Genomic DNA, 55,469 nt, shown 5'->3' with positions numbered 1-55,469 from the left:
GCCGAAGGCGCCAGGCCTACCAGTGCCACATCCAGCGCGCGCGACTGTACCTGCGCGATCAGGTCCTCGCTCTTGTCCACGTGCAGCTGGAACTCCACCTGCGGGTGCACGCGCTGGAAGGCCGCCAGCATCGCCACAACGTCGATGCCGGTCAGCGAGGAAATCTGCCCGATGGCCAGCAACCCACCCACTTCGCCACTGACGGCGGCCACGTCGGCGCGCAGGTGGCGCAGGCTGGCCAGCACCTGGCGTGCGTGCACCAGCAACGCCTCGCCGGCGGCGGTGGCCCGCACCTGGCGCGGCAGGCGCTCGAACAGCGTGGCACCCAGTTCCTGTTCCAGGTGGGCGATCTGGTGGCTGAGCGCGGACTGCACCACGTGGCAGCGCTCGGCGGCACGGGTGAAATTGCTCTCTTCGGCCAGCGCCACGGCGAATTCGAGCTGCTTGAGGTTCATACAACTATCTTGTTTCCAGATGGTACGGATGATGATGATTCATTTCCATCATGCTCGCAGCAGGCGGACACTGTGCCCCCCCGCTTCCTGGAACATCGCGTGAGCCCGTCCCTTCCCCCTCTGCACCGTTGGCAGGTGCTGCTGATGTCGGTCGCTACCGGCGTGGCGGTGGCCAGCAACTACTATGCGCAGCCACTGCTGCACACCATCGCCGATGCCTTCGGCGTGCCGTTCGGCCAGGTCGGCATGGTGGTGACCGCCGCGCAGCTGAGCTACGCCGCCGGGCTGATCCTGCTGGTGCCACTGGGCGACCTGTTCGAGCGCCGCCGCCTGATCGTGGTAATGAGCCTGCTGTCGGCCGGCGGCCTGGTGATCAGCGCCTGCGCGCCGTCGCTCGCCTGGCTGCTGGTGGGTACCGCGATCACCGGCCTGTTCTCGGTAGTGGCACAGGTGCTGGTGCCGTTCGCGGCCACGTTGGCTGCCCCCGAGCATCGCGGCCGCGTGGTCGGCACGCTGATGAGCGGCCTGCTGCTGGGCATCCTGCTGGCCCGCACCGTCGCTGGCCTGCTGTCCAGCCTGGGTGACTGGCGCCTGGTGTACGCGATCGCGGCCGGCACCCTGGTGGTGACCGCACTGGCGCTGCAGCGCGGCCTGCCGCGATTCCACCACAGCGCCGGCCTCGGCTACTTCGCACTGCTGCGCTCGATCGGCGTGCTGTTCGTGCAGGAACCGGTGCTGCGCCAGCGCACCCTGCTGGGCGCCTGCAGCTTCGCCATGTTCGCGATCTTCTGGACACCGCTCGCCTTCCTGCTGGCACAGCCGCCCTACGCCTACAGCGACGCCACCATCGGCCTGTTCGGCCTGGTGGGTGCGGCCGGCACGCTGGCCGCCGGCCTGGCCGGGCGCATGTCCGACCGTGGCCAGACCGGTCGCGCCACCGCCATCGCACTGCTGCTGTTGCTGCTGTCGTGGCTGCCGCTGGGGCTGTCCGCGCACTCGCTGCTGGCATTGCTGGTGGGCGTGGTGGTGCTGGACCTGGCTGCGCAGCTGCTGCACGTCAGCAACCAGAACCTGATCTATGCGCTGCAGCCTGCGGCACGCAATCGCCTCAATGCCGGTTACATGACCGGCTACTTCATCGGCGGTTCGCTGGGTTCGCTGCTGTCGGCGCAGGTCTACCAGCGCTTCGGCTGGACCGGCGTCTGCGTGGCCGGTGCTGCCGTGGCCGTGCTGGCGCTGCTGCTGTGGCTGCCCGGCGCGCTGCGTGCACGCCAGGCCTCGATGGCCGACTAGAAGCTGCCCTGCAGCGCCAGCTCCCATCGCCCACCGGCGTTGCCGGGGAACAGGCGCTTGGCTGCGTTGTCCGTGTCGTGAACGGTGGCACGCAGCTCCCACGCCGGCGTCAACGTGGCAATGGCACTGAGCTGGCCATGCAGGTAATCCGGTCCCTGTGCGGTGGCCAGCCAGTACTGGCCCACCGCCGCTTCCAGACGGACGCGCTCGTGCAGCGGCACACGCACACCGAGCTGGGCATAGGTACCACGATGGCCACCGGCCAGCGCATCGTTGGAGTGCGCGACCTGCAGCCAGGCGCGCTGCTTCCAGGTCAGCGTGGTGTTGAGTTCGGTCCAGTCCAGCGCGCGGCCGGTGCCTGGATACACGTAGCGCGTCAGGTTGGCATCCAGCATCCAGTCCGTGGCCAGCGCGCCAGACCAGCCAGCAACCAGATCGAATTCGCTGCGCGCGCCGTTGTCCGGTTTGAACGAAACATTGGAACCCCACACGCTGGCGTACCAGCCCGATCCCACCGTGACCTTGGCGCCCGCCTGTACGGCCGGCTGGCCATCGCTCTGCGAGCTGCCACGCCACACGTAATCGCTGGTCAACGCCATGTTGCCGCTCACCTGCACCTGTGCCTGCGCGCTGCCGATGCCAAGCAGCCCTGCCAGCGCGGCCACCGCCGCCGCCATTGTCCCCTTGCTGTTCACTGCACTGTTTTCCTCGTCGAAGGCGGTCTGGCCGCCGGGACGGCAGTGTCGGAGGAGAGGCCGTAACGGATCGAGGGTGCTGCCGGGTCCGCAGCGCAAATTCGGCGTAAATCCAGCAGACCGGGGCCGGGCACCACCGGCGCGGTATCATGGCGCCCTGTTCAAAGGGACCAACTGCGTGGATGCCATCCTGACTCCGGTATCGATCGGCGAGCTGATCGACAAGATCACCATTCTCGAGATCAAGGCCGAGCGCATCGATGATGCCGCCAAGCTGGCCAACGTACGCACCGAGCTGGACGGCCTGCTTCCCTTGTTGCAGCAGCAGCTGCAGGCACAGCCGGCGCTGGCCGTGCTGAAGCAGCAGCTGAAGGCGATCAACGAGCGCATGTGGGACATCCAGGACCAGCTGCGCGACAAGGAAGCGGCCCAGGTGTTCGACGATGCCTTCATCCAGCTGGCACGCGGTGTCTATGGCACCAATGGCGAGCGCGTGCAGGTGAAGAACGAGATCAACCGGGTGGCAGGTTCGGCGCTGGTGGAGGAGAAGCAGTACCAGGGCGAGTAGTTGCCCCTCAATCCGCTTCGATCAGATGGCGGAAGCGGAACAGCTCGCTATCGTTGCGGATGCCCAGCTTGCGATAGGCCGCGCGCTTCTGCGTGCTGATGGTGCTGGGCGAACGACCGCAGCGGCGTGCCATCTCGCCGGTACTGCCCCCACGCAACACCCATTGCAGGACCATTCGTTCGCGCATGCTCAATCGCAGTGGACGCATGGACTGCTGGCGCTGCCGGCGTGACTGGTTCAATTGCGCTCGCAGTTCCGGCGGCACGAAGCGTCCACCACGGCCCACCACGCTCAACGCCCGCAGCAGCATCTGTGGGGCGCAGGTCTTGGACAGGAACCCGCGCGCCCCCGCCTGCAGTGCCCTGGCCACGACACCAGCGTTACAGTGCGCCGACAGCACCAGAATCGGCATTGCCGGCCAGTGCAGCGATACGTGGCGCAGCAGTTCAAGGCCTTCTCCGCTGTCGCCGATCGGCAATGCATCAACCAGCAGCAGATCGATCGAAGCCTCCTGTTGCCTCAGGCGTTGCAGCAGGTCACCGCTGCAGCCAAAGCTTCCTTCCACGCGCAGGCCCGCCTGCTTCGCCAGAAGTTCCTGTACGCCATGCCGCAGCAGTGGGTGCGGATCCAGCAGCAACAACCGGCGGGGAGGATCGCGGGGCGACTGGAACGTGGGCATCTTTGCATTCCTGCAGAACAGGCCACCCACCCTAGGGTGGAGTTGGCGCGTGCGGAATCCAATTCGTTGCAATGCCGTGGCCCCGGCGTGACTCGGTCAGATGGCGTTTGCCCGGCCGGATACGCAACAGGCCCGGCATGAGCCGGGCCTGTCGAGGCATCTTCAGCGCGCAGGCGCGCCGAGGAAGCAATTACCAGCTGAAACGCGGGCCGACGGTGTATTCCTTGTCGCCATCGCGGTTCATCTTCAGCTCGCCGTTCAGGCCCCAGTTCTGGTTCAGCTTGACCTGACCACCCAGGCGGCCGTACCACTGGCCTTCCGGATTGATGCCGTGCTTCTTCGAGAAATCTTCGTAGCCGACCATGCCGTAGACTTCGGCGTGGGCACCGAAGGCGGTGCGGATACCAGCTTCAGCGCTGTAGCCGTTGAAGTCCAGGCCGTGCTTCTGGTCGCGCTTCTGGTAAGCAACGCGGGCAACGAAGTCGGTGGTCGGAGCGATTTCAACGTTGTAGCCGGCGCCGATCTTCCACTGGTCCAGCTTGATGTTGGTGTGGTCGATTTCCTGGCGGCTGTACTCACCGAACGCGTGGAAGTTCGGCAGGAAGCCGTACGAACCCTTCACGCCCCAGCCGTCGGCCTTGAACGCGTCGATGTCGGTCTTGGCGTAGTCGGCTTCGGCGTAGTTGTAGGACAGGTTCTCAGCAGCCGAGGCGGTGAACGGCAGGGCAGCGGCCAGGGCCAGAGCAATCAGCGAATTCTTCATGGGGGTACACCTTTACTTTCTTATGGTGTGCAGCAGCGCCAGGGCGCCATCGCATCGGGAATGTAAATTCTCCGTTATTCGCCACAACGCTCCCTGAAAGCAGCCGTCTTCGCATTGCTGAATTTTTGGGCTTGATTCAGGCTTCGTCTGGCATACGCGCGCGGCGCGCGTGCATTTGTGATTCGTCGCCGACTGCAACAGGAGGTTGCCTTGCACGTTTCCGATCCGCTGCTGATGTCTGTTCGCGCCGCCCTCCTGGCCTGCGCTTCCCTGTTTCCGATCCATGCTGCGCACGCGCTGCAGGCGGCTGACTACCAGCGCGCCGAACGCGTGCATGACAGTCATCTGCGCGGTGCGCTGCGCAATGCTTCGGTCCTGCCCCACTGGCTGGCGGATGGGCGCTTCTGGTACGAACGCGAAGACACACAGGGCCGGCGCCAGGCGATACTGGTCGATCCAATCCAGGCTACGCGCCAGATCCTGTTCGAACCCGATGCGCTGGGCGCCGCAGTTGCACCGCTGGGTGCCAGCGGGCCACGCCTGCGCTTGAACAACGTGCAGGTACTGGATGATGGCCTGCGCCTGCAGTTCAACGGCGAAGCGGAGATCAACTGCCAATGGCCACGCCTGCAGTGCACGGCCGCACAACAGGCGTTGCCGCCGGCTGATGCACTGCCGTCGCCCGGCGGTGATGCCTGGCTGCAGGTACGCGACCACAACCTGTGGCTGCAGCGCTCTGGAGCGGCGCCGCAGGTACTGACCCACGGCGGTGAAACCGGGCATGGCTATGGCGTACTGCCGGACTTCACCCTGCGCGGCATTCCACGCCGTCAGGGCCGGATGCCGGCACGACCGTTCGCGGTGAGCTGGTCACCCGATGGCCGTTACGCAGCCGGCATCCGCTACGACGAACGCGCGCTGCAGGACTATCCCTATCTGGAAAGCAGCCCGACCCACAGCGCGCGGCCGCGCGTGCATGCCGTGAAGCTGGGGGTACTGGGCGATGCACAGCAGGTCCGCGACAGCCTGTATGTGATCGATATCCTCAGCGGCAGGCAGCATGACATCGCGCTGCCCGAGGGCTGGAACACGCTCAGCGAGGCCGGCATCCTGGGTTGGGACGGTGATCGGTTGTATGCCGTGATCGCGCACTTCGGCACGCCGCGCAGGCTGCGCCTGGTGGAGATCGATGCCAACAGCGGTGCATTGCGCACGGTTCTGGAAGAAGCCAGCGACACTCGCCTGCAGCTCAACGTGTATTCCTACAACCGGCCAGCGGTGGCCATCCTGCCCGGGCAGGACACCGCCGTGTGGTTCTCGCAGCGCGATGGCTGGGGCCATCTGTACCGGGTGCGCCTGTCCGACGGCAAAGTGCTGCGCCAGCTCACCCGCGGCAAATGGGTGGTGCGTGACCTGCTGGGTGTGGACGCTGCGGGTGGCTGGGCGTACTTCAGCGCCGGTGGCGTCGACGGTGGCGACCCCTACGTGCGAGGCCTGTACCGGGTATCGCTGCAGGGCGGTCCGATCCAGCGCCTGGCCGCCGATGGCAACGACCACATGGCCGATGCCGGTACCGGCGCGCTGTTCGGGGCACGCGCGCCGCAGGCGCTGTCGCCGGGCGGCGGCTATCTGGTGGATACCGTTTCCCGTCTCGACCAGCCACCACGCACCGTGCTGCGGGCCAGCGATGACGGCCGTGAAGTGATGGTGCTGGAAACAGCCGATGACAGCGCGATCGTTGCTGCCGGTTGGCGCCCACCACGGCGCGAGCGGCTGCTGGCCGCCGATGGGCGCACGCCGATCTTCGCCACCGTCTACCTGCCCCGTGACTATCGCGATGACGGCAGCTTCCCGGTGATCGACGCGATGTACGGTGGTTCCTTCATCAGCAATGCACCGGTGACCTACGCCGAGGCGGTGTCTGCCTTGAACCCGGTGGCACGCGCCAGCCTGGCCGAACTCGGCTTCATGGTGGTCAGCATCGATGCGCGTGGCACCGGTGGCCGCGACAAGGCATTCCATGACAGCAGCTTCCTGCGCGCCGCCGATGTGCAGCTGGATGACCATGTGGCTGCGCTGCGCCAGCTGGGCGAACGCTACCCGGGCATCGACCTGCAGCGGGTCGGCATCTATGGGCATTCGTTCGGCGGCTACAGCGCAGCGCGCGCCCTGCTGCGCTATCCGGCGTTCTACAAGGTAGGCGTGGCCTCGGCCGGCAGCCACAATTTCCAGGGCATCTACGGCGGCGCCCTGCACGGCATGGACCGGCTGTTCGGTGGCGTGCTGCCAGCTACGGCCATGGCGGATGGCGTGCCGGCGCCCTTTGCCGGGCTCGACAATGCGGCACTGGCCGGCAACCTGCGCGGGCATCTGCTGCTGGTCTATGGCGAACTGGACGAGAACGCGCCACCGGCGCTGACCCTGCAGCTGGCCGCCGCCCTGAACAAGGCCCAGCGCAGCTACGACCTGCTGTACCTGGCCCGGCAGGACCACGAACTGTTCCGCAACGACGCCACCTACACGCACCGCATGTGGGACTACTTCGTGCGCCACCTGGCCGGCCAGCAGCCACCGGATACGGTGCTGGCGCCGCTGCCCGGCGGTCCGGGCTGAACAGGCGCACACAGGATGTCGATCCACGACGCCCTGGTTCGTCGGGTACTTGAAGGCCGTGCATGCGGCACGGTCCATCCGGAGGCAGGCAATGAGCTACATCGATGGTTTCGTCCTGGCGGTGCCCACCGCCAACAAGGAGAAGTTCCTCGCCCACGCACGCACAGGGGATCCCGTCTTCATCGAATACGGCGCGCTGCGCGTGGTCGAGTGCTGGGGAGACGACGTGCCGCACGGCAAGACCACCGACTTCTTCGGCGCAGTGAAAGCCACGCCAGACGAGACGGTGGTGTTTTCGTGGATCGAATGGCCGGACAAGCCGACCCGCGACGCCGGCATGAAGAAGATGATGGAAGACCCGCGGTTTGATCCTGCGAGGAATCCGATGCCGTTCGACGGCGCGCGGATGATCTACGGCGGCTTCGTGCCGATCTACGAACTGACCCGCTGAACCGGGCGGACGTGCTCAGCGCGCGTCCGTTTCTTCGCTGGCGGAGGCATGGCCGGCGCCCAGGGCGGCGCCGGCGCCGAGGCCCACGCCGCCCATGCCGGCTCCCACTCCGCCACCGCCACTTCCACCACCACCCGCACGACCGCCCTTGGCATCGCCGTCGTTGCGGCCCTTGCCGCCACCACTGGCACCGGGCCGGGTCGGCCCCTGCGGTGGAATCTGCAGGTCGGCCGGAATCGGCGCCAGATCCAGCGCCTCGCGCACGAAGTCGCGCAGCGAGACCACCAGTTCGTGGGTGTGCACCGGCCGCCCCTGTGCCAGTTCGTTGGCAGCGCGCGCGGCCAACCGCACCTGTTCGTCGGTGCCCAGCAACAGGATGTCCGACAACGCGGCCTCGACGGCATCACGGATGCGGCGCGCGCGATCCGAGCGGGGCTCGGCGATGCCCTCGGCATCTTCGCGCTGGCGCAGGTCACGGCGATGGCTGGGATCCACACCCAGTTCGCCGGTGAACGAACCGCCCAGGGTCTTGTAGGCCGCCATCAGCGTGCGCAGCCGTTCGTTGATCTGCCGGTTCTCGCGCTCGCGGCGCTGCTGCAGGGTCTGCATCACCAGCAGGCGGATGCCCACGCCCAGCAGGGTGATCAGGACCAGGCCGGCCAACGTGGACAGCACGCCCTGCCAGGAACTGAAGTCGATACCACGCATGCCCGGGGCTCCGGCGGAAGAACCTGCATCTTGCCCCAGACCGCGTCCCAGAAACGCGAAAGGCCCCACCACCCGGGGGGTGGCAGGGCCTTCGGTCACGGCGCGATTACTTGCGCTTGGCGACCTTGCGCACGGCCTTCTTGGCCGGAGCCTTCTTGGCGGCGACCTTCTTCAGCGGCGCAGCCTTCTTGGCGACAGTCTTGCGGGTGGCGGCAACCTTCTTGCCAACTGCCTTCTTGGCAACGGCGGCCTTCTTGCCGACAACCTTCTTGGCAGCAGCGGTCTTCCTGGTGGCAACCTTCTTGGTGGCAGCAACCTTCTTGCCAACAACCTTCTTGGCAGCGGCGGTCTTCTTGGTGGCGACCTTCTTGGTGGCGGCAACCTTCTTGCCGACAACCTTCTTCGCAGCCACGGCCTTCTTGCCGGCGACCTTCTTGGCGGCGACGGTCTTCTTGGCCACAGCCTTCTTGGCGGTGGCGACCTTCTTGCCGACCACCTTCTTGGCGGCCGCGGTCTTCTTGGCAACGGTCTTCTTGGCGACGGCAGCCTTCTTGGTGGCGGCCTTCTTCACGGTGGCGACCTTCTTGCCGGCAGCCTTGGTGGTCTTCTTGGCAGCAGCAGCCTTCTTGGTCACGGTCTTGCCGGCAGCCGCCTTCTTCTTGGCCACTTCCTTCTTCAGGGCAGCGGCTTCGGCCTTGGCGTTCTTCTTGGCCGCTTCCAGCTTCTGCTTGGCCTTGGCAACGGTCTTGCCGACCGACTTGGCAGCCTTCTCGGCCTTCTTGGCAACGGTCTTCTCGACCTTGGCCACGGCCTTCTTGGCCTTGGCAACGCGGGTACCGGCAGCCTTGGTGGCGCGCTTGACGGTCTTCTTGACCGACTTCACTGCGTCTTCGGCAGCGTGGGCGATGGTCTCGCCAACGTTGGTGGCGGTTTCTTTGACGTTCTCGACGGCGTCGGTCACGACCGACACACCATTACCGTTGCTCATGTTGCCCTCCTGGGGGCCTTAAGTATCAAAACGGGGCGATGCTATACCGACATTGACGATCGTGGAACGGGTCATGCGCCAGCAATCGCATCTGCTGCGACGACAATGGTGTAGTCGACCACCCCTCGCGTTGCGGCAGGTTTTCAGGAAACCCCTTTTTTTAAGGACTGTGCGCCGCCGCCCACCGGGTTGATCGTCGCCGCTGCGCGCACCTGCGCACGTGCAACGGCAGGCATGCGTTGTGGCGCAGTGCGGCACCTCCCTGCGCGGAACTGCGCAAGTATCCGACTGCGTCCGCGCGGCGAAGGGTGGCTCTCGGAGGTGTCCTGATCATCTCGATGGGTGTCGCCGCGGGTCAGGTGCCCGGCTCTCGACGCACCGTTCGCATACCTGTTTTTCATGGCGCATTTATCCAGATCGCGACACACTCATTCAGCTTGTTTTACCGTAGAGACGAACCGCCCCCCCTTCCCGCCAGCGAACCGACTCCCATGCGACCGCTACCTACCCTGCTCACGCTCGCAATCGCCGCCGCCTTCGGTGGCTTCGTTGCCACCGGCATCAACGCCCACCTGGACAACCGTGCCGATGCCGCACCGCTTCCGGCGGTGGTACCGACCATGGCGGCTCTGCCGGCTGCAGTGGCCGGGCAGCAGGTGCCGTCACTGGCACCCATGCTGGAGAAGGCGATGCCGGCGGTGGTCAGCGTCAACACCAAGCAGGTGGTTCGCGTGCGCAACCCCTTCTTCAACGACCCGTTCTTCCGGCGCCTGTTCCCGGACATCCCGCAGGAACGCATCAACGAATCGCTGGGCTCGGGCGTCATCATCGACGCCAAGGAGGGCCTGGTGCTGACCAACCACCATGTCATCGACAACGCCGATGACGTTCAGGTGACGTTGGCCGATGGGCGTACGGTCAAGGCGGAGTTCCTCGGCTCCGACCGCGACACCGACATCGCGCTGATCCGCATCCCGGCGCAGAACCTGACCGACATCAAGCTCGGCAACAGCGACCAGCTGCGGGTGGGCGACTTCGTGGTGGCCATCGGCAATCCGTTCGGCTTCAGCCAGACGGTCACCTCCGGCATCGTCTCGGCGGTGGGCCGCAGCGGCATCCGCGGGCTGGGCTACCAGAACTTCATCCAGACCGACGCGTCGATCAACCCGGGCAACTCGGGTGGCGCGCTGGTCGACCTGCAGGGCCAGCTGGTCGGCATCAACACGGCCAGCTTCAACCCGCAGGGCAGCATGGCCGGCAACATCGGCCTGGGCCTGGCGATTCCCTCGAACCTGGCGCGCAGCGTGGTCGACCAGCTGGTCAAGCACGGCGTGGTGGTACGCGGCACGCTGGGCGTGGAAAGCCAGAACCTGACCGCACAGATCGCGCAGGGCCTGGGCCTGGGCGAAACCCGCGGTGCGCTGATCACCCGCGTGCTGGCCGGTTCGGCCGCCGCCGCGGCCGGCCTGAAGCCGGGCGACGTGGTGGTGTCGGCCAATGGCCAGCGCGTGGACAGCGCCGAAGCCCTGCACAATGTGGAAGGCCTGGCGGCGGTCGGCAGCCCGTTGACGCTGGACGTACGCCGCGAAGGCAAGCCGCTGCAGATCAAGGCGACACTGAAGGAACAGGCACGCGCGGTCACCGGCGACAGCCTGGACCCGCGCCTGGGTGGGGCCACCTTTGTCGACCTGCCCGAGTCGCTGCGCCAGTCAGGCGCCAGCGGCGTGCTGGTCAGCGAGGTCAAGCGGGGCAGCCGCGCCGCCAGCAACGGCCTGCAGCAGGGCGACATCATCACCGATGCCACCGTGGGTGAATTCGCCGACCTGGCCAGCTGGCGTGCCAACTTCCAGCAGCGCCCGCCGACGCTGGTGCTGCGCGTGCTGCGCAACAATGGCCAGCAGCAGGGCCAGCTCGTGATGCGCTGATCGCCCTGCCGTAACACCCCCTATACCCCGGCAATGCTATTGCTGTCAGTCCAGGTCGGCACCGCCGACTCCCGTTCCCCCATCGCAACAGGAGTGATTCGATGAGCCCCACCAATACCGAGAACCTGAAGGAACACCTGGGTGAAGCCGGTTCCCACCTGAAGCAGGCCGCTACGGCCGCCGGCGGTGCGATCAAGGGTGCAACCGGTGCAGCGACCGACGAGCTTCGCATCGGCAAGGCCAACGTCAAGGCTGAATTGTCCGACAGCGCACTGTCCGGCCTGGCCGCCGCCGAGTTCGGCGGTGCCGCCGCCAAGGAACAGGTCGATGCGCTGATGGACAAGGGCAAGGACCTGATCGACAGCGCCGCCGAACTGATCCGCGAACGTCCGCTGGCCTCGTTCGGCGTCGCCTTCGCAGCCGGCTGGATCATCGCCAAGCTGGCCCGCGGCAGCAGCGACAAGTAAGCCGCAGCGTGAGCGAAAACAACACGCAAGCGCCTGATCCGGCGGCCACCCCGCCGCTGGATGAGAGCATCCGCCAGGTCGGCGCGGCCGGTCGTGCCGCTGCCGATTCGGCCAAGCACACCGTGCGCTCGCTGCGCCGGTTGGCTTCGGCCGACTTCGCGCTGGCCCGCAGTGCGTTTGGTCGTGCGCTGGCCTGGGCCGGCGTGGCGATCGTATTTGGTGCCTCGGCGTGGCTGCTGATGGCCGCCACCCTCATCGCACTGCTGGAGAGCTGGGGCCTGAGTTGGCTGCAGGCCCTGCTGATTACCTCGCTGCTGAGCCTGGCCGTCACCGGCTATGCGATCTGGCGGGTGTCCTACTTCTTCCACCACACCGGCATGCATGCCACCCGGCGCCAGCTGTCACGCCTGGGCCTGTTCGACGAGCCCAGCGAAGACGACCCCGATGCCGGCGTGCAGCTGCCCGAGGGCAAGCCATGAAGTTCGGTGCGCTGCAGCGGCGGGTGAAACGCTGCGAACAGGTGGTGACCGTGCGCCTGGGCGAGACCCAGGACCACTGGTCCACGCTCAGCCAGGTCTGGCGACAGGGGTGGTCGCCGCTGCGCATCGTGGTGGTCGGCCTGGCCGGTGGCTTCATCGCCGGCAAGCTGGAAGTGCCGGGCAAGGTCAATGGTGCCCGCTGGCTGCAGATGGTCGGTTCGGTCTCGAACCTGTTTGCCAGCGCACAGGCGGCATTTGCCACGGCGATGGCGGCGCAGGCCGCGGCCACTGCCGACGACGCGGCCGAGGAAGCCGACGAGGCCAGCGAACAGGCACAGGCGGCAACGTCGGCGACCGCCGAGCGACCTGCGCCGGCAGCGCGGCCCGTGCCCGAACCGGAACTGCGCGAACCGCGGCCGGCCGAAGCGGCCACCGAGCTGTCCGAACGTTGATGCATGTAATCCGCCGCGCCGATCGCGGCCGGCAGATAATGCGCTCCCCTTCCCGGTTGGTGCGTCGATGAGCGAGTCCCTCCTGTCCCCGTCACCGGCCGATCCGCAGGATCCGGAGGCACCGCTGCCGTCCCCCTCGCGCCCGCGCGGGCCGATGTCGCTGGTGGTGCTGGCGACCCTGGCGGTGGGCTACACGCTGTGGGCCGCGCAGGACATCATCCTGCCGGTGCTGCTGGCGGTGTTCTTCGCGCTGGTCGGCAATCCGATCCTGCGCCTGCTGCAGAAACTGTGGATTCCGCGTGCGCTGGGCGCACTGCTGATCCTCGGCGCCGGCCTGGGCGTGACCGGTTCGCTGGCGGTGCAGCTGATCGGTCCGGCCATGGACTGGGCACAGGAAGCGCCGCAGCAGCTGCGCAAGGTGGCGCGCCAGGTGCAGGACCTGACCAAGCCGGTGCAGCAGGCCAACCAGGCGGCGGAGAACTTCGCCCGGGTGGCTGGGGGTGACAGCAACCACAAGGTGCAGGTGATCCGCACCCAGATGGACGACCCCTACCGCATGCTGACCCGCGCGCCACGGCTGGCCGCCTCGGTGCTGGCGGTGGTGCTGCTCACGCTGTTCTTCATGATCTATGGGCAGAGCCTGCAGCGCGCGGCCATCGCCCTGTTCCCGAACCGCCAGCAGCAGCGATTCACCAGTGACATCCTGCGTTCGATCGAGCGCGAGGTCTCGCGCTATGTGCTGACCATCAGCGTTATCAATACGCTGGTCGGGTTGGTGTTCGCTGGCGTGCTGATGCTGTTCGGCATCGGCCTGCAGGAGGCGTTGCTGTGGGGCACGGTGGCCGCACTGCTGAATTTCGCCCCCTACGTGGGCCCGCTGATCGGCGTGGCGCTGATGCTGCTGATGGGCTTCGTCGAGTTCCGCGACCCGCTGCAGGCACTGCTGCCGGCCGCCGCCTACCTGGCCCTGCACACCCTGGAAGGGCAGATGGTGACCCCGATCGTGCTGGGCCGTCGCATGAAGCTGTCGCCGCTGGTGCTGATCCTGGCACTGATGGTGTTCGGCTGGGCCTGGGGCATGATCGGGCTGCTGCTGGCGGTGCCGCTGCTGGTCTGCATCAAGCTGGTGCTGGCGCGGCTGGACGGCATGCAGGGCTGGGCAAGGCTGCTGGAATGAGCCGGCCTGAAGACAGGTAACGCAGGCCACAGGAACAGGAGCAAGGGCATAACTGGCAGGCAACCTGCGCCGCCCCGAACCCGGCTGCCCCGCCCGCCGCGCCGCATGAAAGGCCGCGCGGGCAGGGGTAGAATGGCGGGGTGAATTTCCCCGTCCAAGCCATCACCCTCGACCTTGACGACACGCTGTGGCCGTTCGCTCCGATCGGCGCCCGCATCGAACAGGTCCTGCACGCGTGGATGCGCGAACACAGCCCGGCCACCGCTGCGATGTATCCGGTGGCGGCGATGCGCAAACTGCGCGAGCGGCTGTACCACGCCCATCCGCACCTCCACCACGACCTGAGCGCACTGCGCCGGCTGACCCTGCACGAAGCGCTGCACACCAGTGGCGCCAGCCTCGATCTGCTGGAACCGGCGTATGAGGTGTTCTACGCCGCGCGCAACCAGGTCGAGTGCTACCCGGATGCGATCGACGCGCTGGCGCGTATCGCCGCGCGGGTGCCGGTAGCGGCGTTGAGCAACGGCAATGCCGACCTGGAACGGATCGGCCTGGCCCATCATTTCGTCTTCCAGCTGGGTTCGCGCGAACACGGCGCGGCCAAGCCCGAGGCCAGCATCTTCCACGCCGCCTGCACCCGTCTGGGTGTGGCGCCGGCCCAGGTACTGCACGTCGGCGACCACGCCGAGATGGACGTGGCCGGAGCGATTGCCGCCGGCCTGCGCGGCTGCTGGATCAACCGCGAGGCTGCCACCTGGACCCATCCGCAACTGCAGCCGGACCTGCAGTTCGACACCCTTACCGGCCTGGCCGACTGGTTGGACGCCAACCTCGACGCCGCCGCACCCCGGAGTATCTGACGCATGAGCGAGATCACTGGTTTCACCGCCGACACCGCCGCGGCGCTGCCGTTGTACGTGCTGGACCGCGAGCAGTTCGCCGCGTGGAAGGACGGCCAGCCGGCTGCCACCCAGGCATGGCTGGCATCGCAGGGCTTCAACGCCGGCGCCCACAGCGTGGCGCTGCTGCCGGGCACCGATGGCCTGGCCGGTGCCGTGATGGGCGTGGGTGATCGTGGCGATGCCTACAGCTATGCGCATGCGCCGCACGCGCTGCCCGAAGGCAGCGTCTGGCAGCTGGCCAATGAACTGCCGGCCGCCGAACTGGCGCTGCTGCAGCTGGGCTGGGGCCTGGGCAGCTACCGCTTCGACCGCTACCGCAAGCGCAACCGCGCACCGGCGCAGCTGGTGGCTGCACCGTCCGGCGAAGTGGCCGACCTGATCGCCGCCAGCCTGCGCGTGCGCGACTGGGTCAACACCCCGACCGAAGACATGGGCCCGCAGCAGCTGGAAGACGCCGCACGCGCCCTGGCCGATGCACATGGCGCGCAGGTCGAGGCGATCACCGGCGATGAGCTGCTGAAGCAGAACTTCCCGGCCATCCACGCCGTGGGTCGCGCTTCGCACCGTGCGCCACGCCTGGTCGTGCTGCGCTGGGGCAAGGACACCGATCCGGCGCTGGTGCTGGTCGGCAAGGGCGTGTGCTTCGATACCGGCGGCCTGGACATCAAGCCCGCCGACGGCATGCGCAACATGAAGAAGGACATGGGCGGCGCCGCACACGCGCTGGCCCTGGCCGGCCTGGTGATGGCGCGCGGGCTGCCGGTGCGCCTGACCCTGCTGGTGCCGGCGGTGGAAAACGCGATCGGTCCGGATGCGTTCCGTCCAGGCGAAGTGATCGCTACCCGCAAGGGCCTGAGCGTGGAGATTGACAACACCGACGCCGAGGGCCGCGTGATCCTGTGCGACGCGCTGACCTTCGCCGGCGAGCAGAAGCCGGACCTGGTGCTGGACTTCGCCACCCTCACCGGTGCCGCGCGCATCGCACTGGGCCCGGACCTGCCGGCACTGTTCAGCAACGACGACACGGTGGCCCAGCAGTGGCTGCAGGCCGGTGATGCAACCCGCGACCCGGTCTGGCGCATGCCACTGTGGCGCCCCTACCTGCGCTACCTGAGCAGCGGCATCGCCGATCTGGCCAACGCCGGTTCGCGCATGGCCGGCTCGGTCACCGCCGCGCTGTACCTGGAACGCTTCCTGGAAGACGGCCAGCGCTGGGCGCACCTGGACGTGTATGCCTGGAACGACGGCGAACGCCCGGGCCGTCCCGCCGGTGGCGAAGCGCTGGCGCTGCGCTCGGCATGGGCGATGCTGAAGGCGCGTTACAGCTGATCGGGTGGGTGCCGACCTTGGTCGGCACGCCGTACCCGACCCGACCGCCGGAGCAGGCATGGGCACGGTAGAGTCGACTGTTAGTCGACTGCTCTTGGATCCGACTGCTCTTCAATTGGAACCGGCCGTGAAAACCCCGCGCTGCGCGCGCGAGTCGACTGACAGTCGACTCTACCGGGGCGTTGGCAGGGCTGGAAGTTTGACGAAAAATTGAATTTCGGCCGCGGCCGCGTTCTGCGAGGATGTGTGGGTCGACCACCCACACGCTCCGTGAAGGCAGGACTCCGACCATGTCGCTCTTCCGCTACACCCGCGCCGGCCAGACGCCGGGCGCACCACGCAAGCATTCACCCCTGCTCTGGATCGCACTGATCGCGCTCATCCTGGGTGCGGTCGCGTTGGCCTTCGCCTGGCTGGCCGGATGGATTGGCGGCCGCCTGACCGCGCAGCGCTTCACCGACACCATCGAAGCCACCGGCCCGGCTCATCCCGGGTTCCGCCGTGCGCACAGCAAAGGCGTGTGCGTGAGCGGCTGGTTCGAACCAAGCGCGCAGGCTCCCACCCTGTCCAGTGCACGGGTGTTCTCGCAGCGCCGCGTGCCGGTGATGGGGCGGCTGTCGATCGGCGGCGGCGATCCCTACGGCGCCGACAACACCGCACGCGTCCGCAGCATCGCGGTGCAGATGGTCAGTGATGATGGCCAGGAATGGCGCATGGCGATGAACAGCTTCCCGTTCTTCGCCGTGCCCAACGCCGAGGCGTTCTACGCGCAGACGCGTGCCTCCATTCCCGACACGGCCACCGGCAAGCCGGACCCACAGAAGATGGCGGCAGTGCTGGCGAAATACCCCAGTGCGCAGGCGTTCCAGCAGTGGGCCAAGACCGCACCGTGGACCAGCAGCTGGGCCGACACCACCTTCAACAGCGTCAACAGCTTCTGGTTCACCAATGCACAGGGCCAGAAGCGTGCGGTGCGCTGGCGCTGGCAGCCGCAGGCGGCAGTGGTGGAGATGGATGCGGAAACGCGCAAGCAGGCCAGCGTCGATTTCCTCAGCCAGGAACTGCAACAGCGCCTGGCCAGCGGCCCGGTGCGCTGGAACCTGGTCGTGACCATCGCCGCGCCCGGCGATGCCATCGATGATCCATCGGTGCCGTGGGCCGCGTCGCGCGATGAGGTGGTGGCCGGCGTACTCAGCCTGGACCGCATGCAGTCGCAGGAGGAAGGCGCCTGCGGCCAGATCAACTTCGATCCGCTGATCCTGCCCAGCGGCGTGCGCGGCAGTGACGATCCGATCCTGGCTGCGCGTTCGGCCGTTTATTCGCAATCCTTCAACCGTCGCGAACGCGAGCGCGCCAGCGGCAATGTCGAGCAACCGAAGGAGGCCGCGCGATGAACACCCACAACGGCCACTTCAACCTGCTGGCGCGGGTGCTGCACTGGACCATGGCGCTGATGATCATCGCCATGCTGTTCATCGGCGTGACCATGGTCGCCTCGCTGCATCTGCGTCCCGTGCTGATCGACCTGCACCGCCCGCTGGGCATCGCGATCCTGTTGCTGGTGCTGCTTCGCCTGTACAACCGGCTGCGCCATCGCCCGCCGCCACTGCCGGCCGACCTGCCGGTGTGGCAGGTGATGGCGGCCAAGGCCTCGCACTGGATGCTGTATTCGCTGATGCTGGCGATGCCCTTGATCGGCTGGGCGATGCTGTCGGCGGGCGGTTACCCGATCGTGCTGTGGGGAGGCCTGCACCTGCCGCCGATCGTGCCGCACACCCCGGCGCTGTACGCCGCGTTGCGCAATGCGCACAGCCTGCTGGCATATGTGTTGTTCGCCACGGTGCTGATGCACGTGGGTGCAGCGCTGTTCCACCTGTGGGTGCGGCGCGATGGGGTGTTCCAGGCGATGGCGCGCGGGAAGGATTGAAGGGGCTCGCCGGGAGTTCCCGGCGGATCGTTTCCGCGACTGCGGAGGGGTGTCACTTTCTTTGCGCGCAAAGAAAGTAACCAAAGAAACGCTCCGCCGGCCGCGAGCCGACGTGCTTCGCACGCCGGTGCCCTGCGCTCCTCGATCCGTCGAGGGACGGCGCGGGAACTCGCTGCGCTCAGACACCCGCGCCTCTTCGCCCTCGCCGGACCTGCGGTGCTCGGCTCGCTCAAGGCGGACTTGAAGGTCAAGATCAATGGCAACAGCATCCACGCATGGCGTGGACCTACGGGGTGCAACATCGGCTTTTGACGTTGGGTCCGCCTTTTAGCGAGCCGAGCATCGCAGGGGAATCAGGGGCGAAGAGGCGCGGGTGTCTGAGCGCAGCGAGTTCGGCGCCGTCCCCTGATTCACTGAGAAGCGCAGGGCACCGGCGCGCAGCGCCGGCTCGCGATCTGGCGGCGTGTTTCTTTGGTTACTTTCTTTGCACGAGCAAAGAAAGTGACACCCCTCCGCGGTCGCGGAAATGACATCACCGGGAAACGCAAGGCGCCGCTACAACCACCCCTTCTGCCGCGCCAGCCGGTACGCCTCGATCCGGTTGGCCACGCCAAGCTTGCCGATGCACTCGGACAGGTAATTGCGTACCGTGCCGTGCGACAGCCCCAGCTGTTCGGCAATCTCACTGGCGGTACGGCCCTCGCCTGCCAGCCGCAGGACGCGGCGCTCGCGGTCGGTCAGCGGATCGGCCTGCGACCACGCATCCAGCGCCAGCTGCGGATCGATCGCGCGGATGCCCTGCTTTACCTTGCGCAGGGCCTCAGCCAGGTTCTCCGCCGGCGCATCCTTCAACAGGTAGCCCAGCACGCCCGCTTCCAGCGCGCGGCGCAGGAAACCGGCGCGGGCGAAGGTGGTCACGATCACCACCTTGATCGGCAACTCATGGCGGGCGATGCGCTGCGCCAGCTCCAGCCCCGACAGGCCCGGCATCTCGATGTCGGTCACCAGGATGTCCGGCTGCAGCTGCTGCAGCATGCGCCAGGCGGCCTCGCCGTCGGCAGCACTGCCCAGCACCTCGATGTCCGGCTCCAGGCCCAGCAGCGCGGACAACGCACCCCGCACCATCGCCTGGTCTTCAGCCAGCAGGATGCGGATCATGCGGCACCGCCCGCTGCCAGCGTCGGCGGCGCGCCCGGCGGCAGCGGTGTGGTGGCCGCGCCCACAGGCACGCGCACGGTCAGCACCGTGCCCTCGCCCTTCGCAGACTGCACCTGCAACTGCCCGCCCAGCGCCGCCACCCGCTCACGCATCCCGCACAGGCCATTGCCTTCGGCCTGCACACCGCCGCGGCCATCGTCGCGGATCTGCATCGCCAACATCCTTCCTTCCAGCATGAAATCCACCCGCGCCTGCGTTGCCTGCGCATGCCGGGCGATGTTGGTGGCCGCTTCGCGCAGTACCAGCGCCAGGCCACGTTCGACGTCCACCGGCATTGCCGGTGGCGACGCATAGTGCAGGTGCACCTGCTGGCATTCCAGCAGCAGGCGTGCCGAGGCCAGTTCGCCCGCCAGGTCGCTGGCACGGATGCCGGTGACCGCACTGCGCACCTGCGCCAGTGCCTCACGCGCGATGTCCTCGGCCTCGCCGATCTCCTGCCGCGCACGTGCATCGCCACGGTCGTGCAGCTTGCGCGCCAGCTCCAGCTTCAAGGTGATCAGCGACAGGGTATGGCCCAGCAGATCGTGCAGGTCGCGGCCGATGCGCTCGCGCTCGGCGGTGGTCGCCAGCCGCCGCACTTCCTCCTGCGACAGCTGCAGTGCGGCGTCCTTTTCCTTGTTCACCGTCTCCACGTTCACCACCATGCCGATGATGAACGACACCGCCGGCACCCAGACCAGGCTCTGCCACGGGTAGTGCGCAAGGTAGGCCACCAGGTAGAACATCGCGTTGAGCGCGGCCAGCAGCAACAGATAGCGCCACCAGCTGCTGCGCCCGCAGACCCGCAGCATCACGCAGCCGAAGATGAAGTAGCTGATGCCCGACGGGTACCAGGGCACCAGCACGATGGCCAGCGCAGTCATCGCCAGCGCGTAGCGGGGCGCGTGGTGCCGCGGCGACAGCAGCAGGCGCGCATACAGCAGCAGGAACAACGGATAGCTGGCCAGGGTGAACCACAGCCAGCGCAGTGTGTAGCCCCCGGAGAACAGCGGCGTCATGAACACCCACACCGTCCACAGCAGGTGGATGGCATCGGCCCAGGCCGGTTTGCCGCGGCGCAGGTTGTCGGCCACTGCCGAGTCCGGTGCGGGGCGCAGCAGGGAAGCAAGCCAGCTCGACGACACGGGGTGATCCAGGCGGGGACGATCGCTGCCGATCATGCCAGTTCAGCCGATCCGGCGCAGGCGGCGACGCGCCAGCAGCAACGCCACAAGGGTGACCGCCAGCAGCACCAGCAGATGGCCGGAGACGCTGCCCACCGACGGCAGCCCCACCACCGGCAACGCCAGCTGGGCCAGGTGCCAGGTCGGCCACAGCGGGGCCATCGTCGAAAACACCTTCGGCAGCGCCGACAGCGGCAGCCACAGGCCGGACAGCAGCGCCAGCGGCAGGTAGACCAGGTTGACCATCGCCGGCGCCGCACTGGCGCTGACATGGCTTCCGATCAGCAGGCCGATCGCCCCCAGCGGCAGCGCGGCCAGCCCCGCCACCGCCATCAGCTGCAGCATCTGCACCGCCTGAAGCTGCACGCCACCCATCGCGCGCGCCACGCCGATCAACAGAGCGGCCACCAGCAGCGCGAACATCACGGCCATCGCAAGTCGCGCCAGCAACGGTGCCGCCGCCGGCATCGGCAGCGCGCGCTTGAGGGTCAGCAGGCCGCCTTCACGGTCCAGCGCCAGCTGCACGCCGAAGCCGAACAGGGCCGGCGCCATCGCACCGAACACGCAGTAGGTGGCCAGCAGGTACAGCGGTGCATGGCCGCGGCCCAACAACACGCCGAACAACAGGTAGAACAGCACCGGGAACAGCAGCGAGGGTACGGCGAAGGCGGGTGTACGCCAGGCGCGGCGCAGCTCGGCCTGCAGTTCGGCACGGTACGGGCGCAGCGCGCGCCGCCAGGTCGATACCGGACGCGCAGCGGCGGCAGTCGGATTCAGGGTATTCATGCGGCCTCCCGGGTCAGGTCGAGGAAGGCATCGGCCAGCGCCGCGCCCTGTACTTCCAGTTCACGCAGCTGCGCATCGGCGGCCAGCAGGCGAGCCACCACCGGCTCGGCCGGGCTCGCCAGCAGCTGCAGATGCTCGCCGTCGCGCTGCACCTGCTGCACGCCCGGCCAGTACTGCACCTCTTCAGCGGACAGCACGCTGCGGCAGCGGATGCGACGCGGCCGCTCGGCCAGGCGCAGTTCGGCCAGCGGCGCGTCGGCCAACACCCGGCCCTGTTCCAGCACCACCACCTGCTGCGCCAATGCCTCGGCCTCCTCCAGGTAGTGGGTGGTCAGCAGCACGCCGCAGCCTTCGGCCACCAGCTGCCGGATGGCCTGCCACATGGTCTGCCGCGCCTGGATGTCCAGCCCGGTGGTGGGCTCGTCCAGGAACAGTACGCGCGGGCGCCCACACAGTGCGTTGGCGAACTGCACGGCGCGCTGCTGGCCACCGGACAGCTGGCCGTAGCGGCGGCCCGCCAGCGCCTGCAGTCCGGCGCGCTGCAGTACCTCCTGCAACGGCATCGGGTCGGTGTAGCAGGCACTGGCCTGGGCCACCAGCTCGTCCACCTGCAGCATCGGCGGCAGGTTCGTGCTCTGCAGCATCACGCCCAGGCCGAGGCGGCTGGCACGCTGCTGCGGGTCGCCACCGAGCAGCTCGACCTGGCCGGCGTCGGCGCGGCGCAGGCCCAACAGCACGCTGATCGCGGTACTCTTGCCGGCACCGTTGCGGCCCAGCAATGCCAGCACCTGGCCAGCGCGGACCTGCAGGTCGATGCCATGCAGGGCGGTATGGTCGCGATAGCGCACCTGCACCTGCTGCAGGCGGGCCAGCGACGGGGCGATCGGATCCATGGGCGGTACCGGTAGCGGGGACGTTGCCATCCTGTGCCGCCGTGGTCACATTTCGCAGTTGCCGCCGTCAGTGTCATCGGATGACAGCTGTCACTGCCGTCATCGCTGTGCCTGCCTTCATGCTGTGCCGCACGCTCCACCGCCGGAACCGCCGCCGTCCGCTCTTCCGGCCACACCCGCCCGAACGTCTGTGATGGAACGAATGAACGCTTCTGCCGAGCTGTTGAAGGAACTCCGTATCGACCGCAAGTCGCCACAGCCGCCCTCCGGTGGCAATGGCGGCGGTCGGCGCTGGCTGTGGATCACGATTGTCGTGATTGCCGTGCTGCTGGCCGCCGGCGCCTTCGCGCTGTTCGGCCGCACCCCGGCCGTTGAGGTGGAAACCGCACCCGCGGTAGCCATCCAGCAGGGCAGCGCCAGCAGTTCGGTGCTTGACGCCAGTGGCTACGTGGTCGCCCGGCGCATGGCCACGGTATCGGCCAAGATCACCGGCAAGGTGCGCGAGGTGATGATCGAGGAAGGCATGCGGGTCGAAGCCGGCCAGGTGATGGCCACCCTGGACCCGATCGATGCCGATGCGCAGCGCAGCCTGTATGCCTCGCAGCTGCAGGCCGCACGCAGCCAGGTGGCCGGGCTGGAAGCACAGCAGAAGCAGGCCGCCGCCGAAGCCAGCCGCCTGCAGGCGCTGGTCGGCCAGCAGCTGGTGTCGCGCTCGCAGTACGACCAGGCCGTGGCCCAGCGCGACAGCCTGCGCGCACAGCTGGACACTGCGCAGCGCAACGTCAAGGTGGCACACGACCAGCTGGCCATCGCCGACCTGGGCGTGGACAACAACGTAGTGCGCGCGCCGTTCTCCGGCGTGGTCACCGCCAAGGCGGCGCAGCCGGGCGAGATCGTCTCGCCGCTGTCGGCCGGCGGTGGCTTCACCCGTACCGGCATCGGCACCATCGTCGACATGGATTCGCTGGAGATCGAAGTCGAGGTCGGCGAGGCCTTCATCGGCCGCGTGCAGCCGAAGATGCCGGTGGAAGCCACGCTCAATGCCTACCCGGAGTGGAAGATCCCGGGCGAGGTGATCGCCATCATCCCCACCGCCGACCGCGGCAAGGCCACGGTGAAGGTGCGCGTGGCGCTGAAGGTGAAAGACCCGCGCATCGTGCCGGAGATGGGCGTGCGGGTCAGCTTCCTCGAACAGGCGCAGCCGCAGGCGGCGACCAAGCCGCAGGGCGTGCGCGTGCCGGGCGGCGCGGTGGTCCAGCGCGACGGCACGTCGGTGGCCTTCGTGCTGGGTGACGAGAGCCGCGTGCAGCAGCGCACGGTCGAAGCAGGCCAGGCGATGGGCAAGGACCGCCAGATCCTCAAGGGCGTGAGCGCAGGTGAATCGGTGGTGGTGAACCCGCCAGACACCCTGCGCGATGGCGCCAAGGTGCAACAGAAACAAGCGCAGTAACGGCCTGGCGCCCGTGGGCGCCGCCGGCAGCACCGCTCGACGCACGCCCCCGGCCACCGCCGGCGCGCGTCCCCGTTTCCCGCCTTCCGTGGAGAACCCCCCATGTCGACCCTGGTTTCACTGCGCAACATCACCAAGACCTACCAGCGTGGCCCCGAGAAAGTTCAGGTGCTGCACGGCATCGACCTGGACATCGCCAGCGGCGACTTCGTGGCGCTGATGGGTCCGTCTGGTTCCGGCAAGACCACCCTGCTCAACCTGATCGGCGGCCTGGACAACCCCAGTGGCGGCGAAATCAGCATCGAAGGCGAGCGCATCGACCAGATGAGCGGCGGCCAGCTGTCGACCTGGCGCAGCCACCACGTCGGCTTCGTGTTCCAGTTCTACAACCTGATGCCGATGCTGACCGCGCAGAAGAACGTGGAGCTGCCGCTGCTGCTGACCCACCTCAATGCGGCGCAGCGCCGCCGCAATGCGGAGATCGCCCTGACCCTGGTCGGCCTGGCCGACCGCCGCAGCCACCGCCCGAATGAACTGTCCGGCGGCCAGCAGCAGCGCGTGGCGATCGCCCGCGCGATCGTCTCCGACCCGACCTTCCTGATCTGCGACGAACCGACCGGCGACCTCGACCGCCAATCGGCCGAGGAGATTCTCGGCCTGCTGCAGCAGCTCAACCGTGAGCACGGCAAGACCATCATCATGGTCACCCATGACCCGAAGGCCGCCGAGTACGCCACGCACACGGTGCACCTGGACAAGGGCGAGCTGGCCGACGCGCCGCTGGCCCACTGACGGAGGCCACCGCGATGAAATACTTCTCGTTGGTGTGGGCGCAGCTGTTCCGCAGCCGCACGCGCACCTTGTTGACCCTGCTGTCGGTGGTGGCCGCGTTCCTGTTGTTCGGCATGCTCGACTCGGTGCGCGTGGCGTTCTCGTCCGGCGGCAGCGTGGAAGGCGCCAACCGCCTGGTGGTGGCCTCGCGGCTATCGATCACCCAGTCGTTGCCGATCCGGCTGGAAACCCAGATCCGCCAGGTAGCCGGGGTGCGTGACGTGGCCTATGGCATGTGGTTTGGTGGCATCTACCAGGACCCGAAGAATTTCTTCCCGAACTTCTCGGTGTCGCCCAACTACTTCGATGTCTACCGCGAGCTGCAGATCGATCCGGCGCAGCTGGAAGACTGGAAACAGACCCGCACCGGCGCCATCGTCGGCGAATCGCTGGCCAAGCAGTTCGGCTGGAAGATCGGCGACACCATCCCGCTGCAGGCCACGATCTTCCCGCGTGGTGGCAGCAACGACTGGCCGCTGGAACTGAAGGGCATCTACCGTTCCAAGGACCGCGCGCTGGCCGCCAACGAAGAACGCCAGTTGATGATGAACTGGAAGTACTTCGATGAATCCAACGACTACATCAAGAACCAGGTGAGCTGGTACACGGTGACGCTGGACAATCCGGACCATTCCTCGCGGGTGGCGCAGGCGATCGATGCGATCTCGGCCAACTCCGACCACGAGACCAAGACCCAGACCGAATCAGCGTTCCAGCAGGCCTTCGTCAAGCAGTTCGCCGACATCGGCATGATCGTCACTTCGATCATGGGCGCGGTGTTCTTCACCTTGCTGCTGCTGACCGGCAACACCATGGCGCAGGCGGTGCGCGAGCGCGTGCCGGAGCTGGCCACGCTGAAGACGCTGGGCTTCAAGGACAGCACCGTGCTGACCCTGGTGATGGTGGAGTCGGTGCTGCTGATCGGCCTGGGTGGCCTGATCGGCATGGGCCTGGCCGCGCTGATCCTCCCAGCGATCGGGCCGAAGAGCATGGGCATGTTGCCGCCGCACGTACCGACGCCGACCTGGCTGATGGGGCTGGGCCTGATCGTGGTGATCGGCATCATCGTCGGCCTGTTGCCGGCGCTGCGTGCCAAGCGCCTGAAGATCGTCGACGCACTGGCCGGCCGCTGAGGAGGACACCGACATGTTCAAGAGCAAACTCAAGAAGTGGCTGGGCAACGGTGTGACGGTGCTGCTGCTGGCGATCGGCCTGGTGCTGTGGATCAGCCTGCCGTGGGTTGGCGTGCTGGCCGTGGCCGTGCTGGTGGCGCTGTGGCTGCTGCTGACCCGTGGCGGACGGCTGGCACTGGCGGCCACCCGCATCGGCGTGGCCAGCCTGCCGCAGCGCTGGGGTGCGTCCTCGGTGATCGTGGTCGGCATCGCCGGCGTGGTCGGCGTGCTGGTGGCGATGCTGGCGATGGGCGAAGGTTTCCAGGCCACGCTCAACAATACCGGCGATGACACCACCGCCATCGTGCTGCGCGGTGGCTCGCAGGCCGAGACCAATTCGGTCATCACCCGCGAACAGGTTCCCACGCTGTCCACCCTGCCCGGCATCAGCCGCGATGGCGAAGGCCGGCCGCTGCTGTCGCCGGAGCTGTCGCAGGTGGTCAACCTGGTATCGAAGTCCGACGGCACCGACGTCAACGCGCAGTTCCGCGGCGTTGGTCCGCAGGCCTGGGCAGTACATGACAAGGTCAAGATCATCGAAGGCCGCAAGTTCGCCACCGGCCTGCGCGAGATCGTGGTCGGCCAGGGTGCCAAGGGCCAGTTCCGCGACATGGACGTGGGCAGGACGCTGACGCTGGGCAACCAGACCTGGACCGTGGTCGGCGTGTTCGCCACCGGCGATGCGCATGATTCGGAACTGTGGACCGACGCCGATACGCTGGCCACCACCTACCAGCGCAGCGCCTGGCAGTCGATCAGCGTGCGTACCGATGGCAAGGCCGGCTTCGAGCAGTTCAAGGCGGCGGTCGCCGCCGACCCGCGCCTGAAGCTGGACGTGGAAACCACCCGTGTCTACTACAGCAAGCAGGGCGGCGGGCTGACCAAGCTGATCGACATCCTCGGCAAGGTGATCGGCACGATCATGGCGGTGGGTGCGGTGTTCGGCGCACTCAACACCATGTATGCGGCTGTTGCCACGCGTGCGCGCGAGATCGCCACCATGCGCGCGATCGGCTTCCGTGGCCTGCCGGTTGTCACTGCGGTGATGCTGGAGACGATGCTGCTGGCGCTGCTGGGCGGCCTGCTGGGGTGCGCGGTGGCGTGGCTGCTGTTCAATGGCTACAGCGTGTCCACCATCGGCAGCAACTTCAGCGCGGTGGTGTTCAAGTTCCATGTTTCGCCGGAACTGCTGTGGACCGGCCTGAAATGGGCACTGGGCATCGGCCTGGTCGGTGGCCTGTTCCCGGCGCTGCGCGCGGCACGTTTGCCGATCACCACGGCGTTGCGCGAAACCTGAGCATTTCGCAGCGATACAACGCGCACGTTGCAGGGGGACGAAGCGGGAGCTTCGTCCCTTTTTCATTGGTGGGGTCAGATCCCTTCACTGCGCGAAGGGATCTGACCCCAATCTGGATCCAGTAGATCCACGCCATGCGTGGATGGAAGCGTGCGCACACGCGCGGCTACAGATATCCACAAATCTGCCGCTATCGATGCCTCTGCCCATCGCGCACGCAACGTGCGTGACGCCGCGCACATCGCATCTGTGGATTGTTGGTTGCGATTCATCTTCGCGCACATTCAGCGGCATGGCGACAAACAGTTACGAATGGAAACACTCTAGAATCCCGGCCCCCACGTTGGTTTGCAGCACCCCACGCGCCCATAGAACGGGCGCTTGTTTTTCCTGAAACACGAGATGTCACGGATGTCCCTGAAAACCAATCCGCTGCGCAACGCGATCGTCATCGCGCTGGCCGCCAGCTGCACCACCCCCGCCTTCGCACAGAGCGCCGGCGATACCCCGACCAACCTCGATCGCATCGAAATCACCGGCTCGCGCATCCGCCAGGCCAGTGTCGAGACCGCACAGCCGGTCGTCGCGCTCAGCCGCGCCGAGATCGAGAAGAAGGGCTACATCAACGTCGCCGACATCCTGCAGGACGTCACCGCCGCCGGTGCTCCGAGCCTGAGCCGCTCGTCGTCGCTGAGTTCTTCGCGCGACTTCGGCGGCACGTACGTCAGCCTGCGCAACCTCGGCCCGGAACGCAGCCTGGTGCTGATCGACGGCCGCCGCATGGGCGTCAGCGCAGGTGGCTACTCCGACCTGGCCTCGATCCCGTCGGCCATCGTCGAGCGCGTGGAAGTGCTGACTGACGGTGCTTCGGCACTGTACGGCTCGGACGCCATCGCCGGTGTGGTCAACATCATCACCCGCAAGAACTTCGATGGTGCCGAAGCCAGCGTCTACGTCGGCCAGTACGGCGAAGGCGACGGTCAGAAGCGCTCCTACAGTGCCACCTTCGGCAAGACCTTCGACCGCGGCTGGTTCAGCGTCGGTGCCGAGCGCACCAAGGAAGACGAAGTGATGGGCGGCGCGCGCGAGTTCAGCCGCTACGTCAACGGCCCGCGCCACCCGAACGATGGCCTGAACGGCACCACGCCGTGGGGCAGCGTCACCGTCGGCGGCAAGTCGCTGACCGTCGGCCCGGGCGGCGACCCGACCAGCGCCAGCAACTTCCATGCGCCGAACCCGGCCGATGGTGCCAACACCAAGACCAACATGAGCCTGCTGACCGGCCTGGAGCGCACTTCGGTGTTCGCCAACGGCGGCTTCTCGATCACCGATGACCTGCGCATCGTTGCCGATGCCATGTACAGCAAGCGCGAATCCACCAAGCACCTGGCCGGCTACCCGTACTCGGTCACCGCCACACAGGCGCGCAACGGCAGCCGCGCCGCTCTGTCCAAGGACAGCGCGTTCAACCTGTGGCAGCAGGACGTGCTGTTCTCGCACCGCACCGAAGAAATGCTGCGTGGCACCGAGAACACCCTGGAAACCAAGCGCGGCAGTCTGGGCCTGGAAGGCAGCTTCGAAACCGGCTCGCGCTACTGGGACTGGAACGTCAGCTACACCTACAACCGCAATGAAGGCGAGCGCGTTGGTACCGGCAGCATGTACCAGCCGAACGTCAACCTGGCCGTCGGCCCGTCCTTCATCGAGAACGGCGTGGCCTACTGCGGTACCCGCGACGCGGTGATCGCCGGCTGCGTGCCGTGGAACCCGGCCGCGCCGATGGGCTACACCGGCCCGGGCTCGCTGAGCAACCAGGACGTGCAGGACTACCTGTTCGCCCGCTACGTGGACAAGAGCCAGACCACCACCAAGGTGGCCAGCGCCAACATCTCCGGTTCGCTGTTCTCGCTGCCGGCCGGCGACATCATGGCTGCGATGGGCTTCGAGCACCGCACCGAAGAAGCACGCTACACCCCGGACCTGATGGTGCAGAACGGCCAGATCGCCGGCACCACCGGCAAGCCGACCCAGGGCGACTACTCGCTCAACGAGGTCTACCTGGAAATGCAGGTGCCGCTGCTGGCCGACATGGCGTTCGCCCGCGAACTGTCGCTGGATGTCGCGGGTCGCTATTCGGACTACAACAACTTCGGTTCGACCACCAACAGCAAGTTCGGCGTGAAGTGGAAGCCGATCGACAGCCTGCTGGTGCGCGCCACCTATGGCACTGGCTTCCGTGCACCGACCGTGGACGACCTGTACGGCGGCACTGTCAGCACCCGTGATTCGTTCACCGATCCGTGCGATACCTCGTTCGGCACCGCTGCAAGCAGCGCCGCCGTGGCTGCCCGTTGCAAGGCCCTGAAGGTGCCGGCCAACTTCCGCCAGCTCAACAGCGACGGCACCGTGGCCAGCAAGCCGGGCCAGCAGGCCACCACCGATTTCAACTCCGGTTCCAACCCGAACCTGAAGCCGGAAACCGCCAAGACCTGGACTGTGGGCCTGGTCTACAGCCCCGACTTCGTGCAGGGCCTGGACGTCAGCCTGGACTGGTGGAAGATCCGCATCGACAACGCCATCGTTGGCGAGTCGGCCACCAACATCCTGGAACAGTGCTACGTGCAGGGCTCGGACGCCGCCTGCGGCCGCTTCACCCGTGGCAGCAACGGTCAGGTCAACGCGCTGGACCGTTCGCTGGTCAACGCCGGCTACCGCGAAACCGCCGGCTATGACATCAGCGCGCGCTACCGCCTGCCGGAAACCGCGTTCGGCAAGTTCGCCGTTACCTGGAACACCACCTACACCGACTACCTGGAGCAGCGCAATGACAACGCCGCCACCACGCCGGTGGAGCAGCTGACCAGCTGGGGCGGCAACTTCCGCGTGCGTTCGACCTTCAACCTGGACTGGCAGTACGGCAACCTGGGCATCGGCTGGACCGCGCGCTACTACTCCAGCATGAAGGAGAAGTGCTCCTACATGGACGAGTGCAACATGCCGGGCTTCAGCTCGGCCTACACCGATGCCTCGCCGACCAACAAGGTGGGTTCCAACACCTTCCACGACCTGCAGGTGCGTTATGCCCTGCCGTGGGACGGCACCGTGTCGCTGGGCGTGAACAACGTCTTCGACCACCAGGGTCCGATCATGTACAGCCAGCCGAACAGCAGCTTCACCTACTACGGTGGCTTCGACATCGGTCGTTTCATGTACATGAAGTACCAGCAGCGCTTCTAAGCCTGCAACCGCGTTCCCGCCACCGCCATCTCTCTCTCCTGGCGGTGGATGGAAGCAGAACGGCGCCCTTCGGGGCGCCGTTCTTTTTCGCGCCGAAGCGGGGTCGGATCCCTTCGCCCGGCGAAGGGCTATGACCCCAGGCGGCGAGGAACAGGGGGTCAGCGCCCTCCGCGTTGCGGAGGGATCCGACCCCGGCGCCGTTACCGCTTGCGCATCGTGCGGATGTTGTCGCCGACGAACAGCACCAGGCCGGCCCAGATCGCTGCGAAGCCGATCGCCTTGGCGGTATCGAACGCCTCATGGAAGAAAAACACACCCAGCAGCAGCTGCAGGCTCGGCGCGATGTACTGCAGGATGCCGACCAGTGACAGCGGAATGCGCTTCACGCCGTAGGCGAAGCCGATCAGCGGTACTGCGGTGACCGCGCCACCGAAGATCAGCAGCAGGTCGTTGCGCCAGCCCCAGCCGTGGAAGAACGCGCCGCCATGGCCGTTCTCGGCCCAGATCGCAAACGCCAGCGCCGGCAGGAACAGGTACATGCTCTCCACGCCCAGGCCGGCCACCGGATCGACCGAGACCAGCTTGCGCAGCAGGCCATACAGGCCGAACGAACAGGCCAGGCCCAGCGCGATCCACGGTGGCGTGCCCGCATCGATGGTCAGCCAGGCCACGCCCACCGCTGCCATCGCCACGGCCACCCACTGCAGGCGGCGCAGGCGCTCCTTCAGTACCATCACGCCCAGCAGCACGTTCACCAGCGGGTTGATGAAGTAGCCCAGGCTGGTCTCGATCACATGGCCGGCGTTGACCGCCCAGATGTACAGGCCCCAGTTGAAGGCGATGGTCAAGCTGGACACCAGCAGGATCGGCAGCGCACGCGGCTGTGCGGCAATCTTCTGCCACCAGTCCAGGCGCGCGCTGATCAACAGCCAGCCCAGCACCAGCACGGTGCTCCAGATGATGCGGTGGGCGATGATCTGGAACGAAGGCACCTCGTTGAGCAGGTGCCAGTACACCGGCACCAGGCCCCAGATCACGAAGGTGGACGCAGTGACCAGCAGACCCCGGCGTTGTTCTTTCTCATCCATGCTCATTTCTTTCTCGTCCTTGCCATCGTCAGCACCACCACACCCAGAAGAATCACCACCATCGCCAGCAGGTCGCGCCAGCCGAATCGCTCGCCATTGAGCAGCGCGCCCAGCAGCACCGCGATCACCGGATTGACGTAGGCATAGCTGCCGGCCAGCGCCGGGCGCACGTTCTGCAGCAGCCACACGTAGGCGGTGAAGGCGACGATGGAACCGAACACGCACAGGTACGCCATCGCCAGCAGGCCGCCGGTATCGGGCAGCGTGGTCGGGCGCTCGCCGACCGCCAGGCCGATCAGCACCAGCAGCACGCCGCCGCAGATCATCTGCCCGGCGGCGGTCATGAACGGGCCCGGCAGGTCCAGGCCGCGTGCCCACACCGAACCGAAGGCCCAGCCGACCGGCGCGATCAGCAGCAGCACCAGCCCGGTCGGCGAGGCCGTCAGGCTGCTGCCGGCATTGAGCCAGACCACGCCGAGGAAGCCGATGGCGATGCCCAGCCACTCACCGCGGCTGGCATGTTGCCCGCGCAGCGCCGAGAACAGCGCCATCCACAGCGGCACCGAGGCCACCGCGGTCGCGGCCAGGCCCGAGGACACCTCACGCTCGGCCAGCACCACCATGCCGTTGCCCAGCACCAGCATGGTCACGCCCATCACCACCAGATTGCGCCATTGCCGCAGCGTCGGGTTCGGCAGCTTCCAGAACAGGCGCAGGGCAAGGAACATCAGGCCGCCAGCAATGATGAACCGGCTGCCGGAGACCATCGTCAGCGGCAGTGCGCCGCCGTGCAGGGCCTTGGCGATGCCCAGGTAGGTCGAGCCCCAGACCACGTAGACCAGCAGCAATGCCAGCGCGACAAGGCCACCCCGGGGGGCAGCCGCAGACGAAGAGGGGGGAGCCGACATGACACACCAGGGAGCCGGGGGAAGGCGGATTCTAGGACGTTTTGAGTATGGTCCGGCACCCCGTACGGTGGCACGCTGTCATCCATCCATGCACCCTGCTCTGGTCTGCTACCCCGTGTTGACGGCTGATGCAGTACCAAGAGGGCTGCCCGGCCGCGCCGCCCCAAGGCCGGGCGCCGTTTTCCCTGCGCACGGACGCGCCGCATCGAGGATTCCCACCCAGATGAGCACCACGTCCCAACCCGCCGTACCCGCGAACGACCGCGCCGCCCTGCGGCGGTCGATCTCCAATACCCTCAAAGGCTCCGCCGGCAACCTGGTGGAGTGGTATGACGTCTACGTGTACTCGGTATTCGCCGTGTACTTCGAATCACAGTTCTTCTCGCCGGACGACAAGAATTCCACGATGTACGTGTGGGCGATCTTCGCCGCCACGTTCCTGATGCGCCCCATCGGTGCCTGGTTCTTCGGCCGCTTCGCCGACCGCCACGGCCGCCGCCTGGCCCTGACCGTCTCGGTCACGTTGATGGCGCTGTGCTCGTTCCTGATCGCCATTACGCCCACGGCGGCCAGCATCGGCATCTGGGCAGCGGTCATCCTGCTGTTCGCGCGCCTGCTGCAGGGCTTCGCCACCGGCGGCGAATACGGCGCCAGCGCCACCTACATGTCCGAGGCCGCCATTCCGGGCCGTCGCGGCTTCCTGTCCTCGTTCCACTACGTCACCCTGGTCGGTGGCCATGTGCTGGCCCAGCTGACCCTGCTGCTGATGCTGACCTTCTGGGGCAAGCCGGAAATCTCCGAGTGGGGCTGGCGCATCGCCTTCGGCATCGGTGGCATCGCCGCGGTGGTGGTGTTCTGGCTGCGCCGCGGCATGGACGAATCGCTGTCGGAGTCGTCGATCGAAGCCGCACGCGAGGGCAAGGCCCAGAAGTCCGGCTCGATGTACGAGCTGTTCGTGCACCAGTGGCGGCCGCTGCTGCTGTGCTTCCTGATCACCGCCGGTGGCACCGTGGCCTTCTACACCTACTCGGTGAACGGCCCGAAGATGATCCAGAGCGCCTTCGCGGGCAACGACCCGATGACCGGTACCCTGATCAACCTGGGCGTGCTGGCGTTCCTGATGGTGCTGCAGCCGGTCGGGGGCTGGCTGTCGGACATCATCGGCCGCAAGACCCTGCTGGTGTTCTTCGGTGTCGGCGGCGTGGTGTACAGCTGGTACCTGATCACCCAGCTGCCGCACCAGCACGACGCCACGCTGGCGTTCCTGACCCTGGCACTGGCCTTCGTCATCCTCACCGGCTACACCTCGATCAACGCGGTGGTGAAGGCCGAGTTGTTCCCCACCCACGTGCGTGCACTGGGCGTGGGCCTGGGCTATGCGCTGGCCAACTCGCTGTTCGGCGGCACCGCCCCGCTGCTGTACCAGGGCGCACTGAAGACCGGCCATGTCGACTGGTTCGCCATCTACGTCACCGCGACGATCGCGGTCTCGCTGGTGGTCTACATCTTCTTCCTGACCAACAAGGGCCCGAACTGGCTCGACGGCACCCGCAAGTAAGGGCGCTGTGGTGATCGCGGCCACCGGTGCAATGCCGGTGGCCGCTGTGGAACACCGCTCGGATGGAGCCTGCACGGTAGAGTCGACTGTCAGTCGACTGCTCTTCGATCAGATGGCGAAAAACCCCGCGCTGCGCGCGATAGTCGACTGACAGTCGACTCTACACACGCACACCGTCGTCCGCCGGCCCATCAACGGCGGGCGGATTCGCTCTTGTCACGCGCGCCGCGGAACTCTGATTCCTTTTCCCACGTCGGCCAGCGGCGGCTGTTGGCCAGCTCGGCGCCCAGGTCGTAGACCAGCAGGGTGTCGGCGGCATGGCCGCTGGGGTCCCAGCTCGGGGTCCAGGCATCGCAGGCCTGGTGGTAGCAGTCGGCGAAGTACTTCTCGCGCAGCGCGCGGCCGGCTTCAACCCCACCGTCCAGCTTGTCCAGGCCCGGGCCGATGGTGATCGCCGGCACGCCCAGGCGGGCGAAGGCGAAGTGGTCGGCGCGGTAGAAGAAGCCGGCTTCCAGGTTCGGGTCCGGGCTGTAGCTGCGGCCACGGGCCTTGGCCACGCGTTCCAGGTCGCCTTCCAGCGACACCCGGCCCTTGCCCCACGACGCGATGTCACGGGTCGGGCCATCCGGGCTGAACATCTCGATGTTCAGCACCGCCGCCGTCTTGTCCAGCGGCGCCAGCGGGTGCGCGGCGTAATAACTGGCACCCAGCAGACCCTTCTCTTCAGCGGTCAGCGCCACGAAGTACAGCGTGCGCTGGGGCTGCGGGCCGGCGGCGAACACGCGGCCCAGTTCCAGCACCGTGGCCACGCCGGTGGCATTGTCGATCGCGCCACGCCGGATGCGGTCACCCTTGGCGTCGGGCTGCCCGATGCCGAAGGCATCCCAGTGTGCGGAGAAGATCACCGCCTCGTCGCCATGCGCGCCACCGGGCATCTTGGCCACCACGTTGCGGGTCACCACCTGTTCGCGCTTCAACGCGAAGTCCACGCTCAGCTTGGCGTTGTCCAGCGCCACCGGGCGAAAGTCGGCGCGCATCGCCTTGCGCTTCTCGGCATCGAAATCGAGGCCGGCGTCGGCGAAGATCGCCTCGGCCAGTTCGCGCTGCATCCAGCCGCGCAGCGGCGTGTGCTGGGCCATTGCGTCGGCCTGGCTGCGCTCGATGTCGAACAGCGGCGAAGTGCCCGAGCTCTTCACCGTGGCCCAGCCATAGGCGGCTGGTGCAGTCTCGTGCACGATCAGCACGCCCTCGGCGCCACGGCGTGCGGCTTCCTCGAACTTGTAGGTCCAACGGCCGTAGTAGGTCACCGCCTTGCCGTCGAACGCGCCCGGTGCATCAGCCTCGAAATCGGCGTCGTTGATCAGCACCACGGCGATCTTGCCGTGCAGGTCCACGTCCTTGTAATCGTTCCAGTGGCGTTCCGGTGCGTCGATGCCATAGCCGACGAACACCAGCGGCGCATCCTTGATCTGCACGCGCTTGCGCGGCTGCAGGCTCTGCAGGGTCACGTCCACACCGTTAGCCAGCGCGCGCTTGCCCTGCTTCAGCGACAGGCTGGCCTTGGCAGCGCCATCCAGCTGGGCACGCACCAGCGGCACCGGCTGCACCCAGCTGCCGTCCACGCCACCCGGCTGCAGGCCGTAGCTGCGGAACTGCTCGATCAGGTACTGCACGGTGCGCTCCTCGCCCTCGGTGGCCGGCGCGCGGCCCTCGAATCCGTCCGACGCCAGTACACGCACGTGGCGCGACAGTGCCTGCGGATCGATGCCACCACCCGGCAGGTCATTGGCCGCATGGGCCAGGCCACCGACGAAAAGGCAGGACGACAGCAGCAACACGCGCATCGGATTCACGGCAGTACCACGGCAGGCTCGGAAGTCACCAGAGTGTAACGTGGTCGTGACATCGCGGCGCAGCCTGGGCTCAAGTCATCCACGCATGGCGTGGGTCTACCTGCTGATGCGGTCCAGCCAGCAGGCCAGGCCCTGCGCGTTGAGTTCGATGTCCATCGCCAGAACAGCGATCACCGCCGCATCGTCCAGCGCACAGCCATGCAGCTGTGCACGTTCCAGGTACAGCGCCTGCAGCGCGGCCAGCAGGCAGCGGTGGCGGTCCGGGCGGCCATCGCACTGGCGGCCGATGGTGGCCATTGCATCGATCTGCTCGAACAGGTCGTCGGCCAGCTTCTGCACCTGCTCCACGCGGCCGTAGTGGGTCAGGTACATCGCCTGCGGTGCGTAATCGAGCATGCGCTGGATCGAGGTCTTCATCGCCTCCGGGTCGAACTGCACCGGCGACGAGGTGGGGAAGATGAAAGCACCCTGCGCGCTGTCCAGCTCGCGATAGGAAATACCGAACGTATCGCCGGTGAACCAGCTGCGGCTGCGCGCATCCCATACGCAGTAGTGATGCAGTGCGTGACCGGGTGTATGCAGGAGCACCAGCTCGCGGCCGGCCAGATCGATGCGGTGCCCGTCTTCGGCCACCACCACACGGTGTTCGGGAATGGCCTCGATACGACCATAGCTGCGCGCGATCTCTTCGGCGCCGTACACCGCCGTGGCGCCGGCAATCAGCCGGGTCGGGTCGATCATGTGCGGTGCACCACGCGGGTGCAGCACCGCCTTCGCGTTGGGCAGCTGCTGCATCAGCAGACCGGCGCCGCCAGCATGGTCCAGGTGCACGTGGGTCAGCAGCAGCCAGTCCACCGCTTCCACGCCCAGGCCGGCGTTGGCCAGCGCCTGCAACATCGCAGGTACCGACAGGCCGGTGCCGCAATCGACGAAGGCCGCGCGGCCGTTTTCAACAATCAGGTAGGCCGCATCGAAGTCCGCGCGCTGGAAGCCGGTATCGATGGTGTGGATGCTGGGGTCGGCGGTCATCGGCACGCACCTGGCAGGATCGGGAACAGACGCCCATGGTAGGCGCGCGGGCGGCCCGGGTTCGATGCGGCTTTGGTCGGAGGGGCGCCATTCTGTAGAGCCGAGCATGGGCTCGGCTCTACAGAGGGCACGCGAAGTCGAGCATGGCTCGACTCCACAGAGGCAGGGTTACCGGTCCAGCCAGCGCGGCCGCAGCAACAGAGCCAGCACCAGCACCGCCAGGAATGCGCCGTAGGCGTAGAGCACCGCCAGCACCTGCGGCCAGATCGGGCCGGCGCCGGGCTGCACCACGCCGATGCGGTGCCCCCACAGCATCGAGACGATGCTCAGCGCGAATGCCAGCAGCAGGGTGGTGCCATCGAACAGGCGCCGGCGCGCAGTACGCGGCTGGCGCGGGAACAGCCAGTACAGGCTGCCCAGCAGCAGGAACCAGGGCAGGAACAGCAGCAGCGACAACCAGGCCATCGCAGACTCCATGTCATCGCGCCGGAGGCGCGTGGGCATCATGCCATGGGTGCAATGCCCTGTAGAGCCGAGCCGATGCTCGGCTGCTTTTCCGCCAAGCCGAGCGTGGGCTCGGCTCTACAAGGGCGAGCAGGTCAGGCCGCTTCGCGCAGCGCCGCCAGCGCGGCCAGCACCGCATCCACCTCGGCCTCCAGCTTGAACAGCTCGCTCTGCAGCTGGTCGCCCTGCTCGGCCTGCTTGATCACCGCGATCAGCTGGCCGGCGTCACGTGGCGAATCGAAGCCTTCGCTCTGGATCAGCAGCGTGCCGTCGCCGGCGGTCAGCTTGAAGTAGAAGCGGCCATCCTGTTCGCGGTACTGCTTGAACAGCGGCGGTGCCACGCGGGCCACGCGGGCGTCCTCGCTGGCGATGTCGCCCGCGGTGGACAGGTCGCGCAGGCCCACCGCATGGCGCAGCTCGTCCAGCAGCGGTGCCGCCAGCTGCTCGCGCAGCTGCTGGCCACGGCGCTTGAGCAGCGCTTCGATCTTTTCCGGCTCGGCCATCAGCGCGTTGTAGCGCTCGCGCAGCGGCGACAGTTCGCTGTCGATGCGTTCGAACAACTGCTGCTTGGCATCACCCCAGCTGATGCCGGCGGCAAAGGCCTTGGCGAACTCGGCGGTCTGTTCCGGGGTGGCGAAGGCCTGGTACATCTGGAACAGGGCCGAGCCTTCGGTGTCCTTCGGCTCGCCCGGTGCACGCGAGTCGGTCAGGATCGAGAACACCAGCTTCTTCAGCTCCTCGCGCGGCACGAACAGCGGAATGGTGTTGTGGTAGCTCTTGCTCATCTTGCGGCCATCCAGGCCGGCCAGCGTCGCCACCTGCTCGTCGATCACCACGTCCGGCAGCGGGAAATACTCCTTGCCGTACACGTGATTGAAGCGCTGGGCGAAGTCGCGCGCCATCTCGATGTGCTGGATCTGGTCGCGGCCCACCGGCACCTGGTTGGCCTTGAAGATCAGGATGTCGGCGGCCATCAGCACCGGGTACATGAACAGGCCGGCGCTGACGCCTGCATCTTCATCCACGCCTTCCTCGCGGTTCTTGTCCACCGCCGCCTTGTAGGCGTGCGCGCGGTTGAGGATGCCCTTGCTGGCGATGGCGGTCAGGAACCACATCAGCTCGGTGGTCTCGCGGATGTCGCTCTGGCGGTAGAACCACACGTGTTCCGGGTCCAGGCCGCAGGCCAGCCAGCTGGCCGCGATCTCCAGGGTCGCGCGCTGGGTGCGCTGCGGGTCCTGGGATTTGATCAGGCTGTGCAGGTCGGCCAGGAAGAAGAAACTCTCGATCCCCGGGGCGCGGCTGGCCGCGATGGCCGGACGGATGGCGCCAACGTAGTTGCCCAGGTGGGGCGTGCCGGAGGGGGTGATGCCGGTAAGGACTCGGGTCGTCATGACTGCGTGGGGAAACCTTCGATGAACGGGGCCAGTTTACCGTGCCAACGGTCAACCCCGTCAGGGCCTGCGGCGCGTTCATTCACCCAACCCCGCTGGAGACGCCCGATGAAACGCCTGCTGCCCCTGCTGCTGATCCTGCCCCTGGCCGGTTTCCGTCCGGCCCCGCCCCCGCCGCCAATGTATGAAGGTGGCCCGGTGCGCATGGCCCTGGTCGACCGCGACCGTGGCACCGAATTGCGCAGCTACCCCGCCGAAGGCCAGCGCTGGGTGGCCGGCGAGCGCGGCCACCGCTACGCCGTGCGCCTGTACAACGACAGCCCGCGCCGGGTGCTGGTGGTGCTGTCGGTAGACGGCATCAACGCCATCTCCGGCGAGGATGCCGATCCTTCGCAGACCGGCTACGTGCTCAACCCCGGCCAGCGCGCCGACATCACCGGCTGGCGCAAGAGCCAGGACGAAGTGGCGCAGTTCGTGTTCAGCAGCCCCAGCGGCAGTTATGCCGGCCGCACCGGCCGCCCGGACAACATCGGCGTGGTCGGCGTTGCGGTGTTCGAGGAGGCGCGCCGCTGGCGTCCGGAGCCGATCCTGCGCCGTGGCGTGCCGCTGCCGGCGCCGGCCGCGCAGGCTGAGGCTGCCGCCGATGCCAGTGCCAGCCGCATCGAGGGCTATGCCAGCAAGTCGCAGGCCCCTGCGTTGGGGACCGGCCACGGCGCACGCGAACAGTCCTCGGTACGCGATACCGACTTCGAGCGCGCCAGCCGCAGTCCGGCCCAGGTGCTGCAGCTGCGCTACGACAGCGCCCGCAACCTGCGTGCGCGCGGCATCCTGGTCGATGCACCCTCGCGCCTGCCGCGCGAACCGCAGGCCTTCCCGAACCGCTACGTGCCCGACCCGCCGGCACGCTGATCCTCGCGCCCAGACAACACAACGCCCGCAACCTCTCGGTGCGGGCGTTGTGTTGTGGGGGAAACCGTCGCGCTTACTTGTAGTCCGGGTAGTCCTTGCTCACGCTGTCCTGGAACTCACGCACTTCCTTCTCGGCGCGGTCCTTGGCCCAGCCATAACGTTCCTGCAGGCGACCGGCCAGGTACTCGGCATTGCCCTCGGCCACATCGAAATCGTCGTTGGTCAGATCGCCCCACTTGGCCTGGGCCTTGCCCTTCAGCTGCGACCACTTGCCGGAAATGATGTCTTTGTTCATTGCTGGGAATCCTTGGCTGCAACGGCGTTCTTACCGTGGCTCCAGCATCGCGCAGCGGCTGTTGAGTGCTGGTCAACCGGCAATGAAATGGATGCTCACCTGCTTGAATGGTTCACTACGCTTCGACACGTGCGCTGGAGAAAACGCGCAACAGAAAAGGCCGGGGAGATCCCCGGCCTTTTTTTCTTTCCGTTCCACTTCAGGCTCAACGGCCCTTGGCGGCATCCTCAACCTTTTCGCCAGCCTTCTGCACGTCCTTGCCGGCACCGGCAACGGTGTTGCAACCGGCCAGCAGGGCCACCGAGAACATCGACAACAGCATCAGGGCAACTACGCGCTTCATGGGCTTCTCCTTGGGTTCGCCGCTATACCGCTTCATTCGCGGATGGGGTTCGGTCGCTCGGCGGAAGGAGCCAATGCCACTGCCGCCGCGTGAAGTGCAATCTGGCGGCAGGGGCGTGGAGCGGGTGTGAACGGATCACAGATCCGTTCAGGCGGAGAGCTCAGTCACGCATCAGGGTGGACTTGCCGAACAGGCTTTCGACCAGGTCCACGGCCAGTTCGGCGGTGGCGTTCTGCTTGTCCAGCAAGGGGTTGAGCTCGACGATGTCCAGCGAACCCATGCGCCCGGTGTCGGCGATCATCTCCATCACCAGCTGCGCCTCGCGGTAGTTCACCCCACCCGGCACCGTGGTGCCCACGCCCGGGGCGATGCTCGGGTCGAGGAAGTCCACATCGAAGCTGACATGCAGGTGGGTGTTTTCGTCGATGCCGGCCAGCGCCGCTTCCACCGCGCGCTTCATGCCGTTCTCGTCGATGTAGCGCATGTCATAGACATCCACCTTGTGGGTCTTGATCAGGCGCTTTTCTTCCGGGTCCACCGAGCGGATGCCGATCTGGTGCATCTGCGCCGGGGTGATCGCCGGCGCGCTGCCACCCAGGCGGGTCAGCGCATCCGGGCCGAGACCACACAGGCAGGCCACCGGCATGCCGTGGATGTTGCCCGACGGGGTCACGTCGCTGGTGTTGAAGTCCGAATGCGCATCCAGCCACAGCACGCGCAGGGTCTTGCCCTGCTCGCGGCACCAGCGCGCCACGGCAGTGATCGAACCGATGCCCAGGCAGTGGTCGCCACCGAGCATGATGGGCATGCGGCCGGCCTGCAGTTCGGCGTAGCTGGCTTCCATCAGCGCGTGGTTCCACGCCACCACTTCATCCAGGTGGCGATAGCCTTCCACCGGCGCGGTCCACGGGTTGCGCGGGCCATCCAGGTTGCCCAGGTCGCGCACGTCCACGCCACGCGCTTCCAGCGCCTCCGGCAGGCCCGCCACGCGCAGCGCTTCCGGCCCCAGCCGAGCACCGCGATGGCCGGCACCCACGTCGGTGGGTACGCCAATCAACGATACGGAAATGGGATGGGCCATGGGTGCCTCCTGCGGGGGAAAAAGAAGCACAGTCTAGCCAGAGCTGTGTGACACCACTCGCGGCGGTGCAGCAGGGCAGGCGACCGCACTGCCCTCCGTGATGCTCCCCTTCAGCAGCGCTGCTCGTACTGCCGTCAGCGTCGGCGCAGTGGCGTCACGCTCTGCACCTGGCCGTTGTTGCGCATCATGCACAGGAAGCGGCCATCCGGATAATCGATGATCAGTTCCTGGTAATCGCTGCCCACCGGCATCTGGGTGACCAGCGTGCCCTGCGCGCCCTTGCTCATATTGCAGGAACCCAGCGCGGTATCGCCCGGCGCCGCGCTGTTGGCCGCCTTGGACACATTACGGAAGACCGCACGGCAGCCACCATTCACCCACACCGAATGCCGCGACAGGCCCCAGTTCTGGCCTTGTTCGCAGCGGGTGTGGCTGAGCTGGCGCACGATTTCCACGTTGCCACGGGTATTCAGATCGCACGATACCTGCTGCTGGCCGGTGGATTCGCAGGTGACTTCGCGCGGTAGCGCGGCGTCCCCGGCAGCGCCATCGCGAGGGCGCGCGCTGTTTGCGGCGGGCGCGGGCGCACCACTGCTACTGACCTGGCAGATGCCATTGGCGCCGCCCCGGCCGGTGTAGCTGACCTGCGGCGAGCCGTCATCGTTGCGGCTGATCGACAGGGTGATGCCGCTGTTGGCATCGCGTGCTTCGAAATAGCGGTCGTTGAAGCGCTTCAACGCCGTCTCGCGGCCCTGCACGTAGACCGGCCCGCCCTCATCGGCGTGCACATCGATGCCGCCCGGGCAGCTGGCGTTGAAGAACGGCACGGCGGCCATGGCCGGGACTGCGAACGCGGTGGACAACAGTGCGACGGTGAGCGGCAGGGCGTGGCGGCGCATGGGCGGGTCCCGAACAGGTATGTGCCCGAAGTATGCGGTGGGGAGTCGGGAGCGGTGTGTGAGGAGAATCAATATCCGGGCGCGCGTTTGGGGGTTTGTGTTTGCTATGGTGGCTGTGGCGCTCTACCCGGGCTGTTAAGCCAGCTTTACTTGGTAGGCGGTTCCACGCCTTGCAACAGCGCTGAGACCTACCGATTTCCAGCGGATGATCGCATTGCGCGATATGTCGCTTTCGGCATCGCAGCGGCGGAAACAGGCCAATCGCGATAATTCATTTTTCCTTTCAGGTCACCCGATGCCATCGAAACAATCGACTGGTAGGCGGGGGTTTGGCGTGCGCATGATGAATCGCCACCTGCAGAGGTGGCCGGGTCTTCCAAGCCCGTTTGATTGAAGCTGTATACGCTTGCCAGCCGGCGCCGTCCTCCCAGGAGCGGCGCCGGCTGGCAATCCGTTCGCCGGTCTACGGCGGGCGGTGCGTGGGGGCCCTGTGCCCGCCGGCTCATCGATCTCCGGTCTTGGAAGCCACGCATCGCCCGCCACCCTATCGTGGCGGCGCCTCTGTGCCTGACGAGGATGCCCGCATGTCCAAGACGCTCTACCCCTATCTGACCGCCACGCTGGGCGACGCCGCCCTGCATCTGCCGCTCGAACTGGCGCAGCCGTTGGAAGCCGCCCTTGCCGCCGCCAACGATGCGCCCGCGCCCATCAACCTGCCCGTCTGCCTGCGCCGCATCCATGCCGGAGATGCCGCCGACGGACAGCCGTGGCAGGGGCCATCCAGCACGCCCGGCCACGCCGTGGCCGCCGCACGCAGGGATCGCGCCGCCGTGGGCCTGGTGTCGCTGCTGGAGCTGTATCACGCCAACGAGCGCGTGCGCGTGGATGGGGAAGAGAAGGACGATATCGGCGACGGCGTGCGTGAGGGGCTGATGCTGGCCTGCCGGGGGCTGGCCGGGTATGTGGCGTTGCAGGTGCGTAGCTGAGGCTGCGGCGGTCGTCGTGTGTGTGCGGCGTTGATCGAAGGATCTGCCCACACCATACAGTGAGTTGACTCACCGGGTTGGGACGACACAACCAGCGAAAGGCGGTTTCTTCATTTTTGTTCCACCGCCTTTGCGACCGGCGCCGCGCCGACGCATCATGATCGGCGCATGTGCTTATGCTGCGCTGGCATGCAATCGCACACCCAGGGCACGGGTCACCTTCAGGATGGTGGCGAAATCGGGGCTGCGCTCGCCCGACAGTGCGCGGTACAGACTCTCGCGCGACAAACCCGCCGCACGCGCAACCTTGCTCATCCCCTGAGCGCGGGCGATATCGCCGAGCGCCTTGGCGATGAAAGCAGAATCGCCGTCGCTTTCTTCGATGCAGGCGTCGAGATAAGCCGCCATTTCCTCCGGTGTCCGAAGATGCTCGGCCACATCAAATGATTTGAGTTCGACTTTTCTCTTGATGGCCATGATGGGACAGCTCCGGTACTTCGGTATTGAGTCGTTTCGTCGACAGCCAGTTCCACGCTCACAGGGCACGCGCAATCTCCCTGGCCTTCTCGATATCGCGCCGCTGCGAACCCTTGTCGCCTCCAACCAGGAGAATCACCAACTGCCTGCCGCGCTGGGTGTAGTAAACGCGGTAACCCGGTCCTGCATCGATACACAATTCAGAAACGCCATCCGCCAGATAGCGGTGATCACCGGGATGGCCTTCAGCGAGCCGACCGATACGGGCCAGGATGCGAGCGCGTGCGGTTACGTCCTTGAGAGCGTCAATCCATGTCGCGAACTGACGGGTACGCTGGATCTTCATGGAGGACTGTAGCCTACTGACTACAGTCTTTCAACTATCGGGAATGCACGCATGGAGCTGTGCTCGGCCTCCCGTCTGGCACTCCCTCCCTCGCAGCCGACGCCCCGTCTTTTCAGATTGGAAAGTGGAATCGGGTGCGCTTTCAGCAGCTCATTGTTCACTCGTACCCGATCCGCGCTCACAAAATGCTGTGCTAGATTCAAGAGTGTGACATTGGCGCGCGAGATGCTTTCATGAATGCATGGGTCGAGAAATGCGCTTCTTCATCAGAACGTGGACTTCGGCGCCACCTCTGGATAGCAGTGCGTCGTCGCCTCGCGATCGCTGTTCCGGCGCTTGTGCTGGCAGCATGTACGAGCGCCGCGCCGCCGCCCCCATCAGATCATCTGAATCAAAAACGGCCCGTCGAATCAGGGAGTGAAACTGGTATGGAGCGGTTCAAGAACGATATCGAGCGTTTGACCAAGTTGCGTTTTGATGATGTCGACGCATTGAATGAACAGCTCCACACGCACCTGGGAGAGCCAACTCGACAAGGCTTGAGGGACGAGCGGACCGCAGAACGCGGCATGCTGGGCGGACTTGGTATCCAGAACATCACGCTGAGAAGTCCTGCCGACGATCCTACGCACGCGACCTTGATCTTTGAGGTCGCACCACCGAGCATCGCGCTCGAGGAAATCATCTGGGAGGAATCCGCCATGTATCCACCCCACCCGGATGCGCCTGATTCCCGCCCTTACTGGTCTGCTCAGGTGAACAGTGCCAAGGTTGTACTCGGGCTCTCCCTTGACCACAAGACGCTGACCTACGTATCGATCAGTCAGCGCTGATCCCTGTCATTGCGAAAGAGCCGCGACATGGAGCGTACTGAAGAATCTGCACTGTCACAGCCGCAGGAGAGTGGCCGACCAGGGGCAACACGTCGTCCGGCTTCGCCTTTGGTTGATCCCTCGCTGGCACCGCTTCTGACCAAATCCCAAACACTTCGAGCGGGTCTTGCACAGGCTGATCACGACAACCTGGGTGTCGAATCGGGGCCAGCCGGTGGCGGCACCTATCTTGTTCCCGGTGTGAAGATCGTCATTGACGAGAACGCCATCGGGCAGGGCCCCAGAATCGCACGTTCTCTTTCTCATGAAGTTGGGCATCATCTCTTCACCGAGCAACCAGATCGGACGTCCAAGCAATCCTATGTAAACACCCTGCTACGCGGAGAAGCCGCTGCGACGCTCAGTAATGTCCAGGTCCAGCGTGAACTCATTGCGGCCGGTGGACCGGACATTGGCGTGTCGGGTACGGGTAATCGACCGCAACAGTATGGAGCCATTGCCGTTGAACTCCAGGCCGGGCGGATCAATCGAAACCAGGCGCTTGGACAGATCGCTGAGGTGTTCAAAACGGAGGCTCCTTCTGTGGGTCCTCATGCGACATACGAGCTTTACTATGGCGCGCACTATGATCAGCACTTAGCACCCACGCAGCGTCGACGTAGGCCCGAGCCAGAATTTGACGCCGAGCGCACTTCGGCTGGGGAGAGAGTCGCCGTGGTCGCCGACGACTCACTCTCAGTGCAGCGAACAGCTTCCTCTGTAGCTGAACTCGGCAACGCTGACCGCTCTCTCTACATGCAGATAAGAGCGGGTGTGGAACGCCTGGACGCCGAGAGCGGGAAGCAGTGGGATGAGTCGAGCCAGCGCATGTCCGCGAGTCTGTTGGTGCTCGCGAAGGAGCAAGGGTTTTCAAGAGTTGACCACGTTGTACTGAACAACCCGACAGAGTCCCTTGCACGTGGCGAGAAAGTATTCATCGTCGAGGGAGCGATGGACGATCCTGCCCAACGCCGCGGAGCCATGAATACGATGGACGCGCTTCGCTCGCCCGAAGCAGAGTCCCTTCATCGCGCTGAAGCGTTGGCCGCAAATCTTGAACAGCCACCAGCGCAGCAGGTTCATGCGCAGGATGGACCATCATTCTCAAGGTAGGACTGTCGAGACAGCGGATCTTCCGTCCTTCGAACCGCCGGGCGAGTGCCTGGAGCAGCGCAAAGAGACGCCGACTCATAGGGGATGGTGCCGCTTATCCGAATCGAACGGATGACCTACTGTTTACAAGTCGGCGGGTGGATAGCTTGCCATGATTTGAAATCGGATGGTCCGGGGCCGCTTACACCGAGGAAAAACCGCGACTTAATGAAGCTTCAGGGGCACAAACGGCGCGTCTGAACACGGCACCTTGTGGTGCGAAACCGTGTCCGAGCCGTGGCCCCGTCACACGGAGCCAGCATGAAGTCGAAGATCACCCAGTCCCTCGTCGAGAGGGCGCCCCGGCCCGAGCCGGGCAAGTCGGCCCTGTACGCCGACACCGAGATGAGGGGGTTCTACCTTATCGTCACCCCCACTAAGCGCAGCTTCTACGTCCAGTCCCTCGTCAACGGGCGTCAGGTCAGGACGAAGCTGGGCGACCACCCGGCGATGGACGCCAAGCAAGCCCGGGACGCCGCACGGCAGACGCTGGTCGGCATGCGGGGCGGCACCAACCCGAACGAGGAGCGTCGTAGGGCCCGGGCGCGCGGCATCACCCTGCGGGAGGGGCTGGATCTGCACCTCAACTCCCGGCGGCTGGCCGACAAGACCCGCAGCGGCTATGAGTACCACGTCACCTACTACCTCAAGGACTGGCTCGACCGGCCGCTGGCCGAGATCGGCGCGGACCGTCAGGGCGTGCGCGAGCGTCACCGGCGGATCACCGAGAGGAGCGGCGCCACCTCGGGCGACAACACCATGCGGGTGCTGCGCTCGGTCTACAACCGCGCCCTGCGGCAGTTCCCAGACCTGCCCCCGAACCCGGTGGGCAACGTGGACATGAACGGCATGCGCCGCCGCGAGGTGGATGCCAGTCCCGACAAGCTCAGGGCGTGGGGGAAGGCTGTCCTGTCGCTGGGCAACCCGGTACGCCGCGACCTGCAACTGTTCATGCTGCTGTCGGGCATGCGCAGGACCGCCTCGTGCGAGGCGAGGCGCGCGGACCTCCGCGATGGCCACCTGCACGTACCGAACCCCAAGGGCGGCGCGGCCAAGAAGTTCGACCTGCCGCTGTCGTCTGTGCTCGCCGACCTACTCGCCCACCGTGAGGCGGGGGCCGACAGCGTGAGGCGCAAGACGCCCTACCTGTTCCCAGCCGACTCGGCGTCGGGCCGGGTGGCGGAGGTCCAGCAGCACGAGCTGGGCGACCTCACCGGCCACGCGCTGCGGCACGCGTACGCGTCCCTCGCATTGCAGGCAGGCATTCCGCTGCTGGAGTTGCGGTTCCTGCTGAACCACAGCGCGTCCAGCGGCGGCGTCACGATGGGCTACCTGCACCCGTCGCTCGACCACCTGCGCGAGCATCAGGAGAAGGCGTCGCGCTACATCCTCGACGCGCTGGGCCTCGTGCACAAGCCCGGGACGTGGCCGCCGAGGCTGGCCACCTGATCCGCAGTCGGCACGCGACGCACCACAAGGCGATGAAAATGAAAGGGCCACCGCGAAGGTGGCCCTTTCTCGTGCACGGCGGGAGAACGCGTCACTCGTCGAAGGGCGCGGGCTCGACCACCCGCACGGTGCGCAGCGCCTCGGCCGACTGCTCCTCGTCCATGTCGGCGGGGTGGTGCTTCTGACGGGGCGGCACCTCGGCGCCCTTCTTACGCATGTCGTTCGCATACCAGCGCACCGACTTGGCCGTGGCGGCGGCGCCCTCGATTTGTGCGTTGACCATCTCGGCGATGAGCGCGTGCGGGTGGCCCGCCGGGTCCATCAGGATCGCTCGTGCGAGCGCTCCGATGCCCATGCCTTGGGGCTTTTTCTCGGTCGCCTCGGGCGCCTCGGCGGCAGCGACCTTCGGCTCTGCGCGCTCCTTGGCCGCCTTGGGCTTCTTCGGCCGCTCGGGCGAGCTCAGGTCGATGTTCTTGTCGGCCGCGATCTGCTCGATACGCGCTACGAGCTTCGATCGCGTCGCGAAGGTCTTGGGTCCCGCGGGCTTGTCGGCAATGCGGTTGTGCAGCGCGAGCAGTTCCTTTGTGGGCACGTCTTCCAGGTTCATGGCGTTCTCCTACATGTGGGTGGACACATAGGCATTAGGTCGCGATACGCTGGGTTTGGGAGCCCCCCCCCCCCCCAACGGATCTTCTTCTAATACGAGGAGCAGAATGAAAAAGCAGGCCAGAATGCTGTTGGACAAGGGCATAGACTCGTTGGTGCTTGCAGTCGAGCACTTCAACAGGCCTTGGGACAGGGGCAGGAAGGAGGCGGTCCTAATCCTCCTCGATCGGAGCTTCGAGCTGATCCTCAAGGCAGCCATCATCCACCGGGGCGGCAAGATCAGGGAGGCCTACGAGCGGGAGACAATTGGCTTCGAGAAATGCGTGCGCAAGTGCCTTGATGACGCCGATGTCAAGTTTCTCAGCGTGGACGAAGGTCTGACCGTCCAGATCATCAACAGCCTCCGCGACGCTGCTCAGCACGACGTGGTCGAACTCTCCGAACAGGAGCTATACCTGCACGCTCAGGCAGGTGTAACTCTGTTCCGCGACATTCTCAGCAGAGTTTTCGACGAGAAACTCAGAGACCACGTTCCGGAACGAGTGTTGCCCGTTTCGCCCAACCCACCGCCCAACCTGCATACGATGATCGAGGCAGATTTCGAGAAAATCATCCAGCAGCTCCAGCCCTACTCACGCGACCAGGTTGAGGCGAAGGCGAAGCTCAAAGCTCTTGCCATCGTTGAGTCTTCACTGTCCGGCGTACGCTCACAACCGAGCGAGCTCGAAGTGAACGCTTTGGCGCGCAAGGTGAAGGAGGGTAAGACTTGGCAGGAGTTGTTTCCCGGCATCTCCACTCTTCGGGTTTCAGCTGAGGGCGAGGGAATTAACGTAGCAATCCGCATCACCCGAAAGGACGGCGATGCCGTACACATCGTTCCAGAGGGTACTCCCGGAGCGACGGTCCTAGCGGTAAGGAAGGTCGATCAACTTGGCTTCTACTCACTGGGTCTACATGCAGTCGCCGAGAAGGTCGGCCTCTCTCCACCCAAGACCCTTGCCGTTGTTAAGGAGTTGAAGCTTCAAGAGTCGGATGACTACTTTAAGGACTTCAAGGTCGATTCCCAGCGATTCAAGCGGTACTCCGCCAAGGCCGTTGAGAAGATCAAAGAGGAGCTTCCGAAGCTGGATATGGATGCCGTCTGGGAAAGGCAAAAACCCACAGGTAGACGAGGCCATTAAGGCACTCTCCAATTAGAGATTGGCTCGTCTTTTCGCCTATGTCATAGAAAAAGAAGGGGATGCCCTCAGGACATCCCCCTCGAAACACGGCCGGGGCAACCCGTCGCCCCTCTGCGCACCCAACCAGCCCGGCCGCGTTTGCCCGGTCAGCAGAGCGCGAGGTGCGCCTGCCCGTGTCCCAGCCGGTCGGCCCGACGCTTGGTCTCGCGGTCCACGTACAGGTCCAGCGCGCGGCAGTACGGCATGCCCGCGAGGCGCGCCGCGTCGTCGAAGTATTCGGAGTACGGGCGGACACCCGCGTCCTCAGCCCGCTCGGCCAAGGACGCGAGGAGGTCGCCACCCGTGCGCAGGGCGCCGACCATGCCGGCGAGCGCGATCGCCACCGGGTGGTCCGTCGAGTAGTGGGTCAGCTTACGCATCGCCACCCCCGATCAGGTCGTGGTCGATGTCCCGCTCGCGCATGGCGAGCTGCACCGAGCTGAGGGGGTTGGCCTTGCCGGCGTACCAGGCGCGGATGGCGACCAGGATGCCCTGGAGGCGCGCGTCGCCCAGCTTGATGTACTCCTGGACCTTGAGGAAGTCGTCCTGCTTCATCGCGGACGCCAGCTCGGCCGGGCCGACGGGTCGGTCCTTGGAGGGCATGCGGTCGATCAGGGACAGCACGGCCGAGGCAAGGGCCACGTTCCGTGTGCCGACCGCGACCTGGGCCATGTGCCCGAGCTCGGCCGGGCCGGCGTGCTGGAGCTGCTGGAGGTACTCGGTGCGCTTGGGGTCGCCCAGGGCCGCGCGGGCCAGGACCTTCGCCGGGGAATCGTAGAACTCGCGCTGGCCGATGAGCTGCGCGTGCGGGGCGCCCGCGTCCTTGATGATCTTGTCGAGCTCAGCCTTCGAGTTGTCCTGGATCTCGCGGATGCTGGCGAGCGTCTCGTTCTGGGCGAAGCGCGCCACGTCGCCCGCGCCGATGCCGGCCGCGCTCTTCCAGCGCGAAGCGATCTGCTGCTTGCGGGTCGCGACGTCCTTGTTCAGCCGCTCGATCGCGGAGAGAGTGCGCTTGTGCAGCAGGTCGAGCTGCGATGCGAGCTCGCCGATCTGCTGGGGACTGAGGAGGGGGGTGTCGTTGAGGGTGATCTTCATGGCTCGCTGGCTCCTGTGAGGTTGGTCCTCCGGTCGCCTGTCACGAGCGCGTGCACCAAGCCGAGGTGCGGGTCACGCGCGCCTGTGCGCTGACCGGATACGCCTGCAATGTGTCGCGGAGCGTTGGCTGCGGACGCCATCGTTCTCCGGACGTGTTTCCCCCGAAGCCGGCGCCGCCTCGGCGGCTTGCGGTTCATGGGCTTGGCGTCGCGCCGCTGCCCGATCGAATGTCAGTGGTCCCCGTCCGGGCGCGCGCCGACGGGCCATCCGCCCGCGCCCCCGCACTCGACGCACATGCGCGCCCGCACGACGTCGTCGGACCAGTGCGGCCTGCCGCACGTCATGCACCCGACCCAGCCCACGCAGCGCACCAAGCGCGGCGGGTCGAAGTTGGTGTCCACCACGGGCGCGCGTCGCACGCACCCGTCGAACGCCCACCGGGAGGGCTCGGCTAAGTCCCGGCCCATCCGCACCGTGGAGGGGTCGTGCACCTGGCGCCTGCCCGGCGTGGCGCCGAGCCAGCGGTAGGTCGGGTGCCTGGGGTCGTGGCAGCGCGCCGTCACGGCGCTGTACCCGATCCCTAGTGCTTGGGCCGCCTGCCTGGCGGAGGGGTATCGCACTCCGCCCACCTCCACAGCGACCGGCTGCCCGTTAGGCGCCTCGGTTGACACTGCCATGCTCGCGCCGCGCCTCGTACTCCAGCGACATGCGCTCCCACTCGTTCGCATCCAGGCGCGGCACCGGGCCGAGGCACGTCATCTCGCTGCGCCGGGCCAAGGCGTCGCACCCGCCCATCGCCGCGACCGCCTCGGGCGCCGTGTCGTGGATCGCGCCCAGCATGACTTCGATCTGCTCCGCCTTGGCCAGGGCCTCGGCGACGCTCAGCCTGTCACTCATCGTCCTGTTCCTCCTGCGGCCGCGCCGCGTTGTACTTGGAGAGCAGCGCCACGAGCTGGGCGCGCTCGTCGGCGGGCATCGCCAGCAGGGCGTCGGCCGACAGGCCCGTGTCCTCGACCTTGACGCGCAGCCTGTCCGCCATCTGCTCGCCGTAGCGGAACTTCAGGAGAACCTCCAGGAGCCTGTCGCTGTGCTTGCGCACCGTCAGCGGCCTCTCCTCGCCGGTCGTCGGGTCCGAGGTGGTGGCGAGGCGCCCCTGGTGGATGACCGGCTCGTCGTACCCGAGCGCGGCGCGCCTGTACGCCTCGGCGAGCAGCGAGTCCAGGGCGACCTCGATCGCCCTCTCCCACCGGGTGCGGAACTCGATGTCGTTGGCCTTGTGGTAGAAGGCCGTCTGCCTGCTGATGCCTGCCGCTGCGGCGGCCTGCTTGGGCGAACACGTGTCCTCCAGCACCTGGAAGAACAGCTCGCGCCGCTCTGGCGTGAAGGTGTTCGGGATGGAATGCACGTCGCCGTCTCCATGAAAAGTGGCTTACGGCGTGATCGTGTCGTGCTTACGCGCGTAGGCACGCCATCGTTCAAGCAGTTGGATCAACAGCTTGGATGGTGGCGGCCATCCGATGCTTGATTAAGGGGTTTGGTTGCCCGGACTTGCCCTCGCGCGCGAAGGACACGGCACACACGGTCGGAAGGACGAACCGGCGCATTCCCCCGCATCGGCCGCTGCGCCGAGAGGTCGGCCACGGCTGTTCGGGCCGGGGCCGCAGGATTGTCCAAGAAGCTGAGGAACGATTGCGTCGATTACCCTCTTGGGTGCAAAAGGCTCGACAAATGCTTTTGCAAATCAATATTTTGCCATCTGTGTAATTACTGCAGCTACTGCAACTACTTAAAAAGTAAGAAAGAGAAAGCGTCACCTCGGATCGGCCGAGAGCACGGTTCAAGAGGCAATATCAAGACGATTTACGATGACAAGTGGGACGTCGTTTTCCTGAGTGCGGCGATTGCGTCGGGCTCAAGTGCTTGCCATGTAAAGAAAAAGCCGCAACCGAGATGCAGTTGCGGCTCGCTTTTCCCCATATTGCGCAGGTGCCTCAGTCGCGCGCTCCAAGCAACCTATCAGCGTCCACGCCCAGAGCCTTCGCCATAGCGTCGAGCGCCTGGCCGAACGGGGGCAGGACGTAGTACCACTTTCCACGGTGTCGCTTCGTGCCAACTTGGCGACGCTGGACACCGAGATCAGCCAGAACCCTGCCCAAGGCGTCGTCCGCTTTCCAGGAGCGCCGCTTTTCCTTTGCGTAGGCGCGATAGGACTCACGCAATGTGGAGCACAGGATGCCGACAGGTTCCTCGCCCCAGGTCGTTGCGCTGCCCAGCACTTCGTCGGCAGGTACACCGTCGAGATCGTCAGTCGGGCGCTCGCCCGACTGGAGCAGCGAAAGCCACCATTCGTGCTCCAGGTCTAAGCCGCGGATCTTCTGGTCTGCAAGTGCCTTGCTGTTCGGCACATTGTCGCGTGGTGCCCATTCGCCAAGTTCGCGAGTGAGCATGTCGTGCAGCAGGGCTGCGCGACCTCCTTGGTCGAGCTGGCGGTTGAGACGGCGGAAGAAGTCTTTGTCGCCGCGCCGGCTATCGTTGACCTGGAACACGGCGAAGCGGCGCTCGTCACCCAGCCCTGCTGGCACCGCCCATTCCGAGTTGGAGGCCATGACGATGTGCACCAAGTTCTTGCCCTTGACCGCGTCGCGTCCCTTGCCCTCGTACGTCATGGTTGGTTCGGTGACCAGTTGCTTGAGCTTCGATTCACCCTCCTTATCGCCGGCCCAGAAGGCCTCGTCGGCAAACAGGCACACACAGTTCTGTAGGTGCGAGTTGAAGCGTCCCGTTATGTGCTCTGGCGCGCTGACGTGTAGTCCGTGCGTCCCCGCCAGATCGGACAGCGCACGTCCGAGCGTGCCCTTGCCGGTGCCCTTCTTGCCCTTGAAGCAGAGCGCCACCTCGGCAACCTTATCGGGATGCTGGAACATGTAGGCCATCCAGTTGAGTACGTACTCGAAGTGCTCTTCCACGCCGTCCACGAGTACGTCCCGGATCAGTTCGCGCAGCAGCGACCAGTCGCCCTTCTTCGGCTGCTCAGACCAGCCGCGCCACAGGTTGAGCCAGCCGTCGTGCTCTTGGCTTGGATCGAAAATGATGCCTTGGTATTGGCGGCGCCTCGGGTGCTTCAGCCAGAAGTGTGCCTTCGGCAACGGCTTTTCGTTGGGGCGCTCGACAAGCTGGTTGAGATATAGGTTCTGGAAATCCTCCTTCGTGGACCGCTGGAAGAACGGGCGCTTCACAACGGGGTCGAACATCTCGGTGAATACCCTGAACTTGCCGCCCTCCATCACTACGCAGTGCTTCTCGTTGAGCTCCTCGACTACGGCGTCTACGCCCGTCACCTTCGGCGGCTCGCGCAGCGTCGCGTCGTCCACGCCCAGGCCCAAGTCCTCGGGGTCCTCATACACCTCGAAGTCGTCGACCGCGTCGACGCGCGCGACGTGGCCTCCCGCCTCCTGCACGAACTTGTGCAGCAGCTTCACCGTGATGGGCCGCCCGCCCTTGCCTGCGGTGGCGTGCAGCGAGTCCCAGCGCCTGCCGATGATCCACGCATCGTCCCGGTACTTCAGGTCCTGCGTGCTCCAGTCGATGAACTCCTGCCGCCCCTCGCCCGCGGTGGCGTGATGGCAGGCCATCATCAGGTCGCGCCACTTGTCGTGCTCGGCGAACGCTTCGGGGTCGAGCTGCTCCAGCGTCTCGGCCAGCATCTCCGGCGTGAGCTCGCCGAAGCCCGCCGCCTCGCCGTGAGCCCGCGTCGGGCGGCGGATGAGGCGCAGCAGCGCGTCGGGCACGTGCGGTGCTTCCTCGGGGAAAGGTGCCAGGTCGTCCCACTCGTACCGCCTTCCGTTCGGATGCACGGAGCCGGGGGCGACGACCTGGCGCCCCTGGCTCTTGAACTCCACGCCGGGGTAGCGCTCCAGACTATCGAGCAGTTGCACGTCGGCCGGCTTTCGGAAGTAGTAGTGGTGGCCGCCCGAGCCAGTGACGACGTGCGGGCACGTCGACAGATCGAGCATCGCGTCGCGTGCCAGCTCGGCCAGCGGGTCGCGTCCGGCGGCATTGTCGGGATCGTCCTTCCCGCCAAAGTTGCGCGGGTCCACGTCCAGCACCATCCAGGTCGGCGGCAGGCGCACGCCCACGTTGCGGCTGTCGCGCCGTGCGCCCTCGACCACCTCGCGGCTGTCGTAGTCCTTCGCCTGCCAAGCCGCGTCCCTCGGGGTCTTGCCACGTGCGCGGCCTCTCGCGTCCTTCGCGTCCCACCTGTGGAGCGGGATCAGTGTGAGACCCGCGCGGATCAGACCATCGACGTCGAACGATGGCGTCGGTCCGGCAGACCTAGCGGCATCATTGACCCCGTGAGCTCTGGCAGGCTCCGTCTCCCGGTCAGTCGTAACCTTGCGCCCACGGTCTAGCACGCCGTGGGCGTTTTCTTGTGCGGCCATCGGTCAGTTCTCCGCGTTGGCGGTGCGGGCGGCCAGCATCGCGGCGGCGACCTTGCGGACGCCCTCGCTCATCGGCTGGCCCCTTGCGTAGTCGCGCAAGTCGCCCATGCGGTAACGGATCAGCTTCGGCCCGACGCGGGAGTACTTCGGCCCGCCGCCGTGGCAGCGATACCACGACAACGTGGCGCGCTTGAGCCGCAGGAACGTGGCGGCTTCCTCGGGCTTGACCATAGCCGCGTCGGGAAGCGCGTGCAGTTCGGCCAGTTCCTCGGGAGTGAGCTTGTTGGGTTCGGGGGTAGTCACAGGCGTGCTCCATCTCCAAGTTCCCGCGGAGGCGGAATGCCGCCGGGGGACTGGGCTGCTGTGCGTCGCAGAGATGGGCTGCTCAGTTCGTCACGCTGGGCTGGCCTCGGCTGTTCTTGCCACCGAAAGCACTTCTGATCGCCATAGCTACTGCCGGCAATCCTCGAGCTGGTCTGGTCAGCAGCCCGATTAACCACACTGTACCCGGATGGCTCGCGCGTTGACACCAACGTTGTGTCCGGGCTCCCCGGCGAGCCCGTGTCGTCCGGTTCGCCCCGGGGCTGCTCCGGTATCAGACAGTGCCGGTATCGGAAGCGGCACAGGCTGCCTGATGCGACCATGCGCCCATCAATAACATAAATATTAACTGAACAAACGTTCGCCAGCAGCATGACTCCGTCACGCAGCTCTGGCAGTCTGTAACTGTCGTGACGGGGATCATCCTTGCACGTTGTGGGCCGAAAGGCTCGAGGGGCGAAAGCCCCACAGGCTCCTGCGGCGACGTCGGTCCGAGGTCGATGATCGAAGGTCGAGGGTCGTGGGATTCAGGTGGCGTCGGCAAGGAGCGACGCCAGTGGGCTATAGGAGGGCAAAAGCTGGCGCTTCCCCGTCTCAGGTGTCGCAAGGGGTGCAATTTCGCACCACACCGAGACAAGACCATGAGTAGCAAGCAGAACGGTCGGAAGCACGACAAGCGTCAGCAGTTGGTCGGTTACCTCAAGCGTTTTCTGAGGAAGCCTTGGTTCAT

Annotated in this window: 55 protein-coding genes (2 of these 55 cut by a window edge); 26 read left to right on the top strand and 29 right to left on the bottom strand. The window is 66.3% G+C overall.

The features are described 5' to 3' along the window. Positions 1-455, bottom strand: the 5' portion of a protein-coding gene (locus V3B41_RS10395) for a LysR family transcriptional regulator (protein ID WP_049429651.1). It extends 433 nt beyond the left edge of the window; the window shows 455 of its 888 coding nt (coding positions 1-455); it begins with the start codon at positions 453-455; the stop codon falls past the left edge of the window. A 144-nt stretch (positions 456-599) separates the two neighbouring features. Here V3B41_RS10395 and V3B41_RS10390 point away from each other — a divergent pair, with 144 nt between their 5' ends. Then, positions 600-1,748 carry an MFS transporter gene (locus tag V3B41_RS10390; protein WP_329861007.1) on the top strand — a complete coding sequence of 383 codons (1,149 nt, stop codon included), beginning with the start codon at positions 600-602 and terminating at the stop codon, positions 1,746-1,748. Here V3B41_RS10390 and V3B41_RS10385 read toward each other — a convergent pair. Continuing rightward, the gene (locus V3B41_RS10385; RefSeq protein WP_329860966.1) at positions 1,745-2,443 is read right to left on the bottom strand and encodes a TorF family putative porin; all 699 of its coding nucleotides are present in this window, start codon (positions 2,441-2,443) and stop codon (positions 1,745-1,747) included. The genes V3B41_RS10390 and V3B41_RS10385 overlap by 4 nt on opposite strands. Before the next feature lie 178 nt (positions 2,444-2,621). On the opposite strand from V3B41_RS10385, the gene V3B41_RS10380 reads away from it, so the two are divergent. After that, positions 2,622-3,011, top strand: coding sequence for a DUF6165 family protein (locus V3B41_RS10380; RefSeq protein WP_049429648.1), 390 nt, complete (start codon positions 2,622-2,624; stop codon positions 3,009-3,011). A gap of 7 nt (positions 3,012-3,018) precedes the next feature. Here V3B41_RS10380 and V3B41_RS10375 read toward each other — a convergent pair whose 3' ends face one another. Next, the gene (locus V3B41_RS10375) at positions 3,019-3,690 is read right to left on the bottom strand and encodes a response regulator transcription factor (RefSeq protein WP_049429647.1); all 672 of its coding nucleotides are present in this window, start codon (positions 3,688-3,690) and stop codon (positions 3,019-3,021) included. A 190-nt stretch (positions 3,691-3,880) separates the two neighbouring features. Continuing rightward, positions 3,881-4,453, bottom strand: coding sequence for an Ax21 family protein (locus V3B41_RS10370; protein ID WP_032130335.1), 573 nt, complete (start codon positions 4,451-4,453; stop codon positions 3,881-3,883). Between the two features lie 210 nt (positions 4,454-4,663). Between V3B41_RS10370 and V3B41_RS10365 the strand changes: the two genes are divergently transcribed. Then, complete coding sequence (locus tag V3B41_RS10365) at positions 4,664-7,066, top strand: DPP IV N-terminal domain-containing protein (RefSeq protein WP_049429646.1); 2,403 nt, start codon at positions 4,664-4,666, stop codon at positions 7,064-7,066. A gap of 91 nt (positions 7,067-7,157) precedes the next feature. After that, the gene (locus tag V3B41_RS10360; protein ID WP_049429645.1) at positions 7,158-7,517 is read left to right on the top strand and encodes a DUF1428 domain-containing protein; all 360 of its coding nucleotides are present in this window, start codon (positions 7,158-7,160) and stop codon (positions 7,515-7,517) included. A gap of 15 nt (positions 7,518-7,532) precedes the next feature. Here V3B41_RS10360 and V3B41_RS10355 read toward each other — a convergent pair whose 3' ends face one another. Next, positions 7,533-8,225: a hypothetical protein gene (locus V3B41_RS10355; RefSeq protein WP_049429644.1), complete on the bottom strand. Its 693-nt coding sequence runs from the start codon at positions 8,223-8,225 to the stop codon at positions 7,533-7,535. 106 nt (positions 8,226-8,331) lie between these two features. Continuing rightward, on the bottom strand, positions 8,332-9,213 hold the full coding sequence (locus tag V3B41_RS10350; protein ID WP_049429643.1) for a hypothetical protein: 882 nt from the start codon (positions 9,211-9,213) through the stop codon (positions 8,332-8,334). Between the two features lie 491 nt (positions 9,214-9,704). Between V3B41_RS10350 and V3B41_RS10345 the strand changes: the two genes are divergently transcribed. The 9 genes from V3B41_RS10345 to V3B41_RS10305 all read left to right on the top strand — a co-directional run bounded on the left by V3B41_RS10345 (position 9,705) and on the right by V3B41_RS10305 (position 17,871). Continuing rightward, positions 9,705-11,138, top strand: a complete 1,434-nt coding sequence (locus V3B41_RS10345) for a Do family serine endopeptidase (RefSeq protein WP_049429642.1) — start codon at positions 9,705-9,707, stop codon at positions 11,136-11,138. 101 nt (positions 11,139-11,239) lie between these two features. Further along, complete coding sequence (locus tag V3B41_RS10340) at positions 11,240-11,605, top strand: hypothetical protein (RefSeq protein ID WP_004153835.1); 366 nt, start codon at positions 11,240-11,242, stop codon at positions 11,603-11,605. 8 nt (positions 11,606-11,613) lie between these two features. Beyond that, a complete protein-coding gene (locus tag V3B41_RS10335; RefSeq protein WP_197632542.1) occupies positions 11,614-12,084 on the top strand; it encodes a phage holin family protein in 471 nt (156 codons plus the stop codon). Beyond that, entirely contained in the window at positions 12,081-12,536 is a 456-nt protein-coding gene (locus V3B41_RS10330) for a hypothetical protein (RefSeq protein WP_049429640.1), read from the top strand. Before V3B41_RS10335 ends, V3B41_RS10330 begins: the two co-directional genes overlap by 4 nt. Before the next feature lie 67 nt (positions 12,537-12,603). Next, positions 12,604-13,713 carry an AI-2E family transporter gene (locus tag V3B41_RS10325; RefSeq protein WP_197632541.1) on the top strand — a complete coding sequence of 370 codons (1,110 nt, stop codon included), beginning with the start codon at positions 12,604-12,606 and terminating at the stop codon, positions 13,711-13,713. Positions 13,714-13,853: 140 nt separating this feature from the next. Further along, the gene (locus V3B41_RS10320) at positions 13,854-14,573 is read left to right on the top strand and encodes an HAD-IA family hydrolase (protein WP_049429638.1); all 720 of its coding nucleotides are present in this window, start codon (positions 13,854-13,856) and stop codon (positions 14,571-14,573) included. Positions 14,574-14,576: 3 nt separating this feature from the next. Continuing rightward, positions 14,577-15,944, top strand: a complete 1,368-nt coding sequence (locus V3B41_RS10315) for a M17 family metallopeptidase (protein WP_197632540.1) — start codon at positions 14,577-14,579, stop codon at positions 15,942-15,944. 290 nt (positions 15,945-16,234) lie between these two features. After that, the gene (locus tag V3B41_RS10310) at positions 16,235-17,338 is read left to right on the top strand and encodes a catalase family peroxidase (RefSeq protein WP_329860959.1); all 1,104 of its coding nucleotides are present in this window, start codon (positions 16,235-16,237) and stop codon (positions 17,336-17,338) included. Then, positions 17,335-17,871, top strand: a complete 537-nt coding sequence (locus V3B41_RS10305) for a cytochrome b (RefSeq protein ID WP_197619910.1) — start codon at positions 17,335-17,337, stop codon at positions 17,869-17,871. Before V3B41_RS10310 ends, V3B41_RS10305 begins: the two co-directional genes overlap by 4 nt. A 555-nt stretch (positions 17,872-18,426) precedes the next feature. Here the strand turns inward: V3B41_RS10305 and V3B41_RS10300 are convergent. Genes V3B41_RS10300 through V3B41_RS10285 form a run of 4 tightly spaced genes read right to left on the bottom strand, consistent with a single transcriptional unit; the run spans position 18,427 to position 21,931 of the window. After that, positions 18,427-19,029 carry a response regulator transcription factor gene (locus V3B41_RS10300; protein ID WP_025878350.1) on the bottom strand — a complete coding sequence of 201 codons (603 nt, stop codon included), beginning with the start codon at positions 19,027-19,029 and terminating at the stop codon, positions 18,427-18,429. Further along, the gene (locus V3B41_RS10295) at positions 19,026-20,249 is read right to left on the bottom strand and encodes a sensor histidine kinase (protein WP_329860956.1); all 1,224 of its coding nucleotides are present in this window, start codon (positions 20,247-20,249) and stop codon (positions 19,026-19,028) included. Before V3B41_RS10295 ends, V3B41_RS10300 begins: the two co-directional genes overlap by 4 nt. A gap of 6 nt (positions 20,250-20,255) precedes the next feature. After that, positions 20,256-21,038: an ABC transporter permease gene (locus V3B41_RS10290; protein ID WP_049431506.1), complete on the bottom strand. Its 783-nt coding sequence runs from the start codon at positions 21,036-21,038 to the stop codon at positions 20,256-20,258. Beyond that, positions 21,035-21,931, bottom strand: a complete 897-nt coding sequence (locus tag V3B41_RS10285; protein WP_329860954.1) for an ABC transporter ATP-binding protein — start codon at positions 21,929-21,931, stop codon at positions 21,035-21,037. The genes V3B41_RS10290 and V3B41_RS10285 overlap by 4 nt, the downstream gene beginning before the upstream one ends. A gap of 202 nt (positions 21,932-22,133) precedes the next feature. On the opposite strand from V3B41_RS10285, the gene V3B41_RS10280 reads away from it, so the two are divergent. The 5 genes from V3B41_RS10280 (at position 22,134) to V3B41_RS10260 (ending at position 29,918) form a co-directional block, all read left to right on the top strand. Continuing rightward, complete coding sequence (locus V3B41_RS10280) at positions 22,134-23,381, top strand: efflux RND transporter periplasmic adaptor subunit (RefSeq protein ID WP_049431503.1); 1,248 nt, start codon at positions 22,134-22,136, stop codon at positions 23,379-23,381. Between the two features lie 102 nt (positions 23,382-23,483). Then, positions 23,484-24,173: an ABC transporter ATP-binding protein gene (locus V3B41_RS10275; RefSeq protein WP_004137569.1), complete on the top strand. Its 690-nt coding sequence runs from the start codon at positions 23,484-23,486 to the stop codon at positions 24,171-24,173. A 14-nt stretch (positions 24,174-24,187) separates the two neighbouring features. Then, complete coding sequence (locus V3B41_RS10270; protein WP_005407727.1) at positions 24,188-25,345, top strand: ABC transporter permease; 1,158 nt, start codon at positions 24,188-24,190, stop codon at positions 25,343-25,345. A gap of 13 nt (positions 25,346-25,358) precedes the next feature. After that, on the top strand, positions 25,359-26,681 hold the full coding sequence (locus V3B41_RS10265) for an ABC transporter permease (protein ID WP_049431500.1): 1,323 nt from the start codon (positions 25,359-25,361) through the stop codon (positions 26,679-26,681). 411 nt (positions 26,682-27,092) lie between these two features. Further along, positions 27,093-29,918 (top strand): TonB-dependent receptor, encoded by a 2,826-nt coding sequence (locus V3B41_RS10260; protein ID WP_049431496.1) that lies wholly within the window; start codon positions 27,093-27,095, stop codon positions 29,916-29,918. 200 nt (positions 29,919-30,118) lie between these two features. Here V3B41_RS10260 and rarD read toward each other — a convergent pair whose 3' ends face one another. Together rarD and yedA are read right to left on the bottom strand one after the other, a co-directional pair. After that, positions 30,119-31,012 carry an EamA family transporter RarD gene (rarD, locus tag V3B41_RS10255; RefSeq protein WP_049431492.1) on the bottom strand — a complete coding sequence of 298 codons (894 nt, stop codon included), beginning with the start codon at positions 31,010-31,012 and terminating at the stop codon, positions 30,119-30,121. Continuing rightward, complete coding sequence (yedA, locus tag V3B41_RS10250) at positions 31,009-31,914, bottom strand: drug/metabolite exporter YedA (protein WP_197632531.1); 906 nt, start codon at positions 31,912-31,914, stop codon at positions 31,009-31,011. The genes rarD and yedA overlap by 4 nt, the downstream gene beginning before the upstream one ends. A gap of 223 nt (positions 31,915-32,137) precedes the next feature. Between yedA and V3B41_RS10245 the strand changes: the two genes are divergently transcribed. Then, on the top strand, positions 32,138-33,472 hold the full coding sequence (locus V3B41_RS10245; protein WP_049431487.1) for an MFS transporter: 1,335 nt from the start codon (positions 32,138-32,140) through the stop codon (positions 33,470-33,472). 191 nt (positions 33,473-33,663) lie between these two features. Here the strand turns inward: V3B41_RS10245 and V3B41_RS10240 are convergent, their stop codons facing one another. The 4 genes from V3B41_RS10240 to V3B41_RS10225 all read right to left on the bottom strand — a co-directional run bounded on the left by V3B41_RS10240 (position 33,664) and on the right by V3B41_RS10225 (position 38,249). Next, positions 33,664-35,316 (bottom strand): M28 family metallopeptidase, encoded by a 1,653-nt coding sequence (locus V3B41_RS10240; protein ID WP_329861005.1) that lies wholly within the window; start codon positions 35,314-35,316, stop codon positions 33,664-33,666. Positions 35,317-35,421: 105 nt separating this feature from the next. Further along, positions 35,422-36,354, bottom strand: coding sequence for an MBL fold metallo-hydrolase (locus tag V3B41_RS10235; protein WP_049431484.1), 933 nt, complete (start codon positions 36,352-36,354; stop codon positions 35,422-35,424). A 168-nt stretch (positions 36,355-36,522) separates the two neighbouring features. Continuing rightward, entirely contained in the window at positions 36,523-36,819 is a 297-nt protein-coding gene (locus V3B41_RS10230; RefSeq protein ID WP_049431481.1) for a hypothetical protein, read from the bottom strand. Positions 36,820-36,953: 134 nt separating this feature from the next. Continuing rightward, positions 36,954-38,249, bottom strand: coding sequence for a tryptophan--tRNA ligase (locus V3B41_RS10225; protein WP_295550124.1), 1,296 nt, complete (start codon positions 38,247-38,249; stop codon positions 36,954-36,956). A gap of 108 nt (positions 38,250-38,357) precedes the next feature. Here V3B41_RS10225 and V3B41_RS10220 point away from each other — a divergent pair, with 108 nt between their 5' ends. Continuing rightward, the gene (locus V3B41_RS10220) at positions 38,358-39,158 is read left to right on the top strand and encodes a hypothetical protein (protein ID WP_329860947.1); all 801 of its coding nucleotides are present in this window, start codon (positions 38,358-38,360) and stop codon (positions 39,156-39,158) included. Between the two features lie 73 nt (positions 39,159-39,231). Here the strand turns inward: V3B41_RS10220 and V3B41_RS10215 are convergent, their stop codons facing one another. From V3B41_RS10215 to V3B41_RS10200, 4 genes are all read right to left on the bottom strand, one after another. Then, on the bottom strand, positions 39,232-39,453 hold the full coding sequence (locus V3B41_RS10215; protein ID WP_004137109.1) for a CsbD family protein: 222 nt from the start codon (positions 39,451-39,453) through the stop codon (positions 39,232-39,234). A 205-nt stretch (positions 39,454-39,658) separates the two neighbouring features. Beyond that, entirely contained in the window at positions 39,659-39,796 is a 138-nt protein-coding gene (locus V3B41_RS10210) for an entericidin A/B family lipoprotein (RefSeq protein ID WP_005407710.1), read from the bottom strand. 160 nt (positions 39,797-39,956) lie between these two features. After that, a complete protein-coding gene (rocF, locus tag V3B41_RS10205) occupies positions 39,957-40,877 on the bottom strand; it encodes an arginase (protein WP_049431469.1) in 921 nt (306 codons plus the stop codon). Between the two features lie 134 nt (positions 40,878-41,011). Next, positions 41,012-41,776, bottom strand: coding sequence for a DUF3011 domain-containing protein (locus V3B41_RS10200; protein ID WP_049431466.1), 765 nt, complete (start codon positions 41,774-41,776; stop codon positions 41,012-41,014). Positions 41,777-42,360: 584 nt separating this feature from the next. On the opposite strand from V3B41_RS10200, the gene V3B41_RS10195 reads away from it, so the two are divergent. Then, positions 42,361-42,762 carry a hypothetical protein gene (locus V3B41_RS10195; protein WP_295550113.1) on the top strand — a complete coding sequence of 134 codons (402 nt, stop codon included), beginning with the start codon at positions 42,361-42,363 and terminating at the stop codon, positions 42,760-42,762. A 174-nt stretch (positions 42,763-42,936) separates the two neighbouring features. Here V3B41_RS10195 and V3B41_RS10190 read toward each other — a convergent pair whose 3' ends face one another. Together V3B41_RS10190 and V3B41_RS10185 are read right to left on the bottom strand one after the other, a co-directional pair. After that, the gene (locus V3B41_RS10190) at positions 42,937-43,239 is read right to left on the bottom strand and encodes an addiction module antidote protein (protein WP_029380112.1); all 303 of its coding nucleotides are present in this window, start codon (positions 43,237-43,239) and stop codon (positions 42,937-42,939) included. Between the two features lie 58 nt (positions 43,240-43,297). Beyond that, on the bottom strand, positions 43,298-43,585 hold the full coding sequence (locus tag V3B41_RS10185) for a type II toxin-antitoxin system RelE/ParE family toxin (protein WP_295550109.1): 288 nt from the start codon (positions 43,583-43,585) through the stop codon (positions 43,298-43,300). Between the two features lie 302 nt (positions 43,586-43,887). Between V3B41_RS10185 and V3B41_RS10180 the strand changes: the two genes are divergently transcribed. The 3 genes from V3B41_RS10180 to V3B41_RS10170 all read left to right on the top strand — a co-directional run bounded on the left by V3B41_RS10180 (position 43,888) and on the right by V3B41_RS10170 (position 47,058). Beyond that, on the top strand, positions 43,888-44,418 hold the full coding sequence (locus tag V3B41_RS10180) for a hypothetical protein (RefSeq protein ID WP_197619902.1): 531 nt from the start codon (positions 43,888-43,890) through the stop codon (positions 44,416-44,418). Positions 44,419-44,445: 27 nt separating this feature from the next. Then, positions 44,446-45,570 carry an XVIPCD domain-containing protein gene (locus V3B41_RS10175; RefSeq protein ID WP_329860942.1) on the top strand — a complete coding sequence of 375 codons (1,125 nt, stop codon included), beginning with the start codon at positions 44,446-44,448 and terminating at the stop codon, positions 45,568-45,570. Between the two features lie 300 nt (positions 45,571-45,870). After that, entirely contained in the window at positions 45,871-47,058 is a 1,188-nt protein-coding gene (locus V3B41_RS10170; RefSeq protein ID WP_329860940.1) for an integrase arm-type DNA-binding domain-containing protein, read from the top strand. 91 nt (positions 47,059-47,149) lie between these two features. On the opposite strand, the gene V3B41_RS10165 is transcribed toward V3B41_RS10170, so the two are convergent. Then, entirely contained in the window at positions 47,150-47,665 is a 516-nt protein-coding gene (locus V3B41_RS10165; RefSeq protein WP_329860938.1) for a hypothetical protein, read from the bottom strand. 106 nt (positions 47,666-47,771) lie between these two features. Between V3B41_RS10165 and V3B41_RS10160 the strand changes: the two genes are divergently transcribed. Then, positions 47,772-48,845: a DUF3644 domain-containing protein gene (locus V3B41_RS10160; protein WP_329860936.1), complete on the top strand. Its 1,074-nt coding sequence runs from the start codon at positions 47,772-47,774 to the stop codon at positions 48,843-48,845. Between the two features lie 146 nt (positions 48,846-48,991). Here the strand turns inward: V3B41_RS10160 and V3B41_RS10155 are convergent, their stop codons facing one another. From V3B41_RS10155 to V3B41_RS10130, 6 genes are all read right to left on the bottom strand, one after another. Then, a complete protein-coding gene (locus V3B41_RS10155) occupies positions 48,992-49,264 on the bottom strand; it encodes a hypothetical protein (protein WP_329860934.1) in 273 nt (90 codons plus the stop codon). Beyond that, positions 49,257-49,979, bottom strand: coding sequence for a hypothetical protein (locus V3B41_RS10150; protein ID WP_329860932.1), 723 nt, complete (start codon positions 49,977-49,979; stop codon positions 49,257-49,259). The genes V3B41_RS10155 and V3B41_RS10150 overlap by 8 nt, the downstream gene beginning before the upstream one ends. Positions 49,980-50,630: 651 nt before the next feature. After that, a complete protein-coding gene (locus V3B41_RS10145; protein ID WP_329860930.1) occupies positions 50,631-50,876 on the bottom strand; it encodes a hypothetical protein in 246 nt (81 codons plus the stop codon). Continuing rightward, positions 50,869-51,384 (bottom strand): hypothetical protein, encoded by a 516-nt coding sequence (locus V3B41_RS10140; protein WP_329860928.1) that lies wholly within the window; start codon positions 51,382-51,384, stop codon positions 50,869-50,871. Before V3B41_RS10140 ends, V3B41_RS10145 begins: the two co-directional genes overlap by 8 nt. 586 nt (positions 51,385-51,970) lie before the next feature. Then, a complete protein-coding gene (locus tag V3B41_RS10135; RefSeq protein ID WP_329860926.1) occupies positions 51,971-54,418 on the bottom strand; it encodes a bifunctional DNA primase/polymerase in 2,448 nt (815 codons plus the stop codon). A gap of 3 nt (positions 54,419-54,421) precedes the next feature. Further along, on the bottom strand, positions 54,422-54,721 hold the full coding sequence (locus tag V3B41_RS10130) for a helix-turn-helix domain-containing protein (protein ID WP_329860923.1): 300 nt from the start codon (positions 54,719-54,721) through the stop codon (positions 54,422-54,424). Positions 54,722-55,380: 659 nt separating this feature from the next. Between V3B41_RS10130 and V3B41_RS10125 the strand changes: the two genes are divergently transcribed. Beyond that, on the top strand, positions 55,381-55,469 hold the 5' portion of the coding sequence (locus V3B41_RS10125) for a hypothetical protein (protein WP_265129114.1). 49 nt of this gene lie beyond the right edge of the window; only the first 89 of its 138 coding nucleotides appear in the window; it begins with the start codon at positions 55,381-55,383; its stop codon lies beyond the right edge, outside the window.

Source organism: Stenotrophomonas sp. SMYL89, assembly GCF_036319985.1.
GTDB classification, from domain to species: Bacteria; Pseudomonadota; Gammaproteobacteria; order Xanthomonadales; family Xanthomonadaceae; genus Stenotrophomonas; species Stenotrophomonas maltophilia_Q.
This window is presented reverse-complemented; position numbering and strand designations above follow the sequence as displayed.

Excerpts from the sequence above, each read along its gene's own strand:
- V3B41_RS10390 (WP_329861007.1), top strand. The coding sequence starts at position 600 with ATGTCGGTCGCTACCGGCGTGGCGGTGGCCAGCAACTACTATGCGCAG.
- V3B41_RS10375 (WP_049429647.1), bottom strand. The coding sequence starts at position 3,690 with ATGCCCACGTTCCAGTCGCCCCGCGATCCTCCCCGCCGGTTGTTGCTG.
- V3B41_RS10370 (WP_032130335.1), bottom strand. The coding sequence starts at position 4,453 with ATGAAGAATTCGCTGATTGCTCTGGCCCTGGCCGCTGCCCTGCCGTTC.
- V3B41_RS10360 (WP_049429645.1), top strand. The coding sequence starts at position 7,158 with ATGAGCTACATCGATGGTTTCGTCCTGGCGGTGCCCACCGCCAACAAG.
- V3B41_RS10355 (WP_049429644.1), bottom strand. The coding sequence starts at position 8,225 with ATGCGTGGTATCGACTTCAGTTCCTGGCAGGGCGTGCTGTCCACGTTG.
- V3B41_RS10350 (WP_049429643.1), bottom strand. The coding sequence starts at position 9,213 with ATGAGCAACGGTAATGGTGTGTCGGTCGTGACCGACGCCGTCGAGAAC.
- V3B41_RS10345 (WP_049429642.1), top strand. The coding sequence starts at position 9,705 with ATGCGACCGCTACCTACCCTGCTCACGCTCGCAATCGCCGCCGCCTTC.
- V3B41_RS10340 (WP_004153835.1), top strand. The coding sequence starts at position 11,240 with ATGAGCCCCACCAATACCGAGAACCTGAAGGAACACCTGGGTGAAGCC.
- V3B41_RS10330 (WP_049429640.1), top strand. The coding sequence starts at position 12,081 with ATGAAGTTCGGTGCGCTGCAGCGGCGGGTGAAACGCTGCGAACAGGTG.
- V3B41_RS10325 (WP_197632541.1), top strand. The coding sequence starts at position 12,604 with ATGAGCGAGTCCCTCCTGTCCCCGTCACCGGCCGATCCGCAGGATCCG.
- V3B41_RS10315 (WP_197632540.1), top strand. The coding sequence starts at position 14,577 with ATGAGCGAGATCACTGGTTTCACCGCCGACACCGCCGCGGCGCTGCCG.
- V3B41_RS10310 (WP_329860959.1), top strand. The coding sequence starts at position 16,235 with ATGTCGCTCTTCCGCTACACCCGCGCCGGCCAGACGCCGGGCGCACCA.
- V3B41_RS10305 (WP_197619910.1), top strand. The coding sequence starts at position 17,335 with ATGAACACCCACAACGGCCACTTCAACCTGCTGGCGCGGGTGCTGCAC.
- V3B41_RS10300 (WP_025878350.1), bottom strand. The coding sequence starts at position 19,029 with ATGATCCGCATCCTGCTGGCTGAAGACCAGGCGATGGTGCGGGGTGCG.
- V3B41_RS10295 (WP_329860956.1), bottom strand. The coding sequence starts at position 20,249 with ATGATCGGCAGCGATCGTCCCCGCCTGGATCACCCCGTGTCGTCGAGC.
- V3B41_RS10290 (WP_049431506.1), bottom strand. The coding sequence starts at position 21,038 with ATGAATACCCTGAATCCGACTGCCGCCGCTGCGCGTCCGGTATCGACC.
- V3B41_RS10285 (WP_329860954.1), bottom strand. The coding sequence starts at position 21,931 with ATGGATCCGATCGCCCCGTCGCTGGCCCGCCTGCAGCAGGTGCAGGTG.
- V3B41_RS10280 (WP_049431503.1), top strand. The coding sequence starts at position 22,134 with ATGAACGCTTCTGCCGAGCTGTTGAAGGAACTCCGTATCGACCGCAAG.
- V3B41_RS10275 (WP_004137569.1), top strand. The coding sequence starts at position 23,484 with ATGTCGACCCTGGTTTCACTGCGCAACATCACCAAGACCTACCAGCGT.
- V3B41_RS10270 (WP_005407727.1), top strand. The coding sequence starts at position 24,188 with ATGAAATACTTCTCGTTGGTGTGGGCGCAGCTGTTCCGCAGCCGCACG.
- V3B41_RS10265 (WP_049431500.1), top strand. The coding sequence starts at position 25,359 with ATGTTCAAGAGCAAACTCAAGAAGTGGCTGGGCAACGGTGTGACGGTG.
- V3B41_RS10260 (WP_049431496.1), top strand. The coding sequence starts at position 27,093 with ATGTCCCTGAAAACCAATCCGCTGCGCAACGCGATCGTCATCGCGCTG.
- rarD (WP_049431492.1), bottom strand. The coding sequence starts at position 31,012 with ATGAGCATGGATGAGAAAGAACAACGCCGGGGTCTGCTGGTCACTGCG.
- yedA (WP_197632531.1), bottom strand. The coding sequence starts at position 31,914 with ATGTCGGCTCCCCCCTCTTCGTCTGCGGCTGCCCCCCGGGGTGGCCTT.
- V3B41_RS10245 (WP_049431487.1), top strand. The coding sequence starts at position 32,138 with ATGAGCACCACGTCCCAACCCGCCGTACCCGCGAACGACCGCGCCGCC.
- V3B41_RS10240 (WP_329861005.1), bottom strand. The coding sequence starts at position 35,316 with ATGCGCGTGTTGCTGCTGTCGTCCTGCCTTTTCGTCGGTGGCCTGGCC.
- V3B41_RS10235 (WP_049431484.1), bottom strand. The coding sequence starts at position 36,354 with ATGACCGCCGACCCCAGCATCCACACCATCGATACCGGCTTCCAGCGC.
- V3B41_RS10230 (WP_049431481.1), bottom strand. The coding sequence starts at position 36,819 with ATGGCCTGGTTGTCGCTGCTGCTGTTCCTGCCCTGGTTCCTGCTGCTG.
- V3B41_RS10225 (WP_295550124.1), bottom strand. The coding sequence starts at position 38,249 with ATGACGACCCGAGTCCTTACCGGCATCACCCCCTCCGGCACGCCCCAC.
- V3B41_RS10220 (WP_329860947.1), top strand. The coding sequence starts at position 38,358 with ATGAAACGCCTGCTGCCCCTGCTGCTGATCCTGCCCCTGGCCGGTTTC.
- V3B41_RS10215 (WP_004137109.1), bottom strand. The coding sequence starts at position 39,453 with ATGAACAAAGACATCATTTCCGGCAAGTGGTCGCAGCTGAAGGGCAAG.
- V3B41_RS10210 (WP_005407710.1), bottom strand. The coding sequence starts at position 39,796 with ATGAAGCGCGTAGTTGCCCTGATGCTGTTGTCGATGTTCTCGGTGGCC.
- rocF (WP_049431469.1), bottom strand. The coding sequence starts at position 40,877 with ATGGCCCATCCCATTTCCGTATCGTTGATTGGCGTACCCACCGACGTG.
- V3B41_RS10200 (WP_049431466.1), bottom strand. The coding sequence starts at position 41,776 with ATGCGCCGCCACGCCCTGCCGCTCACCGTCGCACTGTTGTCCACCGCG.
- V3B41_RS10195 (WP_295550113.1), top strand. The coding sequence starts at position 42,361 with ATGTCCAAGACGCTCTACCCCTATCTGACCGCCACGCTGGGCGACGCC.
- V3B41_RS10190 (WP_029380112.1), bottom strand. The coding sequence starts at position 43,239 with ATGGCCATCAAGAGAAAAGTCGAACTCAAATCATTTGATGTGGCCGAG.
- V3B41_RS10185 (WP_295550109.1), bottom strand. The coding sequence starts at position 43,585 with ATGAAGATCCAGCGTACCCGTCAGTTCGCGACATGGATTGACGCTCTC.
- V3B41_RS10175 (WP_329860942.1), top strand. The coding sequence starts at position 44,446 with ATGGAGCGTACTGAAGAATCTGCACTGTCACAGCCGCAGGAGAGTGGC.
- V3B41_RS10170 (WP_329860940.1), top strand. The coding sequence starts at position 45,871 with ATGAAGTCGAAGATCACCCAGTCCCTCGTCGAGAGGGCGCCCCGGCCC.
- V3B41_RS10165 (WP_329860938.1), bottom strand. The coding sequence starts at position 47,665 with ATGAACCTGGAAGACGTGCCCACAAAGGAACTGCTCGCGCTGCACAAC.
- V3B41_RS10160 (WP_329860936.1), top strand. The coding sequence starts at position 47,772 with ATGAAAAAGCAGGCCAGAATGCTGTTGGACAAGGGCATAGACTCGTTG.
- V3B41_RS10155 (WP_329860934.1), bottom strand. The coding sequence starts at position 49,264 with ATGCGTAAGCTGACCCACTACTCGACGGACCACCCGGTGGCGATCGCG.
- V3B41_RS10150 (WP_329860932.1), bottom strand. The coding sequence starts at position 49,979 with ATGAAGATCACCCTCAACGACACCCCCCTCCTCAGTCCCCAGCAGATC.
- V3B41_RS10145 (WP_329860930.1), bottom strand. The coding sequence starts at position 50,876 with ATGAGTGACAGGCTGAGCGTCGCCGAGGCCCTGGCCAAGGCGGAGCAG.
- V3B41_RS10135 (WP_329860926.1), bottom strand. The coding sequence starts at position 54,418 with ATGGCCGCACAAGAAAACGCCCACGGCGTGCTAGACCGTGGGCGCAAG.